Here is a 57,129-nt window from a genome sequence, read left to right as displayed (position 1 = left end):
CGCCGCATTCTGGACCGGCTTTACGGCTACGAAGTCAGCCCGGTGCTGTGGAAGAAAGTGGCGCCCAAGCTGTCCGCGGGCCGGGTCCAATCGGTGGCCACCCGCATCATCGTCCAGCGGGAGCGCGACCGGATGGCCTTCCGCAGCGCCGCGTACTGGGACGTGGTGGCCGAGCTGGACGCCAGCGTCTCCGACCCGAAGGCGCAGCCGCCGCGGTTCAACGCCCGGCTGACCACGGTCGACGGACTGCGGGTCGCGACCGGCCGTGACTTCGACTCGCTCGGCGCCGTTCGCAAACCCGACGAGGTGGTGGTGCTTGACGAGGCCAGCGCCGGATCGCTGGCCACCGGGCTGCGCGGCCAGCAGCTGACCGTCGGATCGGTCGAGGAAAAGCCCTACACCCGCCGCCCGTATCCGCCGTTCATGACGTCGACGCTGCAGCAGGAGGCGGGCCGCAAGCTGCGGTTCTCCGCCGAGCGCACGATGAGCATCGCCCAGCGGCTCTACGAGAACGGCTACATCACCTACATGCGTACCGACTCGACCACGCTGTCGCAGTCGGCGATCAACGCGGCCCGTACACAGGCCCGACAGCTCTATGGCGACGAGTACGTCTACCCCTCGGCGCGTCAGTACACCCGCAAGGTGAAAAACGCGCAGGAGGCCCACGAAGCCATCCGGCCGGCCGGGGAAACGTTCGCCACCCCCGACGCGGTACGCCGGGAGCTCGACGGCGACGACTTCCGGCTCTACGAGCTGATCTGGCAGCGCACGGTGGCCTCGCAGATGGCCGATGCCCGCGGCACCACGCTGAGCCTGCGGATCAACGGCGAGTCCAGTGGCCGTCAAGTCCAGTTCAGCGCCAGCGGCCGGACCATCACCTTCGCCGGATTCCTCAAGGCCTACGTCGAGACCGTGGACGAGCTGGCCGGAGGCGAAGCCGACGACGCCGAGAGCCGGCTGCCGCAGCTGACCCAGGGCCAGCGGGTCGATGCCACCGAGCTCACCCCGGACGGCCACTCGACGAACCCGCCGGCCCGCTACACGGAGGCCTCGCTGATCAAGGCCCTCGAAGAGCTTGGCATTGGCCGGCCGTCGACCTACTCCTCGATCATCAAGACCATCCAGGATCGCGGGTACGTCCACAAAAAGGGCAGCGCGCTGGTTCCGTCGTGGGTGGCGTTCGCCGTCATCGGTTTGCTGGAACAGCATTTCGGTCGCCTCGTCGACTACGGATTCACCGCGGCGATGGAAGACGAACTCGACGCTATTGCCTCGGGCACCGAGCGGCGCACCAATTGGCTGAACAATTTCTACTTCGGCGGCGACCACGGCGTGGACGACTCGATCGCTCGCTCGGGTGGCCTCAAGAAGCTGGTCGGCGTCAACCTCGAGGGCATCGACGCGCGAGAAGTCAACTCCATCAAGCTTTTCGACGACGCCGAGGGACGTACCGTCAACGTGCGCGTCGGCCGCAACGGCCCCTACCTCGAGCGGATGGTGGTCGGCGACGACGGCGAACTGACGCCGCAACGGGCCAACCTGCACGACTCGCTTACCCCGGACGAACTGACGCTCGAGGTCGCCGAGGAGTTGTTCGCGACGCCGCAGGAAGGTCGCTCGCTGGGCGTCGACCCGGAGACGGGGCACGAAATCGTCGCCAAGGACGGCCGTTACGGGCCCTACGTCACCGAGGTGCTGCCCGCTCCGGACGACGACGACGGCGCCGCGGGCCAGCCGGCGAAGAAAGGCAAGAAGCCGACCGGGCCTAAGCCGCGGACCGGGTCGTTGCTGCGCAGCATGGATCTGCAGACTGTGACGCTCGAGGACGCGCTCAAGCTGCTCTCACTGCCGCGGGTGGTGGGCAAGGACCCCGAGTCGGGTGAAGAGATCACCGCTCAGAACGGCCGATACGGCCCATATCTCAAGCGCGGCAACGACTCTCGTTCGCTGGCAACCGAGGACCAGATTTTCACCGTGACGCTCGAAGAGGCGCTGAAGCTCTACGCCGAACCGAAGCGACGCGGCCGCCAGGGTGCGGCGGCGCCGCCGCTGCGCGAACTGGGCACCGATCCGGCGTCGGGCAAGCCGATGGTGATCAAGGACGGCCGATTCGGGCCGTATGTCACCGACGGCGAGACCAACGCGAGCTTGCGCAAGGGTGACGACGTGCTATCGATCACCGATGCGCGTGCCTCGGAGTTGCTGGCCGATCGTCGTGCGCGCGGCCCGGTCAAGAAGGCGGCCAAGAAGTCGGCTGCGAAGAAGACCGCCAAGAAAGCGCCGGCCAAAAAAGCCGCCGTGAAGAAGGCCGTTAAGCGCAGCTAAAGCGTCTTTTTCACCCCGGTCCAGTAAGGCTGAGTGCGCAGAAGCGGCCGTTACCAAAATTTAATGGTGATTCTCAGCCACTTCTCAGATATAGTTACTCCCAACACGTCGTGCATTCGGCGTACGTCCAGACAGGGAGAATCATGCGAAGGGCCGTCCGATACTGCATCACCGCTGGTGTTGCGCTCGGCGGCGTCAGCATCCTGATCGCCGCCCCGTCGTCGCCGCCGCTGCGCGACGTCCAGGTGCCCGCGATGCAGCTCTCCAACAACTCCCACGAAAACCCGGACGTCAACAGCCCCTCCATCGCCGACCTGCTGCAGACCATGGGCGGCCCGGAAAGTCCGGTGGTGGTGCAGAACATCATCGAGTCCGACGCTGGCGTGCTGGAGGGCCGTCAGCCCAATAGCGTCCCGGGGCTCAGTGAACTGTTGAACCTGGGCAACGACCCGGTCGGCAGCCCCGACCCCCAGGGCAAGTCGTTCATCGACGTCGGGCCGCTGCTACCCAGCGATCTGACGCTGTCGCCCAACGGCCGCTAGCCGCTGGCTTCTTCGCTGACCACTTCTTCCGGCGCAGCCAGGTTGAGCGGTCGCGCCAACTGCGTCGGCGCGGTGCGGCCGCGCAACGCCACCACCTCGGCCACGTCCCAGCACAATGCCTCGGCGTCCAGCGCGCCGCTGACGGCGACCGCCGACGCGAGCACATGGCCGTCTTCCAGCTTCGCCAACTCGGTCAGCCGCGCGGCCTCGTTGACCGGGTCACCGATCACCGTGTACTCGAAGCGGGCCAACGCGCCGATGTGACCGGCGATCGCCCGGCCGGACGAGACTCCGATGCCGAATTCCGCCGAACCGAGCACCGGCAGCAGCTCGTCGTGGAGTTCACGGGCCGCGGCCAGCGCGCCACCGGACGCATCAGGGTGCTCGATCGGCGCCCCGAAGATCGCCAACGCGGCGTCACCCTGAAACTTGTTGACGAACCCGCCGTGCCGGCCGACGGTGTCGACCACGACTCGGAAGAAGTCGTTGAGCAGGTTGACCACCTCGGCCGGCGGCCGGGTCGAGGCCAACTGCGTCGAACCGACCAGGTCGACGAACAACACCGCGACGTCGCGCTCCTGGCCGCCCAATTCGGTGCCCCGCTCGATCGCACGCCGGGCGACGTCCTCGCCGACGTAGCGGCCGAACAGGTCGCGAAGGCGTTGCCGCTCGGACAGGTCGCGGACCATGTCGTTGAAGCCGGCCTGCAGCAGGCCCAGCTCGCTGGCGTCGTAGATCTGCATGTGCGCGTTGTAGTTGCCGCGCTGCACCTCGCCGAGCGCCCAGCGCAGTTGGCGCAGCGGGTCGGCGATCGACATGGCCACCAGCAGTGTGCTGGCAAACCCGATGCCCAGCGCCAACAGCGCCAGCAGCAGGATCGGGTTCAACAGCTTCTCCGGCGGTCCGTGCAGGTAGGCGGCCTTGTCGCCGACCACGGCCAGCACGATGGCCAGCAACGGCACGCCGGTCGACAGCGCCCAGGCCAGCATCTGGCGTCCGATCACGCCGGACGCGCGGATGGTTTCGGGCAGGCCGCCGCGCAGGGCGGCTACCGCCACCGGGCGTAGCACCCGTTCGGACTGCAGGTAACCGATGATCGCGGTCGCTGTGGCACCCAAGGCGACGGCGATGGCGACGACCGGTGCCGCGTGCTTGGCGACCGGCCAGCTAGCCGCCAGGAAGATCACGCCGCCGATCAGCCAGGACGCCAGGTTGATGACCGTGCGGTGAAACGGTGTCCGCAACGCCCGGCTGCGGGCCAGTTCGGTGGCGGCCGGGTCGGGGTCGGCGAGCAGACTGTCGCGGCGTTGCCACCGGAAGACCGGTATCAGCAGCCGGGCGCTGATCGCCGTCCCGAGGGCGAACAGCACCGCGATCGACGCGACGAACGTGGTCAGGTTGACGACGGGCAGCTTCTGCAGCTCGATGCGATCTTCCGGCGGCAGCCCGTAGCGCAGGAAGCCCAGCACGAACAGCGCGCCGATGATGTCGGCCTGCAACTGGCTCAGTGTGAACACCGGCCAGGGTGTACGCACAAACCACTGGACGAATCCTTGGATCCGTCCGGGGAATGCGCCGGCCATGCTCACCTGACCACCGTATCGGTCGTCGGGGACCTAAAAGTAGCCAAAACGGCAGTAGGCGGTGCCTGGCCGGGCCGGAGAGTCGGTCGCGACCACTACTGTTGCCGGTGATGTCACGGGTATTCACGCGTCTGGTCGGGCAGGAATCGGTGGAGGCCGATCTGGTGGCGGCGGCGGCCGCGGCCCGCGGTGACTCGACTCACAGCGCCGCCATGACGCATGCCTGGCTCATCACCGGACCACCGGGCTCGGGGCGCTCGGTGGCCGCGCTGTGCTTCGCCGCGGCGCTGCAATGCACATCCGAGGGGCTGCCCGGCTGCGGCGAATGCCGGTCTTGCACCACGACCATGGCCGGCACGCACGGCGACGTCCGCCGCGTCATCCCGGAGGGGTTGTCCATCGGCGTCGACGAGATGCGCGCGATCGTCCAGGTCGCCTCGCGGCGGCCCAGCACCGGCCGCTGGCAGATCGTGCTCATCGAGGACGCCGACCGGCTGACCGAGGGCGCGGCGAACGCATTGCTGAAGGTGGTCGAGGAGCCGCCGCCGTCCACGGTGTTCCTGCTGTGCGCGCCGTCGGTGGATCCGGAGGACATCGCGATCACACTGCGGTCCCGTTGTCGGCACATCGCGCTGGTCACGCCGCAACCGGACGCGATCGCGCAGGTCCTGATCGACAGCGACGGCCTGTCGGCCGATACCGCGCGGTGGGCGGCGTCGGTCAGCGGCGGCCATGTTGGGCGGGCCCGCCGGCTGGCCACCGATCCGGAGGCGCGCGAGCGGCGGTTGCAGGCCCTGGGCCTGGCGCGCGACGCCGCGACGCGGTCCAGGGCATTTGCGGCGGCCGAGGCGCTGGTGTCGTCCGCCGAGGCGGAGGCGGCCGTGCTGACCGCCGACCGGGACGAGGCGGAGACCGAGGAACTGCGGACGGCACTGGGCGCCGGCGGTACCGGCAAAGGTGCGGCCGGCGCGTTGCGCGGCTCCGCCGGCGCGCTGAAAGACCTTGAGCGACGGCAGAAGTCGCGGCAGACCCGCGCGTCGCGAGACGCGCTTGACCGCGCACTGATCGACCTGGCGACCTACTTCCGGGATGCGCTGCTGGTCGCCGCCAAGGCGCCGGGCCCACGCGCCAACCATCCCGACATGGCCGAGCAGATCGCGTCGATGGCGGCCCACGTCCCGGCTGATCGGCTGCTGCGTTGCATCGAGGCGGTGCTCGAGTGTCGCGAGGCCCTGTCGATCAACGTCAAGCCCAAGTTCGCCGTCGACGCGATGGTCGCCACGATCGGTCAAGCACTGCGCGAGTAGTCGGCCGTTTTGGGCGCTCACGAGGCCCTGCCGTAGACTCGTCCCGCCCGACAGGGCACGCCACCTTAGCTCAGTCGGTAGAGCGGCTCACTCGTAATGAGCAGGTCAGGAGTTCGATTCTCCTAGGTGGCTCCAATTTTTCGTCGAGCCTGCGGCCAGCTGCGGTGTGGTGCCCGAGCCTGCGGCCAGCCGCGGCGTCAGCGCGGCAGCACGTATCCCACCGGCCCCGCCGCGATGCACACGCTCAGCGCTGCCGTGTTGGCCTGCACCCGGATCGCGTTGCCGGCGCCGGGCAGGCGCACGAAGACGCGATTGAGCCCGGGATGTACCGGTACCCGGGTCGCGGTCCCGTCCGACAGCGCGACGGCCATCGAGCCGTCGCTGTTGGCCAGGTAATTGAGCTCGGCGGTCCAATCCGTCGGCAGCAGCGGACCGTCGAGACCGATCTCGATCGGATGGTCGGGCTGCACCAGATAGCCACACTGCGGTACCGGGCCGGGCTTCATCGCTCGCACCCAGGTCACCTGCGCGTCCACCAGGTGCCCGTTGCGGTCCAGCGTCCTCAATTGCGTTGTCGTCGAGCTGAATTCGGGGCGATCGCGGATAAGCGCGAAAATGTGGCCGGCCAGATTTTGCGGCCATGCCACCCGGCCGAGGACCAGCGGGTCGACTTCCTGGTCCAGTAACGGAGTGCTCGAACGGTCATGTGCGGCAGCCAGATCCTGGCGGGCGTTCTGGATATAGGGCTGTGCGGGATTGTCCCGCCACGACGTCAGAAATGTTGCCGTCGAGTAGCAACTGCTCACGACGAATGCCGCCGCCAGTGTGGCCGTGACCGCCGTGCGCGGCGCGGACGCATCCAGCCAGTGTGACGACGGTCGGTTGGGTGCGCAGAAGGCGACCGCCGCGAGCAGTGCCAGCACCACCACGAGATCCGGTAGATACCGCAGGGTTTGGGCCAACTCCAGCGCGGTGAAACGCGACGAGCGCATCAAATAGATCGGTACCTGGCACGCAACGACGTAGCCGGCGGCGGTCAGCCACACCGGCGCCAAGCGCTGCTTACGCATCAGTGACAGTGCCAGCACTGCGGCGAGCACCAGCCAGCCCAACCCCATCACCGACGCCGGCGGAGTGGCCCAGGGTGAGGCCGGCGCCCATCTGCCCCACGCCCAGGGTCCCCCGGCCAGCCCCGCGACGATGCCGTGAGTAACGGACCGGCACAACAGATCCCAGGTCATCACCAGATCCGAACTCCACCGCCGCTGGTTGACCACCACCAGGTAGACCCCGATCCAGGCGGCCGTCACCGCCAGCGACACCGTCCACAATCGGCGGCCGCCGTGCCACGCCGCGATCAGTGGCGACCGCACGCCCTGCACGTGACACAACAGGGCGGCGACGGCGAACGCGACGAACGGAATCACCGCGGCCTTCTCGAAAAACAGCAGCGCGCCGACGTATGCCAGCGTTCCGGTGAACGCGTAGCGCTGGTTTCCGGTGCGGATGAGCAATATCGCGTCGGCGCAGACCCAGGACAGCGCGGTCAGCATCGGCAGCGAATTCAGTGCCGCCGCCCACCACGCGAAACCAGGTATGCCCAGGGGAGTGAACAGCGCGAATGTCAACGGCACCAACAGCACCGGTCGCCAGCCCAGAATGACATGTAGCGCCCGCATCAGCGCGAGCGAAGCAAGCAGCTGCAGCACGACCAGGCTGATCGCCGGCCCGACCCAGTTCAGCGGCGCCAGCCGGGTAATGGCCCCCGAGACGAGGAACGCAGCCGGCATCACGTGGCCGTCGTGGTCGTCGAAGAGAAACTCCTGCGACAGCAGGCCGTGCGTGCCGGCCCGGCTGACCAGAATGAAGTCGTCCCAGTAGAAGTAGCCGCGGAAGGCCAGCACCGTGCGGATCACCAGCTGAAGTGCGACCAGCACCAAGGCGGCCAACGCCACCGTCGGCACCCGGCCGGCCCGTCGGTATGGTGAGCCGGTGCGCGCACTGGTCACCGGGGCTGCCGGGTTCATCGGGTCGACGCTAGTCGACCGGTTACTCAGCGACGGCCACACCGTCGCCGGCCTGGACAACTTCGCGTCCGGGCGGGCCACCAACCTCGAGCACTTGGTCGACGTCGCCGAATTCACCTTCGTCGAGGCCGACATCGTGACGGCCGACCTGACGCGCATCTTCGGCGAGCACCGGCCCGAGGTGGTGTTCCACCTGGCCGCCCAGATCGACGTGCGCCACTCGGTGGCCGACCCGCAATTCGATGCCTCGGTGAACGTCATCGGGACCGTGCGGATCGCCGACGCCGCGCGCCAGGCCGGCGTCCGCAAGGTCGTCCACACCTCGTCCGGTGGATCGATCTACGGAACGCCGCCGACCTATCCGACCAGCGAGGCCGTGCCCACCGATCCTGCGTCGCCGTATGCCGCGGGCAAGGTCGCGGGCGAGATCTACCTCAACACCTTCCGGCATCTCTACGGCATGGAGTGCTCACACATCGCTCCGGCCAATGTGTATGGGCCCCGCCAAGACCCGCACGGCGAGGCCGGCGTGGTCGCGATCTTCGCGCAGGCTCTGCTGTCCGGCAAACCCACCAAGGTTTTCGGCGACGGATCCAACACCCGCGACTACGTTTTCGTCGACGACGTCGTGGACGCCTTCGTCAAGGCCGCGGGGCCAGCGGGCGGCGGCCAGCGTTTCAACGTCGGCACCGGCGTCGAAACCTCCGATCGGCAACTGCATTCGGCGGTCGCCGCGGCGGTGGGTGCCCCCGACGACCCGGAGTTCCATCCGCCGCGGCTCGGCGACTTGAAGCGGTCCTGCCTCGACATCGGTTTGGCCGCAGAGGTTTTGGGTTGGCGGCCGCAGGTGGAACTCGACGAGGGCGTGGCACGCACCGTGGAGTACTTCAGGCAGAACTCATAGGCTGAAAACGGTCTCGAACAGTTCCAGCCACGGCTGATCGGCGAACGACGCCAGGCCCTCGGCGGGTGTGAGCCCGGCGGAGGCGTCGAGGCTGGCGTAGATGAAGGACAGATCCATGTCGCCGAACGGTGTGGAGAAGATGTCGGTGATCAGGTTGTCGCCGTCGGCACCCATGCCGGGGAGATCGGTGTAGAGATTCTCGAAGCCGAAACCGTATGAGGTGTAGTCGATCACGGAGCCGATCGGCAGCTCCGAGTTCATCGAATCGGTGACGAGCAGTGTCTCGGTGTAGAAGCTGTACAACATCGGCTGCACGGTGGTGACGTCGGCGCCGAAGATCGCGGTGGGGGACTCGGCGCCGTTCTCGTAGAGCGCGAACAGCCCGTCGCCCTGGATCGAGACATTGCCCGGCGGCAGACCGTTGATGCCGGTGAAGACGAAGTCGGAGTCGGGGGCCGCGGTGATCACGTTGTCGCCGAGTTCAATCGGCCGCAGGAACGAGCCGTCGTCCAGGCCGGCAGACGCGTTGAACCACCCGAAAATCAATGAAAGGTCTAGTGATTGGCCAGTGTTGGTGTCGATCAGGATGTCGGTGACTTTGTCGAAGCCGTTTTCCTGGGGGATCGACGAATACACATTCGACAGGTTCATGAAGTCGACGGTGTTGTAGATCGACCCGACCGGCAGCGAGTCCGCGGTGCCGGTCTCCTCGGTGACCAGCAGAGCCTCGGTGTGGAAACCGATTCCGTCGGTGGTGGTGGTCTGGACCGCATTGAAGGTCGCATCGGGGTCGTCGCCGAACTGGAACGCCTCGTAGCCCTGCAGAGCGATGGTGAGCGGTGGCAGCCCGTTGACGCCGGTGATGACGGGGTCGCTGATCGCAGTGATCTCGTCGGGCAGCACCGACGGCACGTTCGCCGCGTCGAAGCCGAGTGAGTTGACGAGTTGGGAGAAGTCGATGTCGCCGAACGGGGTTCGCAGGATGTCGGTCACGGTGGTGCCGTCGGCGGTGTACAAGTTGCTGAAGAAGCCACCGAAGCTGTGGGTCAGCGCTATCACGGTGCCCTCGGTCGGGGCGATCCCGGTCGGGTCCTCGTAACCCGGCACGTCCGAGCTGACGTACAGCGTCTCGCTGCTGACGATGGCTTGATCCGCGGTCCCGACGCGGAAGGCAAGATACGGCACGGTCGAGATGTAGGCGGAAAACCGGCCGACCGGATCGTCGGAGTCGTCACCCAGGACGTCGAACAACCCATAGCCCTGCAGGCTTTCGTTGACGCCGGGTGGAGCGGTGGTGACGTTGTACAGGCCAGTAACGGTCTCCGGTCCGACGGGGTCAATGGTGTACGCCGCGACGTCGAACGGGTCGGCGACCGCGACCGTCGCGGGCAGGGCAGCGGCCCCGACGATCCCCCCGACGGCAGCCGCTGCGGCGCAGATGACGCGAGCACGATGCACTGGAGTTCCCCCAACTCTCGACGGCCTGACCAGCCCGTTCTGGCCCGCACTGGCGAGAGCTTAAGGCAGCCTGAGAGCGACCTGGCAGTAACCTGCGTGCACTCATTTCAAATACCTAGAGTCGCAGGTCAGGCACCGATAGCGGGCCGGAGCTGCGTGATTCAGGGCACGGGCGTCGACGTGCTCGGCGATGGAGTCCAATCGTGCCCGTGCTTGTGGTGGTCCGCCGAGCCGGTATTCCCCACGACCGCGACAAACGCGATGAACAGCCCGATGAAGGCCAACGGTAGCCACAACCACCACTTGCGTAGACCAGGCTGTGGCGGCGGTGGAGACCACACCGGATGGTACGGGCCGCCGCCGTAGTAGGTCGTCCACCACGCCGCGTAGTCGTGTGCCTGCTGGCCCTGCAGTCGGAGATTTTTGCGCGCACTTGCATTCTGGGACAACGAGATCGGGTTCCACAGTATCGACGCCAGGCTCCACCAACCGGCCAGCATGCAATGCTGCTGTGCGGCATTGATCGCCGCCTCGCACTGGGCGTAGCTCCCGGTCGTGGTGAAGCGCTGGTTCATCCAGAAGATCAACGCACCGGTGTGTTTGACAGTGCGGACCTGAAAGATCGGCTCGACCGGCGGCGGCGGATAACTGGGCTGCTGCTGAGGTTGCGACAAGTTTGCTCCCGGATCGCTGGACCGTGTCAGCAGATCGTAACCGCGGTGGAGCCCCGCCCAAGACGCCAAATTTTCGCGGTTCGCCTCCGGTATCAATCAGTGGGAGCCGATATCTTGCCCACCTCGCCGCTCGCTGGTCAGCATCATCAAAAACGTTGGCACGGAGGAGATTGCAATGGCCATAGACCCGAGCGGTGGCGACGCCGAGAACCGCGGACTAACGAGTGGTGAACGCCTCGGCGGGATCGGTGTCGACTGGTGGGCGACCATCGTGGCGGGGGTCGTGGTGTTACTTGCCGTGGCCGGAGTACTTCCGAAGATTCCATGGTGACTCCCGTGAGCACCGCGGTCACCGAGCAGGCCGAACCCTCCGACGAGGCGAGCTTTACCAGTCGCAACATCCTCGAGTACGTACCCGGTGTGCTGCTGCTGATCGCGATCGGCCTACTCGGCAAGTATGCCCAAGTACTGTGGAATACCACTGCGCACCAACATCATTGGCGGGTCCCGGATATCGAATACGTGCTGTGGGCGATCGTCTTCGGCTTGCTCGTCACCAACACCGTCGGGCTGCATAGGATTTTCCGCGCCGGTGTTCAGACCTATGAATTCTGGCTCAAGATCGGGATCGTCGCTCTCGGTGTGCGTTTCGTGCTCGGCGATGTGATCAAGCTTGGCGGCATCTCGCTGGTGCAAATCCTGGTCGACATGACACTGGCCGGTGTGATCATCCTCGCCGCGGCACACTTCTTCGGCCTGTCCGGCAAGCTCGGCTCGCTGTTGGCGATCGGAACCTCGATCTGTGGCGTGTCAGCCATCGTCGCCTCCAAGGGAGCGATCCGGGCTCGCAACTCCGACGTCAGCTACGCGATCGCCGCCATCGTCGCACTCGGTGCCGTCGCGTTGTTTACGCTACCGGTGTTAGGCCATGCGATCGGCCTGACCGACCACGAATTCGGCTTGTGGGCAGGTCTTTCCGTGGACAACACCGCAGAGACCACCGCGACGGGCTACCTGTATTCCGAGCAGGCCGGAAAGATCGCGGTGCTGGTGAAATCCACCCGCAACGCGCTTATCGGCTTCGTCGTGCTCGGGTTCGCGTTGTACTGGGCCGCTCGCGGTGAGGCCGACCAGGTTGCGCCGGGCCTACGGGCGCGCGCCGCGTTCGTCTGGGACAAATTCCCCAAGTTCGTTCTTGGATTCCTCGCCGTGTCGGCGATCGCGACCGCGGGCTGGCTCAGCAAGGGTCAGACCACGAATGTCGCCAACATCTCGAAATGGGCGTTCCTGCTGACCTTCGCCGGCGTCGGGCTCAATACCAACATTCGCGAACTGGTCCGAACCGGTTGGCGGCCACTGGTTGTGGCCATCATCGGCCTGGTGGTCGTCGCCGCTGTCTCGCTCGGATTGGTGCTCGTCACCTCCCGCGCCCTGCACTGGGGTATCGGCGCGGGCTGACTACTGCGGCGGTTGGGCGTCTTCGAGCGCAATCGCGCGAGCCAGTCGCGCGTAACGCAATTCGAGATCCTTGAAGCGCAGGTAGGTGCTCAGCGTGCTGAAGCTGAACGCGATGATCAACGCATACAGCATCAGGTCGGTGCCGCGGGCGACGCCGAGCCAATGCGCAACGACCGTGGTGTCGTTGGGTCGCAGCACGGCGTACACGCCGGCCAGGACGAACAACACGAACCCCACCTTGACCCAGGCCCGAGTCTGCGCGCTGCGGCGAGAGCGCACGAGGTAGATCAACAGTGCGAAGATCGAGGCAATCAGCAGGCCCTGAATCCAGTTCATCGCGGCATCCTTCCTCGCAGGAATCCGTCGACGATGATATTCACCCCGTTGAGCAGGGGTTGGCCCTTTGCGGAGGAGTACTCGGTGTAGAGCACCTCGACGGGCTGTTCGACTACCCGCCAACGGTTTTCGTCGATCAGCATGATGAACTCTGTAGCGTGGCTCATGCCGTTCATGGTGATGTCCAGCCGATCGGCGACGGTCCTGTTGAACACCCGCAAGCCATTGTTGGTGTCGGTCAGTCCTAGTCGTCGCCCGCGCGTGCTCAGCGCCGCGGCGGTCTGCAACACAATACGTTTCAGCAATGGCGGTCGGCTGACCCCCGGGCCGAAGCGGGTGCCGATGACGATGTCGGCGGACTCGGTGTGCAAGCGGTCGATCATCGCGAGGACATCGTCGACGCGGTGTTGACCGTCGGCGTCGAAGGTGGCGAAAACCCGTGCGCCGGGCCGGTTGCGGGCGTACTCGACACCGGTCTGGATGGCCGCGCCCTGGCCGAGGTTGACCGGGTGTCGGACCAGGTGCGCGCCGGCCTTCCAGGCGATGTCACCCGTGTCGTCGGCGCTGCCGTCGTCGACGCACACCACGTTGGCGAACACCGACCGCAGTTGGCGAATCACATCACCGATGACGCCCGCTTCGTTGTAGGCAGGCACCACGATCCAGACGTCGCGCGTTTCACTGGGCATGTCAAGGCCACAAATTACACGCAGATCAGCGGCCCGCTCGTGCAAGCGCGACCAGGTGCACGCCGATTCCTACCAGCGGACCGCACAGTAGCGCGATCACGCTGCGAGTCGCCAGCGGCAGCGGCAACAGCAGTAACAGCGCCGCGGCGACCGTCGCGCACACCCAGCCGACTGCGTACGACCGGTGCAACGCAGCCGCGACGGCCGCGGCACCGGTGAGCGTGAGCAACGCGATCGCGGCGGCGCCGGCGGTCAGCCACGCCAACAGCGCACCCGAGGCGCGGTAGTCGGCGCCGAAACCGGCCCGCAGCAGCCAGGGACCCACCAGACCCGCGGCCAGCACGCCGACCATTCCGACGGCAGCGACCAGCGCCGCCGGCGTGACCAACGCCCGAAGCCGCGCCGTCCGTTGATCGACGAAGTGCGCAATCAAGTTGCCCTGCATCGCCGTCAGCGGGACCAGCAGCGGTGCACGAGTGAGCGTGACCGCCAGGATCACCACTCCGCCCTGCGCCCCGAGTTGGCTCGACGTGACCTTCAGTAGCACCGGGAAACCCATCACCAGAATCGCGCTGGCGCCGGCGGCGGTGACCGAATGCGCCGCCCCGCGCAGAAACGTCGCGGTACCACCCGGCGTCAACAGGCGCGCCGCAGCGCGCGTCGTCGGTGACGCCGCGATCATGATCAGCCAGGCCAGCGCACCCGCGACGGTGGCCCAGAGGAATCCGGCCAGGGCCCACCCGACGATCACCGTGACGGCCGCGACGGTCACCCGGATGAGGGCGTCGGTAACCATCAGCGCCCCGTACTGAGTCCATCGGTTGGTGCCGGCGAGCATGCCCAGCAGAGTGGCGTGCAGGCAGAACCCTGCCAGCCCCACGCTGAGCAGACCCACCGAAAGCCAGTGCGCCTGCGCGAACACCCCGCCGCTCCACAGCGGCGAGCTGGCAGCGATCACGGTCGCCGCACCGATCCCCACCAGCGCGGCCACCCGCAGCGGATGCGTGCGCGTGCCTGGCAGCACGTCGGCGTAACCGGCGGCACGGACCTCGCGGGTGGTCTCCTGCAGCAGGCCATTGGCCGCCCCGGTGACCAGCCCGAACGCCCCCCAGAAGACCGCGAACACCGAGAAGCCGGCCGGGGCCAGGTCGCGGGCGGCCAGGTACACCACCGCGTACCCACACACCGCCGTCACCGCCGTCGCGGTTGCCACCCGGGCCACGCTGCTGCGGGCGATCGGGCTGGCGAAGGCCCCCGCGGCTGGGCCGCCGCCCACTTCGGTCACGTCTCGAAAATACTCACAGCCGCACCGACCTCCGCGCACCGCGATCGGCGCGACCTGACAGACTGCTGGGAGGAGGGGAGTATTCCTCACATCGCGCAGTCGTCATCACGTCGCCCACCATCGGGTGACCGGCTCGCGGGCCGTCCCAGCCGTGGCGGTGGAAGAGACCTCTGGTTGTCAACCGACCGGAGGTATCACCATGCACGTCCACCTGCTGGAGTGGATCGTCACTTTCGCGGTCACCGTCGCGGTGCTGCTGTTCGACGTGGTCGTCATGGCCCGCCGATCCGGAGAAGAACCGACGATGCCGCGGTCCGCGCTCGCCTTATCGGCCTACATCGCGCTGGCGGTGGCTTTCGGGATCTGGACATGGTTCTTCCACGGCCACCAGTACGGCATCCAATTCTTCGCCGGATGGTTGACCGAATACAGCCTGTCGGTCGACAACCTGTTCGTCTTCGTCATCATCATGTCGAGCTTCCGGGTGCCCCGGGTGTATCAGCGCGAGGCGCTGTTCGTCGGCATCGTGATCGCGCTGATTTTCCGCGGCGTCTTCATCGCGCTCGGTGCCGCCGCGATCCAGCGATTCAGCTGGGTGTTCTACATCTTCGGCGTGTTCCTGATCTATACCGCGGCACGGTTGGCGCGCGGATCCACTCACAGCTCCGACGGCGAGAACGCCGTCGTCCGGTTCGCCCGCAACCACCTGAATGTCACGGACAGCTGGCATGGTCGCCGGGTCGTCGTCAAGGACGGCGGACGCCGGGTGTTCACACCGATGGCTCTGGTCGTCGTCGCGTTGGGCGCCACCGATCTGGTCTTCGCGCTCGACTCCATCCCGGCGATCTACGGGCTGACGTCGGAGCCGTATCTGGTGTTGGCCGCCAACGTGTTTGCGCTGATGGGGCTACGGCAGCTGTATTTCATCGTGGAAGGCCTGCTGCAGCGGCTGGTCTACCTGTCGACGGGCCTGGCGGTGATCCTGGTGTTCATCGGGGTCAAGCTGATCCTGCACGCGCTGCACGACAACGACCTGCCATTCATCAACGGTGGCAAGCATGTCGAGGTGCCGGAGATACCGACGCTCGTCAGCCTGGCGGCGATCGCTGTAACCCTCGTCGTTGCCGCAGCGGCCAGCATTTACGCCACCCGCAACACCGATTAAGCCTCGATCTGCGCGGCGATGCGGCGCTCGATGCCAATGCGCGCGCGAGCCGGCAACGCGATCAGCCCGTCGAGTTCGCGGCCGGCCCGGGCATAGGCGCTCTGCCGTTCCTGCGGTGACGCGGCGCCGTCCTGCGCCAGCCGCAACAAATTCTGGGCCCGCGCCAACCGTTGTTGGTCGTCTTCGGAGAAGTCGCTGCGGCGACGGCGAATCGCTTCGGATTCGGCGACGTCGAACGCGCTGACGTAATCGTGCACCGCCTCGCGGTACTCGAGCTGCGTGCTGCGGTCGCCCAGCAGGTCGTCGGGTCGTTCGGGACGCAGCAGGTCAGCCCGCTGCTTCGCCTTGTGGAACGCGACGGTCAGCGGGCTGCGCATGTCGGTCATCAGCGGGAAGTCGAGCAGCCTCGCGACGTCGACTTCGTAGTCCAGCCAACGGGCGTCGGTGTGGTCGTGCGCGGCGACGAGTTTGGCGATCTCGCGGCGCTGGGTGTCTTTGTCGACCCGATCACGGCCGGCGGCTTCGGCGATCGCGATCTTGGCCTGCTGTTTGAGCCGGTAGCGTTCGAGCCGCCGGTCGGCTCGGCGTTCGTTAGCCGCAGCGACCGCCCGCACGCCTCCGCCGATCACGCCGCCGAGCGGGAAGATCAGCCACCAGAACTCTGCGGCAAAGCGAAGAGGGCCCACGTAGTCAGGATGCCACCGCGGGCCTGCGGCTTCGACCCCGCTGGCGTTCGCTCAGAGCCGAACTAGTGGCCCTCGTTCTTGAACCGCTCGATCGACCGCTGCACCTCGGCCTCGGCTTCCTCGCGGCCCACCCAGTCGGCGGCCTTGACGAACTTGCCCGGCTCCAGCGCCTTGTACTGCGTGAAGAAGTGCTTGATCTCGTCCAGCTCGTTCTGCGGAACGTCGCCGATGTCCTGGATGTGGTCCCAGCGGTGGTCCTTGGCCGGCACACACAGCACCTTGTCGTCACCGCCGGCCTCGTCGGTCATCCGGAACATGGCGACCGGACGCGCCTTGACCACGACGCCCGGGAACACCGACTGCGGCAGCAACACCAGCGCGTCCAGCGGGTCGCCGTCCTCGCCAAGAGTGTCGTCGAAGAAGCCGTAGTCGGTCGGATAGACCATCGACGTATAGAGGTAGCGGTCCAGATGAACCCGGCCCGTCTCGTGGTCGACCTCGTACTTGTTGCGTTGACCCTTGGGGATCTCGACGGTCACGTCGAATTGCACCGGTCCGGCTCCTTCGCCTGAGATTTGTCGCTTCGCGTAGATCGTAGGGCTCCCGCGGCACGGCGATCCGCCGGGGTTTGGGCACAATGGGCGCAAAGAAGTCAGGAGAGTCATGCGTCCCACTCGGTGGCGAACGTCTACCCACCTGATCGTGGGAGTGGGCGTGGTGGCGGTTATCGCTGCGCTGGTGGCAGCGGTAGGGCTGCTCACTTCCGGCGGGCAGGGTGCCAGCGCGCATGTCCCGCCACCGCCGCCGGCTGTCACGGCCAAGCCGGGAATCGTGCCAGTGGCGGCCAACGCTCCCGCGCCGAACCCGCCGGCTCTGGCCGCGGCGTTGGCTGCGGCGGCGGCCGACCCCAACCTGGGCAAGCTCGGTGCCCGCGTCACCGACGCGATGACCGGCGAGGAGTTGTGGCAGCAGTCTGACGACGTGCTTCTGCAACCGGCGTCCACCAACAAGACGCTGACCAGTGCCGCCGCCCTGCTGGCGCTGGACCGCAACGCGCGGGTCACCACCCGCGTGGTGGCCGCCGGTCAATCCGGCACGGTCGTGCTGGTCGGTGGGGGCGATCCGACGCTGTCGGGGGCGGCACCGGGGCAGCCCACCTGGTATCACAACGCGCCCCGGCTGAGCGACCTCGCCGACCAAGTGCGACGTAGCGGCGTGACCCCGACGGCGGTGGAGGTGAACACCTCGCTGTTCAGCGGCCCCTCCTTCGCCCCGGGATGGGACCCGGCCGACATCCAAGGTGGTGACATCGCGCCCATCGAATCGGTGATGCTCGACGCCGGGCGGATCCAGCCGGCCACCGACGAGTCGCGGCGCTCGACGACGCCGGCCCTCGACGCCGGCCGGGCGCTGGCTGCCGCACTGGGCGTCAATCCGCAGCGCGTCACCGTCACCAGCCAGCCGGTCGCCTCCGACGCGCGGCAACTCGCCGCGGTCCAGTCGGCGCCGCTGATCGACCGGCTCAACGAGATGATGAACGTCTCGGACAACGTGATGGCCGAGTGCATCGCCCGCGAAGTCGCCGCGTCCATGCAGCGACCGCTGAGCTTCACCGGCGCCGTCTCCGCGGTGACCAGCCGACTCAGCACCGCGCACATCGACACCGGCAGCGCGATTCTGCGCGACTCCAGCGGGTTGTCGGTCGACGACCGCCTCTCCGCTAAAACACTGGACGCCGTCGTTCAGGCCGCGGCCGGGCCCGACGAACCCAAGCTGCGGCCATTGCTGGATGTGCTGCCGATCGCCGGCGGCAGCGGCACACTGTCCGACCGCTTCATCGACGGCACCCCCGCGGGCTCCGGACCGGCCGGATGGTTGCGGGCCAAAACCGGCTCGCTGACCGCCATCAACGCGTTAGCTGGGGTGGTGACCGACCGCAGCGGACGAGTGCTGACCTTCGCGCTGATCTCCAACGACGCCGGGATGTCCGGCCGGACGGCGATCGACGCGCTCGGTGTGGCGCTGTGGTCGTGCGGATGTGTGACATGACCGCCGCAGCCGACGTCAGCGTCGGGCGCGCGGTCGACTGGGGATTCGCGGCGACGGTCGGTCAGCGGTTGGCCCGCCACGGTCCGCCGTCGACCGACTACACCCGCCGTCAGGTGATCGAAAACCTCGCTAGCGCAGCCAAAGCCGCCGAACCGCCGGTGCGCGAGGTCACCGGATTGCACACCGAGGGCGTGGTGCCCGACGCCCGGGTCATCGACCGGCCCGAATGGATCCGGTCCGCCGCGGAATCGATGCGCGCGATGACCGGCGGAACCGACAAGCCGCGCGGCGCGATCAGCGGACGGATCACCGGAGCGCAGACCGGGGCGGTGCTGGCGTTCGTCTCGAGCGGCATCCTCGGCCAGTACGACCCGTTCAACGAAGGCGGAGCTTTACTGCTGGTCTATCCCAATGTGCTTGCGGTGGAGCGGCAATTACGGGTCGAGCCGGCCGATTTCCGGCTGTGGGTCTGCCTGCACGAGGTCACCCACCGGGTACAGTTCACCGCCAACCCGTGGCTGTCTGGCTACATGTCGCAGGCGCTCGGGGTGCTGACCACCGACGGCAACGACGACCTGACACAGGTGGTGAGCCGGCTGGCCGAATTCGCCCGCGGCCGCGGCAACTCGTCGCAGACGGATCCGAATTCGGCGGGAATTCTGGGGCTGCTGCGCGCCGTGCAGTCCGAGCCACAACGCGAGGCGCTCGACCAACTGCTGGTGCTCGGCACGCTGCTCGAGGGACATGCCGACCACGTGATGGATGCCGTTGGGCCCGTGGTGATTCCGTCGGTCGCCACCATTCGAGCCCGCTTCGACGAACGACGCAACCGTAAGCAGCCGCCGTTGCAACGGTTGCTCCGTGCCCTGCTGGGCATCGACGCGAAGCTGAGCCAGTACACCCGGGGTAAGGCGTTCGTCGACCACGTGGTGGACCGGGTCGGGATGGCTCGCTTCAACACCGTCTGGACGAGCCCCGACACCCTGCCCCGGCCGATCGAGATCGAATACCCGCAACGATGGATCGACCGGGTGCTGTAGCCGAACTCCGTGCGGCGGTGGCGGGGTTCGCGACGGAGTATCTCGCCGCTGATGACGACTGGTGTGTGGCACTGTCGGGTGGCCCGGATTCGTTGGCGCTCACCGCAGTTGCGGCGTCGATGCGCCCGACCACTGCGCTGATCGTCGATCACGGTCTGCAGCCGGGCTCGGCGGAGGTGGCTGCTACCGCGCAACGACAGGCCGAGGGCATGGGATGTGTTGCTGCGCAAACACTTTGCGTGCAGGTCGGGGTGGACGGAGGCCCGGAGGGCGCGGCGCGGCGCGCTCGCTACGAGGCACTGGCCGACGCGCGTCGCGGCCGGCCGGTGCTGCTGGCCCACACCCTGGATGACCAGGCGGAAACCGTCTTGCTCGGATTGGGCCGCGGTTCGGGAGCCCGATCGATTGCCGGCATGCAGCCCTATGACCCGCCCTGGTGCCGGCCGCTGCTGGGCGTGCGACGCGCGACGACGCATGCCGCGTGCGACGAGCTCGTACTGCCGGCCTGGCGCGACCCCCACAACGTCGACCGCCGGTTCACCCGCAGCCGGTTGCGCCACGAGGTCCTGCCGCTGCTCGAGGATGTCCTCGGCGGCGGCGTGGCCGAAGCGCTCGCTCGCACCGCGACCGCCCTGCGGGGCGACACCGAGCTGATCGATTCGCTGATCGAGCAGGCAATGGGCACCGCCGAGACGCCCGACGGGCTCGACACCGGGGCGTTGGCGGAGCTGCCCGATCCGGTCCGCCGCGGCGTCATCCGTCGCTGGCTGATGTGCGGAGGCGGGATCGGATTGACGGACAAGCAGATCCGCGGGGTCGACCGGCTGATCACCGCCTGGCGCGGTCAGGGCGGAGTGGCGGTGGGGTCGGCATTGCGCAATCAGCGATTGGTCGCCACCCGGCGTGGCGGGATCCTGACGCTGGATCGGGAGCCGGTCTAGTTCTCGGCGGCCCGACATGGCACGCTATTGGCCGTGGCAGCCGAAGTGCAGGAGCTGTATCCGGGCGACATCAAGTCGGTGCTGCTGCGCGAAGACGAGATCCAGCGCCGCATCGCCGAGCTGGGGGCCCAGATCGGCGCGCAGTACGGCGACCGGGCCGGCGCCGACGGCCGCGACCTGCTCTTGGTCACCGTGCTCAAGGGCGCGGTCATGTTCGTCACCGATCTGGCCCGCGCGATCCCGTTGCCGACGCAATTCGAATTCATGGCGGTCAGCTCGTACGGGTCGTCGACGTCGTCGTCGGGTGTAGTGCGGATCCTCAAGGACCTCGACCGTGACATCAACGACCGCGACGTGCTGATCGTCGAGGACATCGTCGACTCCGGGCTGACGCTGTCGTGGCTGTTACGCAATTTGGCCAGCCGTCGCCCCCATTCACTGCGGGTGTGCACGCTGCTCCGCAAGCCCGACGCTCTGCGCGCTAACACCGACATCGATTACGTGGGCTTCGACATCCCGAACGAGTTTGTCGTCGGCTACGGCCTGGACTACGACGAGCGCTACCGCGACCTGCCCTACATCGGCACCCTCGACCCGCGCATCTACCAGGACTAACCGACCGTCCTGTCGACGTGCGAGTAGGACGGCCCGGGCCTATTGTCTGAACATCATGTGTACGCCGGGCTAACAGCTCGAGGTCAACGACGACGCGGCAGGGAGGCGTCGTGTTTGGCAAATACGTCGGGTATGTGTCGGGTGACGACGGTTTGCACGGGTTTCTCTCCGGCATTTTCCGCCACCAGCTGGGCGTCGACGTAGCGCATCCCGCCTTCCGCGCTTTTCGGCTGCGGGCAAGCAACGAGGTCTACGCGTACGAGGAAAAGCGCAGCCGCGCGCGGGTGGTCTGCAAGTTCTACGGGCCCAAGTTCGGCTGGGATCGTGATCGCGCAGAACGGGCGGCGCATCGCGAGTTCGACACCATGCAAGGGCTGCGCGGCTACAACCTCGTGGGCTCTCCGCACCATGTGGTGCGACCGCTGGGTGTCGACGCGAACCTCAACAGCGTGCTTGCCGTCGAGTTCTATGCCGGGGAACAGTTCAGCAATGCGATCAAACAGGCCATTAGCCGTCACAACGACGGACACCTCTACTGGCGACTGAAGGCGCTCGCGTATTTTCTTGCGACACAACATAATAGGACGGCCAACGGCAGCACGGTCGACTTCGACGTCGACTGCCGTTACTTCGGGGAGTTGGTAACCAAGTTGAGGCATCGCAATCGCATCGGCGGCTGGGATGTCGACGAACTGCTGTGGCTTCAGGGATTATGGCGGGACAAGGCGATGATGTGGGGTGATCGGCAGGTGTGGCTGCACGGCGACGCAACCCCCGCCAACTTCTTGTTCGGCCACGGCCTCGACGTTGCCGCGATCGACCTCGAGCGAGCCCGCTGGGGCGACCGGATGTTCGACATCGGCCGCGTCGCAGGCGAGATGCAGCACGCCTTCATGTCGGCGACCGGTAGCCCGAACGGGGCGGAGCCGTTCATCGGACATTTCCTGTGGGAGTACTGCTGTCACTTCCCGGATCGCGATGCGGCATTCCGATCGATCACGGCGCGACTGCCGTACTACATGGCGATGAATCTCTTGCGGGTTGCGCGCAACGACTACATCGGCGACGACTACGGCGGCAAGCTTCTCCGCCAGTCCAAACGGCTGTTACGGGCCTGCTGATCGTGCCCGCCACGCTCACCGGGATAGCCGCAGTAGCTTTCGACGTCAATGGCACCCTGGTTCACATCGAGACCGATGAACACCGCGACGACATCTTTCGGGCGATCGGGCATTTCCTGACCTATCAAGGCATCGACATGCGGCGCCACCAGGTGCGCGACGAATATTTCCGTCGTCTGAAACGCCAGCAGCGCGAAAGTCCGCACCGGTACCCGGAATTCGATGCGGTGGCCATATTCCAGTCGATTATCGACGACTACGGCAGCGACTACACCCGCGCGTTACCGCCCGAGCGTCTCGCGCAACTTCCACTGACGCTCGCGGAGATCTACCGCGGAGTCTCGCGTAAGAAGCTCAAGCTCTATCCGCACGTCCGCAAGGTGCTCGGTCAGCTACGCCAACACTTCGCGCTGGCGATCGTCACCGACGCCCAAACCGCCTATGCCCTAGGCGAACTGCACAAGGTCGGGCTGACGCAATACTTCGACCCGATCATCGTTTCGGGTGATCACGGCTTTCGCAAGCCCGACGTCAGGCTGTTCGAATACGCGCTGGCTGGACTCGGCGTGCCCGCCGCGCAGACCGTCTACATCGGCAACGACATGTTCCGTGACATCTACGGCGCGCGCGAGGCCGGAATGCGGACCATCATGTTCGACTCTGACCAGGGCACAAAAGATTACGACGGCTGCAAGCCGGACTTCCGCATCACCGACCACCGTGAACTGCTGCAGATCCTCGGTGTCGGTGGCTGACCTCGCTGCTAGCGCAACTCCCACACCGCGGTCACCGAGAAGCTCACGGTCTGCTGGCCGGGCTCCAGTGGCACCGCGGTCGGCATCATCCGCGGTGCCGGAGCGGTCGTCGGCGTGGCGCCGCCGGCGGTCTCCGAGATCGAGATGATCTTGCCCAGCCCAAGGCCAGACAGTTGCGCGTACTGCGCGGCGCGGTCTTTGGCGTCCTGGAACGCGCGCGACCGCGCGTCCTTCACCAGCTGCGAATCGTCGGCGATGGAGTAGCTCACCGAGTTGATCCGGGTGGCGGCGCCACCGGCGTCGACGACCACGGCGAGCACGCGCGACGCCGAGTCGGCGGGGTGAATCCTGATCCGGATCGAATTGGCGGCGCGGTACCCGGTGATGGTGGCTCCGGTCGGGTCGAACTGCGGCTGCAGGCTGACGTCGGTGGTGCTGATGTCCTTGCGGTCGACCCCGGCCCCGGCCACGGCGGTGATGACGGCCTGCTGACGGTCGTTGGTCTGGTTCATCGCCGCGGTGACGTCCGGCGCCACGAATTCGACGCCGACGTCGGCGGTTAGGGTGTCCGGCACGCCTTGCACGTGACCGGAGCCTACGACCGTCACCTCGCGCGGGTTCTTCGCGACCTTGTCGGCGTCGTGGTCACACGCGGACGCCGTCGCGACGAGCGCCAGGGCGAGCAGGACGCGAACCGGCAGTCTGGCAGGCATGTCTGGCACCCTAGCCGTTTTGAACTCGGCGCTTTCTGGTCGGGACACTTCCCCGGGGCCCGCTCAACGTCGAAAGTCGTTAGCCACCGGGCCGCCCGGGCGGGTCGCCGGAGCGAAGCCGGCGGTCGCGACGCGATCACAACCGAATATCGATCCGGCGCATCACTGGCCCTAATTTGCACTTCAGTCACTATTGTCACAGATCTCGAATTCATACGCGCCCGCCGTTGACGGCCAACGGATAGTCCAGGCACCCATCGGAGGTTTGACGTGTGGGTATTTGCCCGGCTCGCGCCGGTGTCGGGGGCGTTGGTGGTTGTCACTGGACTCGTCGCCCCGATAGTTGTGGCCCCTCCTGCGGCGGCTGATCCGTGCTCTCCGGCGGCTTCCGCGTCGCCAGCAAATAGCGGTCCGGTGCTGCCGAGGACGCCGGTGGAACACGTGCCGACGGGCCGCATGCCCAGCGGTGCACAGACTCGGGCAGTGCCGCCCGGACTGGGTCCGCTTCCGGCCGCGGCCTCAAACCCTGCGACATCGGGTGCCCCGATGCAGCAGCAAGGCGCGGTGTTGCCCCTGCCCGTCCCGGGAGTTCCCGACCCGTCAGGCCAACAGGTCCCGACCCTCACCGGACCTACGACCACCGCCCCCGCTGCGGCGGTCGCCGCCTCGACAACAACCATCGTCAGCTGGATCAACGGGCCCAACAGCCCCAACAACACCTACGCACGCTTCGCTATGTCGGGCGCCGATCTCGGGATCATCTGGGACAACGGCCAGACCGGCGTCAACGATCAGGTGCTGATGGCATTCGGCGACACGTTCGGCAATTGCAGCGTCGCCGGCCAGCAATGGCGGAGCAACACACTGTTTCGCAGCGCTGACCACAACCTCGCCGACGGAGTGTCGGTGCCCGACCCGGCGTTCAACAACGTCTACGCCGGCTCACCCGTCCTGTCCGCAACGCCCCCGGGATCGAATTTCTCCAGACAGATCATCGCCAGCCTCAATCTCTCCCCAACCGAAGTGACTATCATCCCCACCGCCGGAATCTCCGTCGGCACAACGCAATACGTCAACTTCATGTCGGTCAGACAGTGGGGTAGTGCGGGCCAATGGACCACGAACTTCTCGGCAATCGCGGTTTCTACCGACAACGGCGAAAATTGGATCGCCAGCCGTGCGACCGTCCGCCCGAGTTTCTTTTTCAGCGTGCCCAGCGTCTGGTTCAACTGGGGCAATCAGAATTTCCAGCAGGGAGCGTTCGTGCGGCGAGACGGATACCTGTACTCCTACGGCACGCCGTCCGGACGCTTTGGCTCGGCGTATGTGTCGCGCGTTCCCGAGGATGCGGTGCTCGACCTCAGCCGGTACGAATACTGGAGTAAGCCGTGGTGGAGCTTCTCCGGAACAGGATCATGGGTAGCAAACAGCCCATGGGCCGCCACGCCGGTCATTTCGGCTCCGGTGAGCGAAATGTCAGTCCAATTCAACGATTACCTCGGTAAGTACATCGCGCTTTACACCGACGGCTCGAACAGCGTGGTGATGCGGACGTCGGCAAATCCACAGGGACCGTGGAGCGCGGCGCAGACCCTCGTGACGTCAACACAACTTCCTGGCGGCATCTACGCCCCGTTCATCCACCCCTGGTCGACCGGTCACGACCTGTATTTCAATCTCTCGCTGTGGTCGACCTACAGCGTAATGTTGATGCACACTACGCTGCCCTAGCCACCCTTCGGAGGCTCAGCCGATCTTGAGACACACCGCGACGATAGTGTTGACGACGCTGGCAGAAGCTTTCGCGGCGCTTTTCGCGGCCGCCGGAGCATATGCGGAACCCGTTGTCCCGCAACCGGACTCGCCGTGTTCGTCCACTTTCGACAATGCGATGACTCGGCTGCCGGACCAAAAGACGAACCTGCTGTGCCGGCAGCAGGCAGACGGAGACTACCGATGGACAGTCGATATCTCCGATTACCCGAGCAGTGATCGCTGGCTGAGCTACGGACCATCAGTGACGTTGCGCGGTCAGGGAACTCGCAACTCCAACCTCCGGTCAGGCGACTGGATCGCCGTCCCGCAAGAACCCGGTAGCCGGTGCATCGAGGAGCAGACAGCGGTGGCCGGGGCAGGGGTTGTCAGCTCGCCCGAAGCGGAGGCCGGGCCGGTAGGGCAGCCGCTCTCGTTTCGGGTGTTGCCCAGTCTTTTCTCGATAACGATGACGGGCTACTGCCTATGGCGAAACCTGAACTCGTAAGGAGGGGGCCGGCTAGTCGACGCGACCGTTAAGAGCGCTGTGCCGGCGACCCCAGGCCAGGTAGAAGATCAACGCCACCGCGACCCAGCCGCTGAACGCGACCCAGGTGTACCAGTGCAGGCTGACCAGGATGTAGGCGCACGCAGCGATGGACAGGATCGGTGTCAAGGGGTAACCGGGCACCTTGAACCCCCGCGGCAGGTCGGGCTCCTGGATCCGCAGCACGATCACGCCGCCCGACACCACGATGAACGCCGTCAATGTCCCGATCGAGACGATTTCGGCGAGCCGGTCCAGTGGTACCACCGCGGCCAGCAGTGCCACCACGAACGCGACGATCAGCGTGTTGCGAACCGGCGCCATCGTGCGCGGGTGCACTTTCGCGAACGCCGCGGGCAGCAGTCCGTCGCGGCCCATGGTGAACAGGATGCGGGTCTGCCCGTAGAGCGTCACCAACGTAACCGAGAAAATCGAAATCACAGCTCCGGCAGCGACAATGGTGCTGCCCGCGGTGTTGCCGGTGATGTGGTCCAGGATCACCGCCAGCACGGCCTCCTCGCCCTTGAAGTCCTGCCACCTCTGCGCGCCGATCGCGGCCACCGACACCAGAAGATGGATCGCGGTGACGATCATCAAGGCGGCGATGATTGCCCGCGGCATGGTGTGCTGCGGGTCTTTGACCTCGTCGCCGGCCGTCGACACGGCGTCCAGGCCGATGTAGGCGAAGAAGATCGTGCCTGAGGCCAGGCTGATGCCGGAGAGCCCGAACGGCGCCAGGTCTTTGAAATTGCCGGCATGAAAGGCGGTGAACGCGATCGCCGAGAACAACACCAGTACGCCGATCTTGATCACCACCATGACGGCGTTGACCTTTGCCGATGCGTTCGCGCCGCGGATCAACAGCACCGCGCACATCGCCACCAGAGCTATCGCCGGAAGGTTGGCCACACCGTGTTGAGGGTCCCATGGCGCTGCCGAAATAGACTGCGGGAGAACGACTCCGAAGATATTTCCGAGCAGTTTGTTGAGGTACTGACTCCAGCCGACGGCGACCGCGGCCGTCGATACGCCGTACTCCAGCAGGAGGCAGGCGGCCACACCCATAGCCGCGAACTCGCCGAGCGTCGCGTAGGCGTACGAGTAGGCCGAGCCCGAGACGGGTACTGCCGAGGCCAGCTCGGCGTAGCAGATTGCCGCCAGGCCCGCCGCGACGCCGGCGATGATGAACGAGATCACCACCGCCGGGCCGGCCTGTGGCACGGACTGCGACAGCACGATGAAGATGCCGGAGCCGACGGTCTCGCCGACACCGAACATGGTGAGCAGGAAGACACCCAGGCTGCGTTGCAGCTGATCTGAGGCGCCCTCGGCAACGGGAGCTCCGCTGACCGGGCGACGACGCAGCATCTGCTGGCGCAGGCCGACCGCCGGCGTGGGCATGGCGCCTCCTCGGTTGCATCCGTGGTCGCCACGCCGGGACGATCGAGCTGCTCCACGTCGCGTTGAGTGTGGTGATTTGGTCAGCTCGAAACACGATATACCAGCGCAGAGAGCTGCGACGGATGCGACGCGGACGCTGTTTTCGGGCCAGCCGAAAAGTGGGCACCGACGAATCGGCGAAATCGGCTAACGGAGCAGCTATTCGATGACGAGACGATCAATATCGCTCGGTACCAACCGCATTCGCTGGACCGGGCTGTCACTGCGCTTGACAGCCGCAGCAATTGCCGTCAAAACATGCGCCGAGCAAAGCCTACCGGGTATTGTGACAGTGGCTGCAAACCTCATATCGATCTCTAATCATGTTGTATTCCAATACTTTTCAGGTGAGATTCCTATCTTTGGCGTCAGTCGCTCAGCTAAGTGAATACTCACCGACTCTCAAGTGAACAGCGTTGAGCGAAGCTGTATTTGCGCGATATCACTGGCTTACCGTGTCGCAAGGTTTGCTTCAGCCGCGTCGGTGCTCGCTGAAGCTGTTGTTTACAAGCATCTTTCGGAGGAGCCATGCCAAACGTCGTCGCGCAGCCCGAAGTCCTGGCTGCGGCCGCTGGAAAATTGCACGCCATCAACGGGTCGCTCAAGGCCGCGAATGCGGCTGCGGCCGCACCTACGGCAGGGATCGTGCCCGCTGCCGGCGATGTGGTGTCGGCGTTGACCGCCGCGCAGTTCGCCGCGCACGCGCAGCTCTACCAAACGGTCAGCGCCCACGCGGCCGCGGTCCAAGAGTTCATGGCGACCATGCTGGGCGCCAGCTCCGGTTCCTACGCGGTCACCGAGTCGGCCAACGCCGCAGCGGTCGGATAGGGCGCGATCGTGCTGGACTTTGCAGTTTTACCGCCGGAGGTCAATTCCGGGTTGATGTATTCAGGCGCTGGTTCGGTGCCGATGTTGACAGCTTCCTCGGCTTGGGCGGCGCTCTCCGCCGAGCTGCACACACTGGCCTCGGCCTACGAAGCCGTGGTGGCCGCGCTCACCGATGGCTCGTGGCTGGGTCCGGCCGCGACGTCGATGGCCGTGTCCTCAGCCGCTCAGGTGGAGTGGCTCACCGAGACCGCGATCCAGGCCGAAGAGGTCGCCGCTCAGGCGGCTGCCGCGGTCAGCGCGTACGAAGCGGCGTTCATCGCGACGGTGCCCCCACCGGAGATCGCCGCCAACCGGGCTTTGCTGATGGCGCTGATCGCGACCAACCTGCTGGGTCAGAACACGCCGGCCATCCTGGCCGCCGAAGCCCAATACGCCGAGATGTGGGCGCAGGACGCCGGCGCGATGTACAGCTACGCGGGCGCGTCGGCCGCGGCCTCGGCGCTGGCACCATTCATCCCCGCTGCAGAAACGGTGAACCCGGCCGGCCTCGGTGCCCAGGCGGCCGCCGTTTCACAAGCGATCGGTTCCAGCACCGGGCAGAACGTCACCAACGCTCTGGCGGCCGCGGCCGCGCCGGTGCTGGGGAACCCGCCGTGGTTGACAGACGTCAACAGCTTCCTGGCCGCTGTGGGTCTGACGGGACATGTCTTCAACTCCAACGGCGACGGCATCGTCGTGGGAGGGGCCTTCGGCGACATCCTTGAGGGTTTGACCGGTTCGCAGACGTTGGACGGCAGCACGCCCTTCGACACGGTCATCCGGCTGGTCTCCCCCTTCCGACTGTCCACGACCGCCACCAAAGACATCGAGGGGCTGGCGGAAGCGGCGACCAAAGCATTCGGAGGGGCTACGAAAGCGTCAGCGGTCGAAGCGCTTCCGGCGGCCTTAACGCCCAGCGTTCCATCGGCTGTGCCCGGTTCGGTGCTCAGCAGCCTCGGTAAGGCGGAATTGGTGGGCAAGCTCTCGGTGCCGCCGACCTGGGGTGGCGTTGCCCCGAATGTGAGCCCTGCGGTCACCTCGATCGGCAACCTCGGCACCCCGGTGTCGTCGCAGCCGCTTACACCGGTCGCCAACAGCATGGGAGCGCCACCGGTGATGGCTGGCAGTGGCGGGCGCGGCATGCAATTCGCCGCTCCGCGTTACGGTTTCAAGCCGACGGTGGTGCCCCGGCCGACGGTCGGGGGCTGACGCTGGAGGGTGGGCAACGCCATGCGGTCTTGAGGTAGTAACGGTGCCCGCATCAGCTGCCGCCCGTTTCGGCGACGTGCTGCGTGATGGCCCTGACGACCGCCTCCCCGGCGCGCCCGATCAGCTCGTCGCGCTTCTCGCTGGCCCACTCGTGTGAGGACCGGGCCGCTTCGAGTTGACCCTTGAAGTGCGGGATGACCTTGCGGGCAATCAATTCATAACAGCGATAGGTCGCCTCGGGCGAGGCCCAGTCGTGGCCCAGCATGAGCAGCGTTCCGAATCCGCCGGACCGCTCGAGCAGGTCTTCGATGTGGGCGATCGCGTCGTCGGGACTGCCGATACAGCAATTGCCTTGGGCCGCGTAGTTTTCGACGAACTCCCGCGGCGTCTGCGCGCCCTCGACCTCGTTGAACAGCGGGACGAAACCGGCCGCACCGAAATAGTTGGCGAAATCTTGCAGGCCGTAGGTGCAATCGTCGATCGCCTTGTCGCGGGTGTCGGCGACGTGCATGATCGACAGCACCCGCCAGCCGGCGCGGTCCGGTTGGGCACGGCCGACCTTGGCGGCCTGCTCCTCGACCACGTCCCAGGTGTTCTCTAAGGCCGCATAACCGCCGGGGACCGACATCGACAACGACAACAGCGATGTGCCCATCGCCCCGGCCAGTCGCGGTCCGGACGGCGAAATCATTGCCGCCGTGGCGATTTCCGGGTACGGCCAGGTGTAGGGTCGGATGTGTAGCTGCGCGTCGCGCAGGGTGAACCAGTCCGAATGGCGGCTGATCCGCTCGCTCGGCGCGGCACGGAAGAGAGCGAGGATCGCCTCCAGTGACTCCTGCATCATCCGGCGCTGCTCGATCGGGTCGATCCCCATCATGTAGGCGTCCGAAGGCAGCGCGCCTGGCCCGGTGCCGAAGATCACCCGGCCGCGGGTCAGATGATCCAGCAATACCCAGCGGTCAGCCACCATCAGCGGGTGGTGGTAGGGCAGCGACACCACTCCGGTGCCCAGCCGGATGTGTTTGGTCCGTTCGGCGGCCGCGGCGATGAACACCTCCGGGCAAGCGATCAACTCGTATCCGCCGGAATGATGCTCACCGAACCACGCCTCGTCGAAGCCGAGCCGATCCAGCGCGACCACTCGCTCCATGTCGTATTCCAGTGCGACAGTGGGGGATTGGCCGACCGGATGGAACGGTGTGAGGAATACGCCGAACTTCAGCGGCCGGTTCACAGCTGGACGCCGATGTTCACGCTGGACAGGAAGTCGAGCAGCAGTTCGTTGACCTGCTCCGGCTTCTCCTGCTGGAGCCAATGCCCGGCGCCGTCGATCAGCACCTCGCGGTAGCGACCGATCACCACCTCGGGCGCGCGGTCGAGACGCATGAAACTCAGCACCGGGTCGGCGGTGCCGCCGATGAACATTGCCGGCACCTCGATGGTGTCGGCAGGCGGGTCGGCCATCAGCTCCCAGTTGCGGTCAAGGTTGCGATACCAGTTGAGTCCGCCGGTAAAGCCGGTACGGGTGAACTCGGCGACGTAGCGGTCGACCTCGTCAGCGGTGATCCAGTTCGGCGGGCTGTCGGTGTCGGGGAGTCGTTCGATGAAGCCGGCCAGCCCGGGCTCGATCAGCCGCAGCCCGGCCGCCGCATCGTCGGATCGGGTCAGCCCGTTGAGCATCCGGATGATGGTTCGGCGCGGGTCGGAGTCGAGTTCGGCGTCGGCCACCCCGGGCTCCTGGAAATAGAGCATGTAGAAGAAGCTGTCGCCGAAAATCGACCGGAATGCCTGGGTCGGAGGAACCTGCGAGCGCGGCACCGGCGGAACGCTCATGCCGATCACCGCCGCGACCCGGTCCGGGTGCAGTTGCGCCGAGCTCCACACCACCGAAGAGCCCCAGTCGTGGCCGACGAAGACCGCTTTGTCGGCGCCGACATCGTCGAGCAGGCCGACCAGATCGGCGGACAGGTCGGCGATGTTGTAGGCCGCGACGTCCTTCGGGCTGGTTGTGCGGCCATAGCCCCGCTGATCGGGAGCGAGCACGTGGTATCCGGCGGCGGCTAATGCCGGAATTTGGTGACGCCATGAGTAAGAGGTCTCGGGGAAGCCGTGCGCGAGGATGACGACAGGCGCGCCGACCTCACCCGCTTCGAGGGTGTGCAGGTGCACACCATTGCTGGCGATGGTGCGTTCAGTGATCGGCTGGCTGTCAGACACTGATTCACCAAAGCACACGCCGTCGGTGCCCGGTGTCGGGAACTCTTATTCGTTGTTAGAACCGAGACGTTGTCCGATGGTGGTGACCCGCCGCGCTCGGCGCCTGCGCCGAGCTCGCGATCACCACGGGGTCAGTTGGTGGTGACCCGCCGCGCTCGGCGCCTGCGCCGAGCTGGCGATCACCACGGGGCGGTAACCTGGACTATTCCAGCTGCGTGTATCGGGAAGGACCGGGCCGGCGACGGCCGATGATTGATGAACCGGAAAAACGTAATCCGCACGCTCACGGCCATCGCGGTCGTGCTGCTGCTTGGCTGGTCTTTCTTCTACTTCAGCGACGACACGCGCGGCTTCAAGCCGGTCGACACCTCAGTCGCGACGGCTCAGATCAAGGCCGGCAACGTCAAGAGCGCCCAGATCGACGACCGAGAGCAGCAGGTCCGGCTCACGTTGAAGAGCGCAGCGACCGGGACCGACGGCTCCGACAAGATCATCACCCACTTCCCGAGCGGCTACGCGGTGCCGCTGTTCGACCAACTCAACAGCAAAGACGCCCAGGTCAGCACGGTGGTCAACCAGGGCAGCATCATCGGCTCGCTGGTGGTCTACGTGCTGCCCCTGTTGTTGCTGGTCGGCCTGTTCATGATGTTCTCCCGGATGCAGGGTGGCGCCCGGATGGGCTTCGGGTTCGGTAAGTCGCGAGCCAAGATGCTCAACAAGGACATGCCGAAGACCACGTTCGCCGACGTCGCCGGCGCCGACGAAGCGGTCGAAGAGCTCTACGAGATCAAAGACTTTCTGCAGAACCCGACGCGATACCAGGCGCTCGGCGCCAAGATCCCCAAGGGCGTGCTGCTCTACGGTCCGCCGGGAACTGGTAAGACGCTGCTGGCACGGGCCGTCGCCGGGGAAGCCGGGGTGCCGTTCTTCACCATCTCCGGCTCTGACTTCGTCGAGATGTTCGTCGGCGTCGGGGCGTCCCGGGTGCGCGACCTGTTCGAACAGGCCAAACAGAACAGCCCCTGCATCATCTTCGTCGACGAAATCGATGCCGTTGGTCGGCAACGCGGCGCCGGGCTCGGTGGCGGTCACGACGAGCGTGAACAGACGCTGAACCAGCTGCTGGTGGAGATGGACGGCTTCGGCGACCGTCAAGGCGTCATCCTGATCGCGGCGACCAACCGGCCCGACATCCTCGACCCCGCCCTACTGCGGCCCGGCCGCTTCGATCGCCAGATCCCGGTGTCGAGCCCCGACCTGGCGGGCCGGCGCGCGGTGCTGCGGGTGCACGCCAAGGGCAAGCCTTTCGGCCCCGACGTCGAGTTCGACGGCTTGGCCAAGCGGACCGTCGGCATGACGGGGGCCGACCTGGAGAACGTGATCAACGAGGCGGCGCTGCTGACGGCTCGGGAGAACGGCACCGTGATCACCGGGGCTGCGCTGGAAGAGGCGGTCGACCGGGTGGTCGGCGGCCCGCGGCGCAAGAGCCGGATCATCAGCGAGCAGGAAAAGAAGACCATCGCCTACCACGAGGCCGGCCACACCCTGGCCGGCTGGGCAATGCCCGGGCTGGACCCGGTCTACAAGGTGACGATCCTGGCCCGCGGCAAGACCGGTGGGCACGCCTTGGCGGTACCCGAGGACGACAAGGGCATGCACACGCGCTCGGAGCTTGTCGCCCGGTTGGTGATGGCGCTGGGCGGGCGAGCGGCCGAGGAACTGGTATTCCGCGAGCCCACCACGGGGGCGTCCTCCGACATCGAGCACGCCACCAAAGTGGCTCGTGCGATGGTCACGGAATTCGGCATGAGCTCCAAGCTGGGGGCCGTCAAGTACGGGACCGAAGCGGGCGATCCCTTCCTTGGCCGGACCATGGGCAACCAGCCGGACTACTCGCACGAGGTGGCGCGCGAAATCGACGAGGAAGTGCGCAAACTCATCGAAGCTGCGCACACCGAGGCCTGGGAGATCCTGACCGAGTACCGGGACGTACTCGACGCTGTAGCCGGCGAACTCCTCGAGAAGGAGACGCTGCATCGCGCCGACCTGGAGGCGATCTTCGCCGACGTCGAAAAGCGGCCGCGCCTTACCCTTTTCGACGACTTCGGGGGCCGTATCCCGTCGGACAAGCCGCCGATCAAGACGCCCGGCGAGCTGGCGATCGAGCGCGGCGAGCCGTGGCCCAAGCCGGAGCCCGAGCCGGCCTTCAAGGCGGCCATCGCGGCGGCGGCGCGTGAGCGCGCTGATGCCGAGCGAAGCGCAAACGGCAACAACGGATCTCACGCAGGCTCCAACGGTGGCCAGCAGAACTCCACACAGCCCGACTACGGAGCGCCCGCCGGATGGCACGCGCCGGGATGGCCACCACCGCAGCAGCCGGGCTACTGGTACCCGCCGCCGCAGCCGCAGCCACACTGGCCGGGGCCGCCGCACCAGAACGCGGGCCAGCCCTATCCGCCGTATCCGCCGTACCCGCCGCCCGGTGCACCCGCGCCGGAGCCAGGCCAGGCCGCCGATCCATCGGGTGGCGGCGGCTCGAGTCCGTCCAACCCCTCGACGCACGGCTGACACGAACAGGGCGCCCATGGCATCAACAGCACAGCAGAATTCCCACACCGTGACCTTGAACAAACCGGTGTTCGATCAACCGCGCGCCGAAGCTGCCATCCGCGAATTGCTCTACGCCATCGGCGAAGACCCCGACCGGCACGGACTGGTCGATACCCCGGCGCGTGTCGCGCGCAGTTTCCAGGAGATGTTCGCTGGCCTGTACAGCGACCCGGATGCCGTGCTGGACACCACTTTTGACGAGCAGCATGACGAGCTTGTGCTGATCAAAGAGATCCCGATGTACTCGACCTGCGAGCATCACCTGGTGGCCTTCCACGGTGTGGCGCACGTGGGCTACATCCCCGGCCAGGACGGCCGGGTGACTGGGTTGTCCAAGATCGCCCGACTGGTCGACATGTACGCCAAGCGGCCGCAAGTCCAGGAACGCCTCACCGCGCAGATCGCCGACGCGCTGATGCGCAAGCTCGACCCGCGGGGTGCCATCGTGGTGATCGAGGCCGAACACCTATGCATGTCGATGCGGGGTGTCCGCAAGCCCGGCGCGGTGACCACGACCTCGGCTGTGCGCGGACAGTTCAAGTCCAACAGTGCATCTCGAGCGGAGGCGCTCGAGCTGATCCTGCGCAAGTGACCCCGACGCACGTCCAGGTCATGGGGGTGGTCAACGTCACCGACGACTCGTTCTCGGATGGCGGCCGTTATCTCGATGCCGAACGTGCTGTCCAGCATGGGCTGTCATTGGCCGCCGACGGAGCGACGATTGTCGACGTTGGTGGCGAGTCGACCCGACCCGGCGCGCAGCGCATCGACCCAAGAGTCGAAACCGACCGGGTGGTTCCTGTCATCAAAGAGCTTGCGGCACAAGGTATTACTGTCAGCGTCGACACCATGCACGCCGGTGTGGCGCAGGCTGCTCTGGAAAACGGCGCATCCATGGTCAACGACGTCTCCGGCGGTCGCGCCGACGAGGCTATGACGCCGCTACTGGCCGAGGCAGACGTGCCCTGGGTGCTGATGCACTGGCGTTCGGTCTCGGCCGACAAGCCGCATCAGGTGCCCCCGTATCGCGACGTGGTCGTCGAAGTCCGCGACGAGTTAATGGGCTGCGTCGACAACGCGGTTGCCGCCGGAGTGGACCCGGCTAGGTTGATCATCGATCCCGGCCTTGGTTTCGCGAAGTCCGCGCGAGACAATTGGGCGTTGCTGCACGCGCTGCCGGAGTTGGTGGCCGGCGGTGTTCCGGTGCTGATCGGCGCGTCACGCAAACGCTTTCTCGGCAGTTTGCTGGCGGGTCCTGACGGGGAGGTTCGGCCGCCCGACGGCCGCGAGACCGCTACCGCGGTGGTGTCGGCGCTGGCGGCGCTGCATGGCGCCTGGGGAGTTCGGGTACACGACGTGCGCGCGTCGGTCGATGCTGTAAAAGTGGTCGAGGCGTGGGCACGGGGATCTGATGGCTGACCGAATAGAGTTGCGAGGGTTGAGGGTTCGCGGCAACCATGGCGTATTCGACCATGAGCGCACCGATGGTCAGGACTTCGTCGTCGACGTCATCGTCTGGATCGACCTCGCGGATGCGGCGGCCAGCGACGACCTCTCCGACACGTACGACTACGGCGTACTAGCCGAGCGGGCGGCCGCGGTCGTCGCTGGCCCGGCCCGTAACTTGATCGAGACGGTCGCCGGTGAGATCGCCGAGGACGTCATCAAGGACGAACGCGTGCACGCAGTGGAGGTGACGGTGCACAAGCCGCAGGCTCCGATTCCGCAGACCTTCGCCGACGTCGCGGTGGTGGCCCGCCGCTCCCGGCGGGGCGGACGAGGACAGGTGGTGCCTGCGTGACTTCCGCCGACGACGATGACGCCGGCAGGGCCGGCGTGGTGGGGGCACCTCCCGCTTGCGGGGGAGAGTGGCGCCGATGACCCGCGTCGTGCTGTCGATCGGATCCAACCTGGGCGACCGGCTGGCCCGGCTGCAGTCGGTGCTCGACCAGCTCGGAGACGCGGTACAGGCGGTGTCCCCGGTCTACGAGACCGCGGCGTGGGGCGGCGTCGAGCAGGGTCCGTTCCTGAACGCGGTGCTGATTGCCGAGGACGCGAGGCTCGACGGGCACGGCTGGCTGGACCGCGCTCAGCAGATGGAGGCCGCTGCCGATCGCGTGCGGGGGCAGAAGTGGGGCCCACGCACCCTGGACGTCGACCTGATCTGCTGCCACCTGACGTCGCTGGACGGCGACACCGAGCTCTTCTCCCTTGAAGACGGCCTCACCCTGCCGCACCCCCTTGCCCATTTGCGGGCATTTGTGCTGATTCCGTGGCTGGCCATCGACCCTGGCGCGACCCTGACGGTGGCGGGCGGAGCGCAGTCGGTAGCAAAGCTGATCGCCCAGTTGGATCCCGCGGACCGCGCCGGCGTGCGGCGTACCGAGTTCGTCCTCGAGCTGCGCACCGAAAGCTGATGGGTCCCACCCGCAAACGTGACTTGACCGCCGCGGCGCTCGGCACTGCGCTCGCGGGTTATCTGCTGGTCATCGCGGTGTATCGATGGTTTCCGCCGATCACGGTCCGGACCGGTCTGTCGCTGTTGGTGGTTGGCGTCGCCGAGGCGGCGTGGGGCCGGCATGTGCGGGCCAAGATCGCAGCCGGCGAAATCGGCGACGGCGCCGACCGGCTACATCCGCTGTCGGTGGCTCGCAGCCTGGTGATCGCGCAGGCGTCGGCGTGGGTCGGGGCTTTGGCATTGGGCTGGTGGGTGGCCGTGCTGACCTATCTGCTGCCGAGGCGGTCGTGGCTCCGCGTCGCCGCCGAGGACACCACCGGCACCGCGGTCGCGGCACTCAGTGCCCTGGTTCTGGTCGCTGCCGCGCTGTGGCTCCAGCATTGCTGTAAGTCGCCGGGAGACCCGACCGAGAACGGCGAGGGTGCTGAGAATTAGCTGGGGGCGACGACCACCCTATTTCCACGATTAGTCCAGGTGAGAAACGCCGGAGCACGACGACACGCGCAGCGACCCGGGGCCGGTACTCTCGGGCCATGACCGATCTGTCCCGCGGCGCCCGCGTGCGGCGCAGCGGCCGCAGACCGGGATGGGTGCTGCTGACGGCGTTGCTGGTACTGGCCATCGGCGCCAGTTCCGCACTCGTCTTCACCAACAGGGTAGAGCTGCTCAAACTCGCGGTGATTCTCGCTTTGTGGGCCGCCGTCGTTGCCGCATTCGTCTCGGTGATCTACCGCCGGCAGAGCGATGTGGATCAAGCCCGGGCGCGTGACCTGAAACTGGTCTACGACCTGCAGCTCGACCGAGAGATTTCAGCTCGCCGCGAATACGAGCTCACCGTGGAGTCTCAGCTGCGCCGCGAGTTGGCCTCCGAGCTGCGCGCGCAGGCCAACGACGAGGTATCGGAGTTGCGCGCCGAGCTGGCCGCGCTGCGCACCAATTTGGAAATCCTGTTCGACGCCGAGCTCAGTGAGCGGCCCGCCCTTGAGGGCGAACGCCGACCCGTGCGCGGCTACAGCGAATGGGACCGCGAAGACGAAAGCGCCCGAGAGCGCATCAACCGGGTGCAGTCGGTCCGGGCCGAAGAGCCCGCTCGCCGCGCCGACGATTCGATCATCGACGTGCACGAAGAGCCCCTGACCCCGGCCCAGCCCCGGCAGTCGGTCGCGGAGAGCCCACAGCAGTCGTATGCGCCACAAGCGCACGAGTATGCGCCCCCGCGACAGAATCGGTCCGCCGAGCAGCCTGGACCGGACCGCGGCTCGCATCGGCGAACCGGTGAGCAGGAAACTCCGGCCGCGCGAAATGAACCCGCGTCCGCCCCTTGGGCTCCGCCGTCCGCTCCTCCGTCGCCAGCCGGTCCGGCGGAACGTCGGCAGGAGGCCCGCAATTGGGCCCCGCCGCAGAACCCTGCCGGCGGAGGGCCCACGCCCAGTCCCAAGCCGCCAACCGGACCCGAGCAGGTCGAGCAGCAGCCGGGGCGCCGTTCCCACCGGCGCGCGGAGCCGCCTGGGCAGCCGGAGCCGCAGTATGCGCCGACACCGGCGCCAGAACCGCCCGCGCCGCCGCAGCAGGAACCGCCGCAGCAGCAGCCGCGCATCCAGTGGCCGCCACCGACCGCAACGCCGCGGCAGCCCGAGCAATCGGACGCGTGGCAGCCGGTGAGTCCCGAGGGGCAGTGGCTGCCGCCCGGAGCGCCCGGCAGCAACTGGAGCTCCAGCCAGCCAACCGGCCCCGCCCCGGCATCGTGGGCCTACGACAACGGACCGTCCCGAGACAAGCCGTCGTACCGCCCGCCGGCTCTCGGTGAGCCCGTGGAGCCGCCGCCCGAGCGTCGCGGCCGGCACTCCGGCGCACCTGCCGAACCAACCCCCGACGAGTCGTCCGAGCCGAGTGCCGACTTTGGCGAGTCGGGCCGTCGCGCACGATCCCGCCACTCCGCGGACTACGCCGATCCAGCCGAAGCAGCCCCCGCCCCGGCGATGTCGCCGGCCCCGCCTCCTCCACCGCCTCCCCCGCCCGCATCGCCCGACCGGGGTCCGGCGATGTCGCCGCCCCCGCTGCCCAGCGCCCGGCACCGCAGTGCCGACGACCCATCGGAGGCCGACGAGCCGCAATCCGGTGGCCAGTCGGTGGCCGAATTACTGGCCCGGCTACAAACCACCCCGTCCGAGGGCGGCGGCCGCCGCCGGCGTCGCGAGGACTGAGGCGAACACCACAGCGTTTCGGCTCGATTGTCGTTGTAGAGTCTTACCGACCGTCCGGTACCTGCTTCGCGGGACTGGAACGAAACCAAATGACTTGTGAGGGTCGTCTGCGATGGTGCAGTTCGACGGATTGCGCCCGGCGCGGCTCAAGGTGGGCATCGTGTCGGCCGGCCGGGTGGGTACCGCCTTAGGTGTCGCGTTAGAACGCGTCGACCACGTCGTCGTCGCCTGCAGCGCCGTCTCGCACGCCTCCCGGCAGCGCGCCCAGCGCCGACTTCCGGACACCCCTGTCATGTCGGTACCCGACGTCGCCGGAAACGCCGAATTGCTGCTGCTGGCGGTGCCCGACACCGAATTGCCGGGCCTGGTGTCGGGTTTGGCAGCCACGTCGGCGGTGCGCCCCGGCACCATCGTCGTCCACACCTCGGGTGTCAACGGCGTCGACGTCCTGGCGCCCCTGACGGATTGCATCCCGTTGGCCATCCATCCGGCCATGACGTTCACCGGCTCGGACGAGGACATTGCCCGGCTCCCGGACACCTGTTTCGGGATCACTGCCGCCGACGAGATTGGCTATGCGATCGCGCAGTCGCTTGTCCTCGAGATCGGCGGCGAACCCTTCCGGGTCCCCGAACAGGCCCGCACGCTGTATCACGCTGCGCTGGCGCACGCCGGCAATCACATCGTCACCGTGGTGACCGACGCGCTGGACGCGCTGCGGGCTGCGGTGTCGGGCACCGAGCTGCTCGGTCAACAACTCGTCGACTACCAGCCCGGTGGCATCGCCGAACGCATCCTGGGTCCGCTCGCTCGTGCGGCGTTGGAAAACACCCTGCAGCGTGGGCAGGCGGCGCTGACCGGCCCTATCGCCCGCGGAGACGCCGACGCTGTCGCTGGGCACCTCGACGCGCTGCGCAGTGTCGACCCGCAACTCGCGCAGGCCTACCGGGCCAATGCGCTGCGCACCGCCGAAAAGGTGCACGCCCCCGACGATGTGCTCGAGGTGCTGGCCCGGTGATCAGCCAGCGGACGCCGAAGTTCAATGCCGGCGAACTGAATGTCTACGCCGACCCGCGCGGTGTCGGTGACGTCAGCCGTGCGCTGCGGCGCACGGGCCGGCGGGTGATGCTGGTACCGACCATGGGTGCGCTGCACGACGGGCACCTTGCGCTGGTGCGGGCCGCCAAACGCGTGCCCGGGTCGGTTGTGGTGGTGTCGATCTTCGTCAACCCGTTGCAGTTCGGCGCCAACGAAGACCTCGAAGCCTATCCGCGGATCGTCGAGGCCGATCTCGAATTGCTGCGCGGTGCGGGAGTCGAAATTGCTTTCACACCAAGCGCTTTGGCGATGTATCCGGACGGACCACGTAGCACCGTCCACCCCGGCCCGCTGGGGTCCGAACTCGAGGGCGCCGCGCGCCCCACTCATTTCGCGGGCATGCTGACCGTCGTCTGCAAATTGATGCAGATTGTTGCGCCCGATCGAATCTTCTTCGGCGAGAAGGACTACCAGCAGCTGGTGCTGGTCCGGCAGATGGTCGCCGACCTCAACATCGACGTTCAAGTCGTCGGCGTGCCGATCGTGCGCGAAACGGACGGCCTGGCGATGTCGTCCCGCAACCGGTACCTCGAGCCCGCTCAACGCGAACTCGCCAGCGTCCTGTCGGCGGCGCTGCTGGCTGGATCGCACGCCGCGCCGGCCGGTGCTCAGGCTGCGCTGGACGCCGCCCGCGCGGTGCTTTCAGCGGAGCCGACGATCGAAGTGGATTACCTCGAAGTGCGCGACACCGCACTGGGCCCGGCCCCGGTGACCGGCCCCGGCCGCCTGCTGGTCGCCGCCCGACTGGGTACGACCCGGCTGCTCGACAACGTTGCCATCGAAATCGGAACAGAAGTCGGCATCGACGGGCAAGTGCCCGCGACGTCAGCTGAATCCCGCTCTGCGACGATGCGGGCCGCGCTGCGGCCCGAGGAGGAGCCGAGCAGTCAACCTCTCGAATCGCATTGGAGGAATTGATGTTACGGACAATGCTCAAGTCGAAGATCCACCGAGCGACGGTGACGCAAGCCGACCTGCACTACGTGGGCTCGGTGACCATCGACGCCGATCTGATGGACGCCGCCGACCTGCTCGAAGGTGAGCAGGTGACGATCGTCGACATCGACAACGGCGCCCGGCTGGTCACCTACGCGATCACCGGTGAGCGCGGCAGCGGTGTCATCGGGATCAACGGCGCGGCAGCGCATCTCGTGCATCCCGGCGACCTGGTGATCCTGATCGCGTACGCGCAGATGGAGGACGCCGAGGCGCGCAGCTACCAGCCCAAGATCGTTTTCGTCGACGCCGAGAACAACGCGATCGACTTGGGCAGCGACCCGGCATTCGTGCCGGCCGACGCGGGCGAGCTGGTCTCACCGCGATGAAGCTTGCCCGAACGAGAGACGCCTGACCGTGTTGCTGGCCATCGACGTCCGCAACACCCACACCGTCGTCGGATTGCTCTCCGGTGCCAAGGAGCACGCAAAGGTCGTGCAGCAGTGGCGGATTCGGACCGAATCCGAGATCACCGCCGACGAGCTCGCGTTGACCATTGACGGGCTGATCGGCGACGACTCCGACAAGCTCACCGGCGCATCGGCGCTGTCCACAGTGCCTTCGGTGCTGCATGAGGTGCGCCTGATGCTCGAGCAGTACTGGCCAACGGTGCCGCACGTCTTGATCGAGCCCGGGGTCCGCACCGGTATCCCGCTGCTGGTCGACAATCCCAAAGAAGTCGGCGCCGATCGGATCGTCAACTGCCTGGCTGCTTTTCAGAAGTACAACTCCGCCGCGATCGTCATCGACTTCGGATCCTCGATCTGCGTCGACGTGGTGTCCGCCAAGGGGGAATTCCTGGGCGGCGCGATCGCGCCGGGTATCCAGGTGTCTTCGGATGCCGCCGCAGCGCGTTCGGCCGCCCTGCGTCGCGTCGAGCTGGCCCGGCCCCGCTCGGTGGTCGGCAAGAATACCGTCGAATGTATGCAGTCCGGTGCAGTCTTCGGCTTCGCCGGCCTGGTGGACGGTCTGGTCGGCCGAATCCGCAATGACGTCGACGGCTTCGCCGGCGATAACGTCGCCGTAGTAGCCACCGGTCACACCGCGCCGTTGCTCCTGGCCGAATTGAATTCGGTCGACCACTACGACCAGCACCTGACCCTGCACGGCCTGCGCCTGGTCTTCGAACGCAACCGGGACAGCCAGCGTGGACGGCTCAAGACCGCGCGCTGACCGTCGCTGTTCCGCGATTAGAAGCCAGGGCTGCGATCGGTCGAGGATCACAACCGCTGCCGCTGGTTCGCGGTCCCGAGTCCTTTAAGCTGGCAGGTCGTGAACGCCGCCGGCTACGACTCCGAGGACCCACGCGACCTCCCCGAGCAGTTTCGGATCCGCCGGGACAAAAGACAGCGCCTGGCCGACGAGGGCCGCGATCCCTATCCCGTCGAAGTTGCGCGCACCCATACGCTGGCCGAGATTCGCGCCGCCTATCCGGACCTGGCCGCCGACTCCTCGACCGGTGACGTCGTCGGAGTTGCCGGACGCGTGGTTTTCGCCCGCAACTCGGGCAAGCTCTGCTTTGCCACCCTCCAGGAGGGTGACGGCACCCAGCTCCAAGTCATGCTCAGTCTCGCCAGCGTCGGTCAGCAAGCGCTCGACCAGTGGAAGGCCGACGTCGATATCGGCGACATCGTGTTCGTCCACGGCGAAGTGATCAGCTCGCGGCGCGGTGAACTGTCCGTGCTCGGCGACAGCTGGGAAATGGCGTCCAAGGCCTTGAGGCCGCTGCCGGTGGCCCATAAGGAGATGAGCGAAGAATCGCGGGTACGGCAGCGCTATGTCGACCTGATCGTGCGCCCGGAGGCGCGCACGATCGCTCGTCAGCGAATTGCCGTCATTCGTGCATTGCGCAATGCTCTCGAACAACGTGGCTTTTTAGAAGTCGAGACGCCGATGCTGCAGACGCTGGCGGGCGGGGCGGCGGCGCGCCCGTTCATCACCCACTCCAATGCGCTCGACATCGACCTCTACCTGCGTATCGCACCGGAACTCTTCCTGAAGCGCTGCGTCGTCGGGGGCTTCGACAGGGTCTTTGAACTAAATCGAGTGTTCCGAAACGAAGGCGCCGATTCCACACATTCTCCCGAATTTTCCATGTTGGAGACCTATCAAGCGTATGGAACGTATGACGATTCCGCGGTTGTAACCCGAGAGCTTATTCAACAGGTGGCTGACGAGGCGATCGGTACTCGACAACTCTCTCTGCCGGACGGCAGCATCTATGACATCGACGGAGAATGGGCGTCGATAGAAATGTATCCATCACTATCTAGCGCTCTTGGCGAAGAGATCACACCAAACACAGAAGTCGATCGCTTGCGTGCTATCGCCGCGTCACTTGGCGTTGAGGTTCCGGCTGATCGCGGGTACGGGCACGGCAAGTTGATCGAGGAACTTTGGGAGCACACGGTGGGCTCGACATTGACCGCGCCCACCTTCGTCAAGGATTTCCCGGTCGAGACAACGCCTTTGACCCGGCAACACCGCAGCATTGCCGGGGTGACTGAAAAGTGGGACCTGTATATCCGCGGATTCGAGCTGGCCACGGGATACTCCGAATTGATCGACCCGGTGGTGCAACGCGAACGGTTCGCCGAGCAGGCCCGTGCCGCGGCGGCCGGCGACGACGAGGCAATGATGCTTGACGAGGATTTCCTCGCGGCGCTCGAACACGCTATGCCGCCGTGCACCGGAACCGGAATGGGCATCGACCGACTGCTGATGGCTTTGACCGGGCTGTCAATTAGAGAGACGGTATTGTTTCCTATTGTGCGTCCGCATAGCAACTGAGCCGTTTCGGCGCACTGTATTGAATTACTCGTCGGATTATGGTAGATTGTCCGGCGGGGGCGGTCCAAGCACGTGTCTTGTATGGCAAGTGTCTGAGAAGAAAGCAGTGAGGCTCAGCCAATGGCGAAAAAAGTGACCGTTACCCTTGTTGACGATTTCGACGGCGAAGGCGCCGCAGATGAAACCGTCGAATTCGGCCTCGACGGGGTGACGTATGAGATTGATCTTTCGGCGAAGAATGCGACGAAACTTCGAAACGACTTGAAGCAGTGGGTGGAAGCCTCTCGGCGGGTCGGTGGCCGCCGCCGCGGACGCTCCAGCAACGGACGGGGCCGTGGCGCCATCGACCGCGAGCAGAGCGCGGCAATCCGCGACTGGGCCCGGCGTAATGGACACAACGTGTCGACTCGCGGCCGTATCCCCGCCGACGTGATTGACGCTTTCCACGCTGCGACCTAATTCACGGGCGCGGCACGCCGCGCTTTCGCTGGTGGCGAACTGATCGATCACCTACGCGGGAAACCATTCGGACTTTTCCCGCGTTGCTTTGTTGCAACTGCGTTGTAGCCGGGAACCCCGAAGTGGCTTAGCGATAGCAAGGTAGGAAGCCCGGCCCATCGACCACTACAGTGGACGACAGGTACGCGGTGTCGGCGCAGAAGCCGACAATGACGAAGTACCGATGGTGAGACTGCGCCATTGGTGAGAGAGGGCAAGGTAACCGCCAATGTTTGAAAGATTCACCGACCGTGCCCGCAGGGTGGTCGTCCTGGCGCAAGAAGAGGCCCGGATGCTCAACCACAACTACATCGGCACCGAGCACATCCTGCTCGGCCTCATCCACGAGGGCGAAGGCGTAGCGGCCAAGTCGCTGGAGTCGCTGGGCATCTCTCTAGAAGGTGTCCGCAGCCAGGTCGAGGAGATCATCGGCCAGGGTCAGCAGGCTCCGTCCGGTCACATCCCGTTCACCCCTCGTGCCAAGAAGGTCCTGGAGCTGAGCCTGCGCGAGGCGCTGCAGCTCGGCCACAACTACATCGGCACCGAGCACATTCTGCTCGGACTGATCCGTGAGGGTGAGGGCGTGGCCGCGCAGGTGCTGGTCAAGCTCGGCGCCGAACTCACCCGGGTGCGCCAGCAGGTCATCCAGCTGCTGAGTGGCTACCAGGGCAAGGAGACCGCCGAAGCCGGTACCGGCGGCCGCGGCGGAGAGTCCGGCAGCCCGTCGACCTCGTTGGTCCTGGACCAGTTCGGTCGCAACCTGACGGCGGCGGCGATGGAAGGCAAGCTCGACCCGGTGATCGGCCGGGAGAAGGAAATCGAGCGGGTCATGCAGGTGCTGTCCCGACGCACGAAGAACAACCCGGTGCTGATTGGTGAGCCCGGCGTCGGCAAGACAGCCGTCGTCGAAGGCCTGGCACAGGCGATCGTGCACGGCGAGGTGCCCGAGACGCTGAAGGACAAGCAGCTCTACACCCTCGACCTGGGTTCGCTGGTCGCCGGCAGCCGCTACCGCGGTGACTTCGAAGAGCGCCTGAAGAAGGTGCTCAAAGAGATCAACACCCGGGGCGACATCATCTTGTTCATCGACGAGCTGCACACGCTGGTCGGTGCCGGGGCGGCCGAAGGTGCGATCGACGCGGCGTCGATCCTCAAGCCCAAGCTGGCCCGCGGCGAGCTGCAGACGATCGGCGCCACCACCCTCGACGAGTACCGCAAGTACATCGAGAAGGACGCCGCGCTGGAGCGCCGCTTCCAGCCGGTGCAGGTCGGCGAGCCGACGGTGGAGCACACCATCGAAATCCTGAAGGGTCTGCGTGACCGCTATGAGGCGCACCACCGGGTGTCCATCACCGACGGCGCCGTTGCGGCCGCGGCCACCCTGGCCGACCGCTACATCAACGACAGGTTCCTGCCCGACAAGGCGATCGACCTGATCGACGAGGCCGGCGCGCGGATGCGGATCCGCCGGATGACGGCTCCGCCAGACCTGCGCGAGTTCGACGAGAAGATCGCCGACGCCCGCCGGGAAAAGGAGTCCGCGATCGACGCGCAGGACTTCGAGAAGGCGGCCAGCCTGCGCGACCGCGAGAAGCAGCTGGTTGCCCAGCGAGCCGAGCGCGAAAAGCAGTGGCGCTCGGGAGATCTCGACGTGGTCGCCGAAGTCGACGAGGAGCAGATCGCCGAGGTGCTCGGCAACTGGACCGGCATCCCGGTGTTCAAGCTCACCGAGGCCGAGACCACCCGGTTGCTGCGCATGGAAGACGAGCTGCACAAGCGGATCATCGGCCAGGAGGACGCCGTCAAGGCTGTCTCCAAGGCCATCCGCCGTACCCGTGCGGGGTTGAAGGACCCCAAGCGCCCGTCCGGTTCGTTCATCTTCGCCGGCCCGTCCGGTGTCGGTAAGACCGAGCTGTCCAAGGCGCTGGCGAACTTCCTGTTCGGCGATGACGACGCGCTCATCCAGATCGACATGGGCGAGTTCCACGACCGATTCACCGCTTCGCGACTGTTCGGTGCCCCACCGGGATACGTGGGCTACGAAGAGGGCGGCCAGCTCACTGAGAAGGTCCGGCGCAAGCCGTTCTCGGTGGTGCTGTTCGACGAGATCGAGAAGGCGCACCAGGAGATCTACAACAGCCTGTTGCAGGTGCTCGAGGACGGCCGCCTGACCGACGGTCAGGGCCGCACGGTCGACTTCAAGAACACCGTGCTGATCTTCACCTCGAACCTCGGTACCTCCGACATCAGCAAGGCGGTCGGCCTGGGCTTCACCCAGGGTGGCGGTGAGAACAACTACGAGCGGATGAAGCAGAAGGTCAACGACGAGCTGAAGAAGCACTTCCGCCCGGAGTTCCTGAACCGTATCGACGACATCATCGTCTTCCACCAGTTGACTCAGGAAGAGATCATCGAGATGGTCGACCTGATGATCGGCCGGGTCGGCAAGCAGCTCAAGGCCAAGGACATGGCCCTGGAGCTGACGGACAAGGCCAAGGCGCTGCTGGCCAAGCGCGGCTTCGACCCGGTGCTGGGCGCCCGTCCGCTGCGCCGGACCATCCAGCGCGAGATCGAGGACCAGCTGTCCGAGAAGATCCTGTTCGAAGAGGTCGGGCCCGGCCAGGTTGTCACGGTGGACGTGGACAACTGGGACGGCGAAGGCAACGGCGAGGACGCGGTGTTCACCTTCGTCGGGCACCGCAAGCCGGCCGAGTCTGACCTGGCCAGCACCGGCGCCCACGCGGCCGGTGGCACCGGGACTGCGACGCCGTAGTCATACAAGCTCGAAAGGCCGGCTAGCGCACAGCGTTAGCCGGCCTTTCGGCTATTCGGTGGACTCCGCCACCCGATAGCGAGCTTCGACGTTGGCCAGCTTCCAATAGGCGATTGCGCCGATCCAGGTGACCGCGAACAGCGCCACGATGACCAGGCCGGCGTTGTTCAGGTCGATGGCGCTGATCCAGCTGGTGACCGGGTCGTTCCAATTCAGGTCGTCGTGCAGGATCGACACCAGTTCGATCGACCCGATGAGCAATGCCACCGCGATCGACAGCCCGGTAACCGCGAGGTTGTAGAACACCTTGCGGACCGGTTGCATGAACGCCCAGTCGTAGGCCGCCGTCATCAGCAGACCGTCCAATGTGTCCATCAGCGTCATGCCGGCCGCGAACAGCAGCGGCACCACCAGGACGGCGTACCACGGCAGGCCGGCCGCCGCGCCGGTGCCGGCGAGCGCCAGCAATGCCACCTCGGTGGCGGTGTCGAAGCCCAGACCGAACAGCGCGCCCACCGGATACAGCTGTACTGGCCGGGTGATCCGATTCATGACCGGACGCAGCAGGCGAGCGAAGAATCCCCGATCGTTGAGCGCTGCTTCGATTTCGCGGTCGGAGTAGGAGCCGTGCCGCAGCCTGACGAATGCGCGGTAGATGCCGACCATCGCGATCACGTTGATGAGCGCGATGACGTAGAGGAATAGTCCGGAGGCCATGGTGCCCGCGATTCCCAGCAGGTGACGGGTCGGCGATTTCTCGTCGGCCAGTGTGCCGACCACCCGCGCGCCGACCATGATCAGTACGGCCATCAGCAGCACCAGCGTCGAATGGCCCATCGCGAACCAGAAGCCGACCGCCTTGGGCTTTCGGCCGTCGGACATCAGCTTGCGGGTGGTGTTGTCGATCGCGGCGATGTGGTCGGCGTCGAAGGCGTGCCGCAGCCCGAAAAGGTATGCGCTGGCACCCAATCCGGCGCCGAAAATCTGCGTGCCGGCCCGATAGTGGTGCGGCGCGATCACGAATATGAACACCGCGAAGCCGACCACGTGCATCAGCCCGATCACCGCGAGCAGCACACCGATCTCGACGAAGTCGCGACGATCCCAGGTCGACACCAGATGCCGGTAGAGGGGGAGCACGTGCGATCTAGCGTTGCGTACGCAGTAAGGCGAATACCTGCTTGGCGATCTGCAGCATCCACCCGGTGATGGCAGGGCCGTGATCACGGGGCCAATTCAGTTGGAAGCTCACCACCCACGGCTGACGCTCCTTGTCGATCGCATACCAGCTGAAGGTCAGATCACCAGGCAGCCCACCGGCTTTCGCGGCGATGTACGGCCAGTCGTTGCGGTCCAGGTTGACCCCGGTGGAGACATCCAAGATGTTCTTGACCGGTGCCGCCGGGCCCACCGCGCCGGCCTGCAGCGCGACGTGAACCCGGCAGATGTCGTCGGCATTGCCGTACCACTCGGCGTTCGACTCCGACGCCGGGACGTGAGCGCGGAACGGATCTGGTTGATAGGTAGCCGAATTAGCGCGCTGCAGCATCTGCGCGCGGACTTCGGGGGTGCCATTCTTCCATTGCTCGCGCACGTCCGGCCGCCCCCAGGCGACAGTGAACAGTTCGTACATCGTCGGGAACGGCGTCATCGCTGCCGGATCGTGGTGCCCCGTCTTGACCAGCGCGTCGTCGACGGCCTGCGGCCCAACCCGCTCGATCAGCATGTCGGTCGCCATGTTGTCGCTGGTGGCAATCATCTTCTCGGCGGCGGTGCGCACCGAAATCCGTGCTCCCACTGGCAGATCCATGCTCGATCCGACGGCTCGGCCCTTTTCGGTGACGGTCAGCTGGTCGTCCCAGGACAGCGTCCCCGCTTTGATCGCATCCGATACCGCGTCGAGCACGTACAGCTTGAAGATCGACGCCAGCGGCAACGACAGCTCGGTATTGGTGCCCGCCACCCGACGGCACTGGCCGTCGGTCACTTTGGTGGCCTGCCACGAATACCGGGCCTTGGTCTTACCGAGCACGGCGTCGACATCGCTGAACGACGAAATCTTCGGGGTCAACGTGGTGAGGTCGAATCCGTCGACCATCGTGTCGTCGTCAGTGTGAATCCGCATCTCTTGCTGGGCGCCGTACGACGTGGTCAGCTTCAGCGTTGCCGCACCCGCCTTGATGTCGACCCCGTTTAACGTGAAAGGCCGATCCCACCAAAGCTTTTCCATCATGCTCTGCACTTGGGGGACCATCTTGGGTGCTGCGAGGGTGCCGATTCCGACCGGACCGATGGGCCAATCCGAATTCAGCATGTCCAGTGTCTGTTGGGCACGCAGCCCGGCCGGCGTCCTCATGTCGATCTCCCGAGCCGAACCCGCCGCATTGGCCGCGGGTGTCCGCGGCGGCGCGCAAGCAGGAGTCAGGCCGGCGACGAGCGCGGCGGCGACCGCCAGTGCCGCGGCCCGGCGGCGCCGACCGCGTTTACTGGCCTGATCCGGCAACGTCCAACACAACCTCGAACTCCAGCAGGGACGCGCCGGTAGCTACCGGATTCTGCCGCTGACCGGCGTGCGCCTCGATGGCCGGGCCGGTCGCCCAGGCCTGGAAGGCTTCTTCGGACTCCCACTGCGTCACCACGAAGTATCGGTCTTCGCCCTTGACGGGGCGGAGCAGCTGGAAACCGAGGAAACCCGGCGAGTTCTCGACTGCGTGCGCGCGATGGGCGAACCGCTTCTCGAGTTCGGGGCCTGCATCCGCGGGCACCTCGATGGCGTTGATTTTCACCACTGGCATGGCGCAAGGCTACCGCGCGGGCCAATCGCGGCCCAAAGCGCGCAAAGATAGTCTTCATGGCCGCTGATCTGCTGACGCATCGTGGTGGGCACGGTGAGCCGGTCGTGTTGGTGCACGGGCTCATGGGTCGCGGGAGCACCTGGTCGCGCCAACTGCCTTGGCTGGCTGAGTTAGGCGCCGTCTACACCTACGACGCACCCTGGCACCGCGGCCGCCAGGTCGACGACCCGTTCCCGGTCAGCACGGAACGCTTCGTGGCGGACCTCGGCGACGCCGTCGCCACGCTCGGTCGCCCGGCCCGACTGGTCGGCCACTCGATGGGCGGCCTGCACTCGTGGTGTCTGGCCGCCGAGCGACCCGATCTGGTGTCGTCGTTGGTCATCGAGGACATGGCGCCGGACTTCTGCGGCCGGACCACCGGGCCGTGGGAGCCGTGGCTGCGCAGCCTGCCGGTCGAATTCGATTCCGCCGACCGGGTCATCGCGGAGTTCGGTGATGTCGCCGGCCGGTACTTCCTGGAAGCCTTCGACCGGACCGAAACCGGATGGCGGCTGCACGGCCAGATGTCCCGGTGGATCGAGATCGCGGCCGAATGGGGCACCCGCGACTACTGGTCGCAGTGGCAGGCGGTGCGTGTGCCGGCCCTGCTCATCGAAGCCGGCAATTCTGTGGCGCCGGCGGGCCAGATGTACGCGATGCACCAAAGCGGTTACCGCACAACGTATCTACGAGTTCCAGACGCCGGCCATCTGGTGCACGACGACGCGCCGCAGGCATACCGGCGTGCGGTCGAGGCGTTTTTGGCCTAGTTCTCTTCGCCGGACAGGGCGAATCGTCCGTCGCTGGTCTTAGCCACCAGGCCGTCAGCCAGCAGCGACTCCAGCGCCCGGTCGCGCTGCGCGGTGTCGCGGAGCCAGACGATGTCGAGCTGGTCGCGGGTCACCGGTAAGTCGTTGCCGCGCAACACGTCCAGCAGCCGTCCCCGCACCTGCCGGTCGGTTCCCGCATAGGTCTGCGCTCGACGAGCCGGGCCGTCCGACGGTGGAAAGCCCGCTTCCCGCCACCGGCATACGCTGAGCGGACACACGCCGCACTTCGGCGTCCGTGCCGTGCACACCGTCGCGCCCAATTCCATCAGCGCCGCCGAAAACGTGTGTGCCGTGGCATCTTCCGGTAGCAGTGCCGACACGTCCGCGTGGTCGCGGGTGGCTGAGGCCGGCCCGGAGTCGGCCTTCCCGTGCACTAGCCGGGCCACCACCCGGCGCACGTTGGTGTCGACCACCGGTACCGACTGCTGGTAGGCGAAGCACGCGATCGCGCGGGCGGTGTAGCTTCCGACACCGGGCAGCGTCAACAGCACCTCGACGTCGTCGGGAACGACGTCGCCGTGATCGCGAGCGATGACGACCGCGCACTCGTGCAGACGCTTCGCGCGGCGCGGATATCCCAATTTGCCCCAGGCGCGCACGATCTCACCGGGGCCGGCTGCCGCCGTCGCGGACGGAGTCGGCCACCGCGCGATCCAGTCACGCCAGATCGGCTCGACCCGGGACACCGGAGTTTGCTGCAGCATGAATTCGCTCACCATGATCTGCCATGGGGTCACGTCGGGATGCCGCCAAGGTAGATCGCGCTTCGACCGGTCATACCAGTCCAAGAGTTCACTATGCGTTATCGCGAGGGTCATGGCCGACTACGGCACAATGAGCGCCATGCCGAATACCGATCCAGTAACTGCGTGGAAAGCACTCAGAGAGGGTAACGAGCGCTTCGTCGCAGGCGAGCCCCAACACCCGAGCCAAAGCATCCAGCACCGCGCCAGCCTGGCCAAAGGCCAGAAGCCGACGACGGCGCTGTTCGGCTGTGGTGACAGTCGGGTTGCCGCCGAGCTCATCTTCGACCAGGGTCTGGGCGACATGTTCGTGGTTCGGACGGCCGGCCACGTGATCGACTCGTCGGTGCTGGGATCGCTGGAGTTCGCTGTCGGTGCACTGGGTGTCTCGGTGATCGTGATCCTCGGGCACGACAGTTGCGGCGCCGTCAAGGCGACGCTGGCCGCGCTCGACGAAGGCACGCTGCCCGGCGGTTACGTGCGCGACCTGGTCGAGCGCGTGACCCCGTCGATCTTGCTGGGTCGCCGCGAGGGCCTCAGTCGTGCCGACGAGTTCGAGGCGCGGCATGTGGTGGAGACCGGCAACCAGCTCGTCGAGCGTTCATCGGCCATCGCCGCGGCGGTGGCCGCCGGCGACTTGGCGATCGTCGGCGCCACTTACCACCTGGCCGACGGCCGGGTGGTCATCCGCAACATCATCGGTGACGTCGGCGACAAGGTCGACGCCTGATCTCCTAGAACGTGTTGGTGAGGTAGAACTCCAACGAGTTGACGAGGCTCTCCAGCAGGCCGCTGTTGGCGGCGCCACCCTCGAACACCGCCGTCAGCCAGGCCTCGGCGTTGTTGATGCCGGCGTCGGAGATGTTCACGTAGGTCAGAAGGTTGTCGGTCATGGTGGTCGCGTCTGCGACCTCCTCCGGCGTCAAGCCGAGGTACTCGACATGGGTGGTGAACAGGTTCCACAGCGGGTTCAGCAGACCACCCTGCTCGAAGTCCGGCTGGAAGTCGGCAACCCCGTCGCCGGCCAACGTGTAGATCGTCGTCGGGTACAGGTCATTGGCTGTCACGTTGCCCAGGACGCCGTCCATGCCGAGGTCTGTGAGCAAGGTGTTGGTCAGCTGGGTGCCGAAAAGCCCGTCCAGGTCGGCGACCAGGTTCGGCCAGATCCCGGTGTCGGCGAGCGACGGGTCGCCGATGAATACGAAATGCAGGTCGTCCGTCGGGATTCCGTCGGCCTGCAGTTGAGTCATCGCGATCGACTCCGCGGTCGCGCTCTGCGAGTAGCCGAATATCGTCAGCGGGTGCTCGGCGCTGAAGGCGCCGACTTCGTATTCGTTCTTGACGGCGAGAACGATGTCGTCGGCTGCGGTGAGACTGCTCGGACCCTGCTGGATTAGTTCCGGTGTGGTCAGGACCTGCAGCGGGGCGGCACAGGGGTCGGTCGCGATCATGTCGCAGACCGTTGAAGACGTCGCGCCACCGTCGAAGCCGAGCGGGTTCAGGTACAGATTCTCGACGGTCTGCGCGAAGGCGGTCGAGGGCGTCGGCTCGGTGGTGCCGCCCAGAATGATCGCGGTGTCGCTGGCCGCCAGCGGGCCGAGCAACGTCTCGTCGGCGTGGGCTGCCTGACTCGTCCACACGCCGGCGAGGCCGGTCATGAAGCCGACGGCGGCAATTCCTCCGAACAACCGGTATCCGTTCATAGGATCTTCTTATCCGAAGTTAAGCGTCCTGTTGGGCAGTTGCCTGACTTTGCCTGGCCGAACCTCGTTCGTCCGGGCCTCGGGGCGGGACAACGTCACAACTCGGTATCAGTTAACTGGGCGACACGCCGGGTTGGGTCGGGGCCGTCGGTGTGACCTGCCCTTACCGTGGAAACGTGCTGGATCTGGAACCGCGAGGCCCGCTGCCGCCGGAGATCTACTGGCGACGCCGGGGATTGGCGATCGGCGTCGCGGTCGTGGTCATCGCCATCGTCGTCGCGATCATCGTCGCCGTTGCGGGTGGCAACTCCGGCGCGAACACCTCGAACAGCGCCGCCAAGAAGCCGACGCAGAACGCGCAGGGCGCGAACCCCGAAGTGAAAACGCAGGTCGAGCCGCCGGCTCCGGGCGACGACGCCGGCCAGCCGCCTGTGACGCCGACGGCCGCTGTGCTGCCGCCGCCCGTGCTCAACGCCGGCGACGATTGCCCGGACTCGACGCTGGCGGTCAAAGGCCTGACCAATGCCCCGCAATACGCGATCGGCGATCAGCCGAAGTTCGTCATGGTCGTCACCAACATCGGCCTGGTGGCGTGCAAGCGGGATGTCGGGGCCGCTGTGCTGGCCGCCTACGTCTACTCGCTGGACAACAAGCGGCTCTGGTCGAATCTGGACTGCGCGCCGTCTAACGAGACACTGGTCAAGATGTTCGCCCCCGGTGAGCAGGTCACCACTGCCGTCACCTGGACAGGCATGGGCTCAGCTCCGCATTGCCCGCTGCCGAGGCCGGCGATCGGTCCAGGGACCTACAACCTGGTCGTCCAGTTGGGCAACCTTCGCTCGCTCGCCGTTCCGTTCATCATGGCCCCGCCGCTACCTCCGGGAGCCGCTCCGCCCCCGCCGCCGCCGGGAGCTCCGGCAGGTGGGCCACTGCCTGGCCCGGCGCCCGCCCCGGGTGGCTGACGTCTAGCTGTACTCCGCTAGAGCGCGGGATCGCCGATCGTCGATTCGGCCAACTGCGACAGACCTTCTCGCACGTGGCGAGCCCAGATCTCGCCGATGCCCTCGACGGCTTCCAGGTCGCCTGCGCTGGCCGCCAGAAGTCCCTGCAATGAGCCGAATTCGCGGACCAGACGGTCGGCGTGGGCGAACTGCAAGCGTGGAATCTCCGACATCGCCCGGTAGCCCCGCGAGCTCACCGCCGAATCCTGCGCCTCGGCAGTTGGTGGGTAGCCGAAAACCCTTGCCATCGTTGTGAAGTCGAGCAGTTCGGCGTCCGACATCGCATCCAGCTCGTCTAGCGTGGCGGCGACCTCTTCCTTCGACAGCGGCTCGGGGTTGGCGTGGTAGTCGCGCACGACCAGCTCGCGGGATGCCTCGTTGCCGCCGAGCAGTTCCTCGAGCTGCAGGCGCAGCTGTCGGCCGTCGGTACCGAGTTCGACGACCTCGTAGTCGAGCTCGACGCCGATGCGGCGCACCAGCTCGAGCCGCTGCACCACCGTCATCACGTCACGCAGCGTGACGAAGTCTTCGATCTCAGCCCGTGACAGCTGCCGGCTGACCTCGTCGAGGCGGGCTTTGTAGCGCTCCAGCGTGGCGATCGCCTGGTTGGCCCGCGACAGGATGGTCGACGAGTCGGCGAGCACGTGCCGCTCGCCGCTCAGGTACACGGTCACGATGCTCATCGAATGGCTGACCGAAATCACCGGATAGCCGACCTGGGTCGCCGCTCGCTCAGCCGAGCGATGCCGGGTCCCGGATTCGTCGGTGGGGATCGACGGGTCGGGCACCAATTGCACGTTGGCCCGCAGAATTCGGCTGCCGTCGGTGGACAACACCACGGCACCGTCCATCTTGCACAGCTCCCGCAACCGGGTCGGCGCGTATCTGACGTCGAGCGAGAACCCGCCGTCGCAGATCGCCTCCACGCTGTCGTCGTAGCCCAGCACAATCAAGGCGCCGGTCCGTCCGCGCAGGATGCGCTCCAGGCCGTCGCGCAGCGCGGTACCCGGCGCCAGCCGCGCAACCGCCTCACGCAGGGTGGGACGTTGCTGCGGCGCCGAGCCGTTCGTCATGGGGTTGCCGACCGTCATCACCACTTATTGTGCGCTGTCCGCGTCGCATCTAGTGGATAAGGGGCCGCTGGGGGCTTCTCGCGACGCTCGGCGATGTTGAGGACGTGCTCCAACGCCGCCCCGATGTGCGGCGCCTGCAGGGTCGTCAGGCCGGGCGGCACCGCCCCGCTTCCCGACGGGATCAGCGCGGTGGTGAAGCCCTGACGGGCGGCTTCGGCCAGCCGGCGTTCCATGCCGCTGACCCGGCGCAGGTCACCGGCCAGCCCGACTTCGCCGATGATCACCGCGGTCGCCGGCAACGGCAGGTTGGCGTAGGCCGACGCCAGCGCGACCGCGACCGCCAGATCCGACGACGGGTCGGTCAGCCGCATACCGCCGACGGTCGACAGGTACACGTCGTTGACGGCGATCTTGAGGCGGGCGTGCTTCTCCAGCACCGCGGCGATCATGGCCGCCCGCGAGTGGTCTATTCCGCTGACCGCCCGTCGCGGTGAGCCGCCAGTCGGTGTCGCGAGCAGCGCCTGGATTTCGCCCACCAGGGGCCGCTTGCCGTCGAGCGTCACTGTGATCGCGGTGCCCGCCACTGGCTGGGGTCGCTGATCAAGGAAGAGGCCCGAAGGATCGGTGACTCCTTCGATCCCACTGTCCTGCAACAGAAAACACCCGACCTCGTCGGCCGCGCCGAAACGGTTCTTCACGCCGCGAACCATGCGCAGCAACGAGTTGCGGTCGCCTTCGAAGTGCAGCACCACGTCGACCAGATGCTCGAGTGAGCGAGGCCCCGCGATAGCGCCGTCCTTGGTCACGTGGCCGACCAGAATCAGCGGCACACCGGTGGTTTTCGCCGCGGCGGTTAGCGCGGTGGTGACCGCGCGCACCTGGGTGACGCCGCCGGCCACGCCGTCGGTGTCGGTGCTTGCCATGGTCTGCACCGAGTCGACGACGACCAGGGTCGGCCGCACCGCCTCGATGTGGCCGAGCACGGCGTGCAGATCCGATTCGGCAGCCAGATAGAGCTCGTCGTCGCTGCATCCGGTCCGGTCGGCGCGCATCCGGATCTGGCCTCGCGACTCCTCACCGGACACGTACAGGGCGCGTCGCCCGGACACCGCCCACTGGTGGGCGACCTTCAGCAACAGCGTCGACTTCCCGACCCCCGGGTCGCCGGCGAGCAGCGTGACCGAACCCGGCACGACGCCCCCGCCCAGGACGCGGTCGAGTTCGCCGATTCCGGTGGGGCAGTGCCGAGTTCCATCTGGCTCGACCGCGCTGATCGGGACGGCGGCCGACGCCGGGCTCAATACTGCGCGGGCGCCACCCCGGACCGCGCTGAGCACCGTGACCTCGTCGACCGAGCCCCAGGTGCCGCATTCCAGGCAGCGGCCGACCCACTTGGCCGTGACATGGCGGCACTCCGAACAGCGATACTGCGAACGCGCTTTGGCCACACCGAGAAGGTATCCGGCGGGTGCGACAAAACCGCGGAAGTTAGAGGTTCGCGCCCTCCGGCGCCGAGATGGGCACCGCGACGCTGACGCTGCCGGCCTTCTCGAAGTTGAACGTGACGTTGTAGTTCGGGCCGTTGGTGATCGGCTTGCTCAAGGCGATGGTCGCCTTGACAGCGTCACCGCTCTCGACCGCGTCGTCGGCCTTCTTGGACTGGCCGTTCTGGCCGACGAACAGGACGCCACTCGGGCGCAGGGTGGGGTCGCCGGTCACCGTCACCTTGCCGATGTCGGTGGTGATGCCGACCAGCTTGTCGGTGATGTCCGGCGACTGGTTGACGGCGACCAGGACGAGGTCGACGTTG

General features: G+C 66.5%; 54 protein-coding genes and 1 tRNA gene (2 of these 55 only partly in view). 34 read left to right on the top strand and 21 right to left on the bottom strand.

Features of this window, described 5'->3' with window-relative positions; genetic code table 11:
• Both topA and MKK62_RS06225 read left to right on the top strand, forming a co-directional pair.
• Window positions 1–2,328 carry the 3' portion of a type I DNA topoisomerase gene (topA, locus tag MKK62_RS06230; protein WP_240261869.1) on the top strand. 477 nt of this gene lie to the left of the window's left edge, so the window shows 2,328 of its 2,805 coding nt (coding positions 478–2,805); its start codon lies beyond the left edge, outside the window; the stop codon is at window positions 2,326–2,328.
• Window positions 2,329–2,471: 143 nt separating this feature from the next.
• On the top strand, window positions 2,472–2,870 hold the full coding sequence (locus MKK62_RS06225; RefSeq protein WP_240261870.1) for a hypothetical protein: 399 nt from the start codon (window positions 2,472–2,474) through the stop codon (window positions 2,868–2,870).
• Here MKK62_RS06225 and MKK62_RS06220 read toward each other — a convergent pair.
• Entirely contained in the window at window positions 2,867–4,453 is a 1,587-nt protein-coding gene (locus MKK62_RS06220; RefSeq protein WP_240263804.1) for an adenylate/guanylate cyclase domain-containing protein, read from the bottom strand. The two genes, MKK62_RS06225 and MKK62_RS06220, sit on opposite strands and share 4 nt — an antisense overlap.
• A gap of 110 nt (window positions 4,454–4,563) precedes the next feature.
• Between MKK62_RS06220 and MKK62_RS06215 the strand changes: the two genes are divergently transcribed.
• Together MKK62_RS06215 and MKK62_RS06210 are read left to right on the top strand one after the other, a co-directional pair.
• Window positions 4,564–5,760, top strand: coding sequence for a DNA polymerase III subunit delta' (locus MKK62_RS06215; protein WP_240261871.1), 1,197 nt, complete (start codon window positions 4,564–4,566; stop codon window positions 5,758–5,760).
• 59 nt (window positions 5,761–5,819) lie between these two features.
• Window positions 5,820–5,895 (top strand) — tRNA-Thr (locus tag MKK62_RS06210).
• A gap of 62 nt (window positions 5,896–5,957) precedes the next feature.
• Here the strand turns inward: MKK62_RS06210 and MKK62_RS06205 are convergent.
• Window positions 5,958–7,787: a hypothetical protein gene (locus MKK62_RS06205; RefSeq protein WP_240261872.1), complete on the bottom strand. Its 1,830-nt coding sequence runs from the start codon at window positions 7,785–7,787 to the stop codon at window positions 5,958–5,960.
• On the opposite strand from MKK62_RS06205, the gene MKK62_RS06200 reads away from it, so the two are divergent.
• A complete protein-coding gene (locus MKK62_RS06200) occupies window positions 7,753–8,691 on the top strand; it encodes an NAD-dependent epimerase/dehydratase family protein (protein WP_240261873.1) in 939 nt (312 codons plus the stop codon). The genes MKK62_RS06205 and MKK62_RS06200 overlap by 35 nt on opposite strands.
• Here the strand turns inward: MKK62_RS06200 and MKK62_RS06195 are convergent.
• Window positions 8,686–10,149, bottom strand: a complete 1,464-nt coding sequence (locus tag MKK62_RS06195; RefSeq protein ID WP_240261874.1) for a hypothetical protein — start codon at window positions 10,147–10,149, stop codon at window positions 8,686–8,688. The two genes, MKK62_RS06200 and MKK62_RS06195, sit on opposite strands and share 6 nt — an antisense overlap.
• A 161-nt stretch (window positions 10,150–10,310) precedes the next feature.
• Window positions 10,311–10,823, bottom strand: a complete 513-nt coding sequence (locus tag MKK62_RS06190; RefSeq protein WP_240261875.1) for a hypothetical protein — start codon at window positions 10,821–10,823, stop codon at window positions 10,311–10,313.
• Between the two features lie 175 nt (window positions 10,824–10,998).
• Between MKK62_RS06190 and MKK62_RS06185 the strand changes: the two genes are divergently transcribed.
• Both MKK62_RS06185 and MKK62_RS06180 read left to right on the top strand, forming a co-directional pair.
• Complete coding sequence (locus MKK62_RS06185) at window positions 10,999–11,154, top strand: hypothetical protein (protein WP_240261876.1); 156 nt, start codon at window positions 10,999–11,001, stop codon at window positions 11,152–11,154.
• On the top strand, window positions 11,148–12,281 hold the full coding sequence (locus MKK62_RS06180) for a YeiH family protein (protein WP_240261877.1): 1,134 nt from the start codon (window positions 11,148–11,150) through the stop codon (window positions 12,279–12,281). Before MKK62_RS06185 ends, MKK62_RS06180 begins: the two co-directional genes overlap by 7 nt.
• On the opposite strand, the gene MKK62_RS06175 is transcribed toward MKK62_RS06180, so the two are convergent.
• Genes MKK62_RS06175 through MKK62_RS06165 form a run of 3 tightly spaced genes read right to left on the bottom strand, consistent with a single transcriptional unit; the run spans window position 12,282 to window position 14,591 of the window.
• Complete coding sequence (locus tag MKK62_RS06175) at window positions 12,282–12,617, bottom strand: DUF2304 domain-containing protein (protein WP_240261878.1); 336 nt, start codon at window positions 12,615–12,617, stop codon at window positions 12,282–12,284. It lies immediately after the preceding gene.
• Window positions 12,614–13,306 carry a polyprenyl-phospho-N-acetylgalactosaminyl synthase PpgS gene (gene ppgS, locus MKK62_RS06170; protein ID WP_240261879.1) on the bottom strand — a complete coding sequence of 231 codons (693 nt, stop codon included), beginning with the start codon at window positions 13,304–13,306 and terminating at the stop codon, window positions 12,614–12,616. The genes MKK62_RS06175 and ppgS overlap by 4 nt, the downstream gene beginning before the upstream one ends.
• Window positions 13,307–13,331: 25 nt before the next feature.
• Window positions 13,332–14,591: a polysaccharide biosynthesis protein gene (locus MKK62_RS06165; RefSeq protein ID WP_240261880.1), complete on the bottom strand. Its 1,260-nt coding sequence runs from the start codon at window positions 14,589–14,591 to the stop codon at window positions 13,332–13,334.
• A gap of 199 nt (window positions 14,592–14,790) precedes the next feature.
• Here MKK62_RS06165 and MKK62_RS06160 point away from each other — a divergent pair, with 199 nt between their 5' ends.
• Entirely contained in the window at window positions 14,791–15,756 is a 966-nt protein-coding gene (locus MKK62_RS06160; RefSeq protein WP_240261881.1) for a TerC/Alx family metal homeostasis membrane protein, read from the top strand.
• Here the strand turns inward: MKK62_RS06160 and MKK62_RS06155 are convergent.
• Complete coding sequence (locus MKK62_RS06155) at window positions 15,753–16,442, bottom strand: hypothetical protein (protein WP_240261882.1); 690 nt, start codon at window positions 16,440–16,442, stop codon at window positions 15,753–15,755. The genes MKK62_RS06160 and MKK62_RS06155 overlap by 4 nt on opposite strands.
• A 62-nt stretch (window positions 16,443–16,504) precedes the next feature.
• A complete protein-coding gene (locus MKK62_RS06150) occupies window positions 16,505–16,993 on the bottom strand; it encodes an inorganic diphosphatase (protein WP_240261883.1) in 489 nt (162 codons plus the stop codon).
• Between the two features lie 112 nt (window positions 16,994–17,105).
• On the opposite strand from MKK62_RS06150, the gene dacB reads away from it, so the two are divergent.
• From dacB to MKK62_RS06120, 6 genes are all read left to right on the top strand, one after another.
• Window positions 17,106–18,491, top strand: coding sequence for a D-alanyl-D-alanine carboxypeptidase/D-alanyl-D-alanine endopeptidase (dacB, locus tag MKK62_RS06145; RefSeq protein ID WP_240261884.1), 1,386 nt, complete (start codon window positions 17,106–17,108; stop codon window positions 18,489–18,491).
• Window positions 18,488–19,531, top strand: coding sequence for a zinc-dependent metalloprotease (locus MKK62_RS06140; RefSeq protein WP_240261885.1), 1,044 nt, complete (start codon window positions 18,488–18,490; stop codon window positions 19,529–19,531). Before dacB ends, MKK62_RS06140 begins: the two co-directional genes overlap by 4 nt.
• Window positions 19,510–20,472, top strand: a complete 963-nt coding sequence (tilS, locus tag MKK62_RS06135; protein ID WP_240261886.1) for a tRNA lysidine(34) synthetase TilS — start codon at window positions 19,510–19,512, stop codon at window positions 20,470–20,472. Before MKK62_RS06140 ends, tilS begins: the two co-directional genes overlap by 22 nt.
• A gap of 27 nt (window positions 20,473–20,499) precedes the next feature.
• Complete coding sequence (hpt, locus tag MKK62_RS06130) at window positions 20,500–21,087, top strand: hypoxanthine phosphoribosyltransferase (protein ID WP_240261887.1); 588 nt, start codon at window positions 20,500–20,502, stop codon at window positions 21,085–21,087.
• A gap of 110 nt (window positions 21,088–21,197) precedes the next feature.
• Window positions 21,198–22,208, top strand: coding sequence for a phosphotransferase (locus tag MKK62_RS06125; protein ID WP_240261888.1), 1,011 nt, complete (start codon window positions 21,198–21,200; stop codon window positions 22,206–22,208).
• A 2-nt stretch (window positions 22,209–22,210) separates the two neighbouring features.
• Window positions 22,211–22,963, top strand: a complete 753-nt coding sequence (locus MKK62_RS06120; protein WP_240261889.1) for an HAD family hydrolase — start codon at window positions 22,211–22,213, stop codon at window positions 22,961–22,963.
• 8 nt (window positions 22,964–22,971) lie between these two features.
• On the opposite strand, the gene MKK62_RS06115 is transcribed toward MKK62_RS06120, so the two are convergent.
• Entirely contained in the window at window positions 22,972–23,676 is a 705-nt protein-coding gene (locus MKK62_RS06115; protein WP_240261890.1) for an SIMPL domain-containing protein, read from the bottom strand.
• A gap of 546 nt (window positions 23,677–24,222) precedes the next feature.
• On the opposite strand from MKK62_RS06115, the gene MKK62_RS06110 reads away from it, so the two are divergent.
• Entirely contained in the window at window positions 24,223–25,407 is a 1,185-nt protein-coding gene (locus MKK62_RS06110; RefSeq protein WP_240261891.1) for a glycoside hydrolase family 183 protein, read from the top strand.
• A 541-nt stretch (window positions 25,408–25,948) separates the two neighbouring features.
• Here MKK62_RS06110 and MKK62_RS06105 read toward each other — a convergent pair.
• Complete coding sequence (locus MKK62_RS06105; RefSeq protein WP_240261892.1) at window positions 25,949–27,376, bottom strand: amino acid permease; 1,428 nt, start codon at window positions 27,374–27,376, stop codon at window positions 25,949–25,951.
• A gap of 567 nt (window positions 27,377–27,943) precedes the next feature.
• On the opposite strand from MKK62_RS06105, the gene MKK62_RS06100 reads away from it, so the two are divergent.
• Complete coding sequence (locus MKK62_RS06100) at window positions 27,944–28,243, top strand: PE family protein (protein ID WP_240261893.1); 300 nt, start codon at window positions 27,944–27,946, stop codon at window positions 28,241–28,243.
• A 9-nt stretch (window positions 28,244–28,252) separates the two neighbouring features.
• Window positions 28,253–29,491 (top strand): PPE family protein, encoded by a 1,239-nt coding sequence (locus MKK62_RS06095; RefSeq protein WP_240261894.1) that lies wholly within the window; start codon window positions 28,253–28,255, stop codon window positions 29,489–29,491.
• A gap of 52 nt (window positions 29,492–29,543) precedes the next feature.
• Here MKK62_RS06095 and MKK62_RS06090 read toward each other — a convergent pair whose 3' ends face one another.
• Together MKK62_RS06090 and MKK62_RS06085 are read right to left on the bottom strand one after the other, a co-directional pair.
• Complete coding sequence (locus tag MKK62_RS06090; protein ID WP_240261895.1) at window positions 29,544–30,725, bottom strand: LLM class flavin-dependent oxidoreductase; 1,182 nt, start codon at window positions 30,723–30,725, stop codon at window positions 29,544–29,546.
• Window positions 30,722–31,708 carry an alpha/beta fold hydrolase gene (locus tag MKK62_RS06085; protein WP_240261896.1) on the bottom strand — a complete coding sequence of 329 codons (987 nt, stop codon included), beginning with the start codon at window positions 31,706–31,708 and terminating at the stop codon, window positions 30,722–30,724. Before MKK62_RS06085 ends, MKK62_RS06090 begins: the two co-directional genes overlap by 4 nt.
• A 255-nt stretch (window positions 31,709–31,963) precedes the next feature.
• Here MKK62_RS06085 and ftsH point away from each other — a divergent pair, with 255 nt between their 5' ends.
• The 14 genes from ftsH to clpC1 all read left to right on the top strand — a co-directional run bounded on the left by ftsH (window position 31,964) and on the right by clpC1 (window position 47,135).
• The gene (gene ftsH / locus MKK62_RS06080) at window positions 31,964–34,276 is read left to right on the top strand and encodes an ATP-dependent zinc metalloprotease FtsH (protein WP_240261897.1); all 2,313 of its coding nucleotides are present in this window, start codon (window positions 31,964–31,966) and stop codon (window positions 34,274–34,276) included.
• Window positions 34,277–34,292: 16 nt separating this feature from the next.
• Window positions 34,293–34,910: a GTP cyclohydrolase I FolE gene (gene folE, locus MKK62_RS06075; RefSeq protein WP_240261898.1), complete on the top strand. Its 618-nt coding sequence runs from the start codon at window positions 34,293–34,295 to the stop codon at window positions 34,908–34,910.
• The gene (folP, locus tag MKK62_RS06070) at window positions 34,907–35,737 is read left to right on the top strand and encodes a dihydropteroate synthase (protein ID WP_240261899.1); all 831 of its coding nucleotides are present in this window, start codon (window positions 34,907–34,909) and stop codon (window positions 35,735–35,737) included. The genes folE and folP overlap by 4 nt, the downstream gene beginning before the upstream one ends.
• Window positions 35,730–36,119 carry a dihydroneopterin aldolase gene (gene folB / locus MKK62_RS06065; RefSeq protein WP_240261900.1) on the top strand — a complete coding sequence of 130 codons (390 nt, stop codon included), beginning with the start codon at window positions 35,730–35,732 and terminating at the stop codon, window positions 36,117–36,119. Before folP ends, folB begins: the two co-directional genes overlap by 8 nt.
• Before the next feature lie 76 nt (window positions 36,120–36,195).
• Window positions 36,196–36,735: a 2-amino-4-hydroxy-6-hydroxymethyldihydropteridine diphosphokinase gene (folK, locus tag MKK62_RS06060; protein ID WP_240261901.1), complete on the top strand. Its 540-nt coding sequence runs from the start codon at window positions 36,196–36,198 to the stop codon at window positions 36,733–36,735.
• Entirely contained in the window at window positions 36,735–37,211 is a 477-nt protein-coding gene (locus MKK62_RS06055; RefSeq protein WP_240261902.1) for a DUF3180 domain-containing protein, read from the top strand. The genes folK and MKK62_RS06055 overlap by 1 nt, the downstream gene beginning before the upstream one ends.
• Before the next feature lie 98 nt (window positions 37,212–37,309).
• A complete protein-coding gene (locus MKK62_RS06050; protein ID WP_240261903.1) occupies window positions 37,310–38,980 on the top strand; it encodes a DUF6779 domain-containing protein in 1,671 nt (556 codons plus the stop codon).
• A gap of 112 nt (window positions 38,981–39,092) precedes the next feature.
• Complete coding sequence (locus MKK62_RS06045) at window positions 39,093–39,998, top strand: Rossmann-like and DUF2520 domain-containing protein (RefSeq protein ID WP_240261904.1); 906 nt, start codon at window positions 39,093–39,095, stop codon at window positions 39,996–39,998.
• Window positions 39,998–40,996, top strand: a complete 999-nt coding sequence (gene panC, locus MKK62_RS06040) for a pantoate--beta-alanine ligase (protein ID WP_240263805.1) — start codon at window positions 39,998–40,000, stop codon at window positions 40,994–40,996. Before MKK62_RS06045 ends, panC begins: the two co-directional genes overlap by 1 nt.
• A complete protein-coding gene (gene panD, locus MKK62_RS06035; protein ID WP_240261905.1) occupies window positions 40,996–41,403 on the top strand; it encodes an aspartate 1-decarboxylase in 408 nt (135 codons plus the stop codon). Before panC ends, panD begins: the two co-directional genes overlap by 1 nt.
• A 28-nt stretch (window positions 41,404–41,431) precedes the next feature.
• Entirely contained in the window at window positions 41,432–42,247 is an 816-nt protein-coding gene (locus MKK62_RS06030) for a type III pantothenate kinase (protein ID WP_240261906.1), read from the top strand.
• A gap of 99 nt (window positions 42,248–42,346) precedes the next feature.
• Complete coding sequence (gene lysS, locus MKK62_RS06025; protein WP_240261907.1) at window positions 42,347–43,864, top strand: lysine--tRNA ligase; 1,518 nt, start codon at window positions 42,347–42,349, stop codon at window positions 43,862–43,864.
• Between the two features lie 120 nt (window positions 43,865–43,984).
• Window positions 43,985–44,323 (top strand): histone-like nucleoid-structuring protein Lsr2, encoded by a 339-nt coding sequence (lsr2, locus tag MKK62_RS06020; protein ID WP_240261908.1) that lies wholly within the window; start codon window positions 43,985–43,987, stop codon window positions 44,321–44,323.
• A 268-nt stretch (window positions 44,324–44,591) separates the two neighbouring features.
• Window positions 44,592–47,135, top strand: coding sequence for an ATP-dependent protease ATP-binding subunit ClpC (gene clpC1 / locus MKK62_RS06015; RefSeq protein WP_240261909.1), 2,544 nt, complete (start codon window positions 44,592–44,594; stop codon window positions 47,133–47,135).
• Between the two features lie 51 nt (window positions 47,136–47,186).
• Here the strand turns inward: clpC1 and nicT are convergent, their stop codons facing one another.
• From nicT to mhuD, 3 genes are read right to left on the bottom strand one after another with little or no spacing between them, the layout of a single operon-like run.
• A complete protein-coding gene (gene nicT / locus MKK62_RS06010; protein WP_240261910.1) occupies window positions 47,187–48,275 on the bottom strand; it encodes a Nickel transporter NicT in 1,089 nt (362 codons plus the stop codon).
• A 7-nt stretch (window positions 48,276–48,282) separates the two neighbouring features.
• A complete protein-coding gene (locus tag MKK62_RS06005) occupies window positions 48,283–49,650 on the bottom strand; it encodes a serine hydrolase (protein ID WP_240261911.1) in 1,368 nt (455 codons plus the stop codon).
• On the bottom strand, window positions 49,619–49,930 hold the full coding sequence (gene mhuD / locus MKK62_RS06000; RefSeq protein WP_240261912.1) for a mycobilin-forming heme oxygenase MhuD: 312 nt from the start codon (window positions 49,928–49,930) through the stop codon (window positions 49,619–49,621). The genes MKK62_RS06005 and mhuD overlap by 32 nt, the downstream gene beginning before the upstream one ends.
• 56 nt (window positions 49,931–49,986) lie before the next feature.
• Here mhuD and MKK62_RS05995 point away from each other — a divergent pair, with 56 nt between their 5' ends.
• Window positions 49,987–50,739, top strand: a complete 753-nt coding sequence (locus MKK62_RS05995; protein WP_434085027.1) for an alpha/beta fold hydrolase — start codon at window positions 49,987–49,989, stop codon at window positions 50,737–50,739.
• On the opposite strand, the gene MKK62_RS05990 is transcribed toward MKK62_RS05995, so the two are convergent.
• Complete coding sequence (locus MKK62_RS05990) at window positions 50,736–51,617, bottom strand: HhH-GPD family protein (RefSeq protein ID WP_240261913.1); 882 nt, start codon at window positions 51,615–51,617, stop codon at window positions 50,736–50,738. The genes MKK62_RS05995 and MKK62_RS05990 overlap by 4 nt on opposite strands.
• 25 nt (window positions 51,618–51,642) lie before the next feature.
• On the opposite strand from MKK62_RS05990, the gene MKK62_RS05985 reads away from it, so the two are divergent.
• Window positions 51,643–52,272, top strand: a complete 630-nt coding sequence (locus tag MKK62_RS05985; protein ID WP_240261914.1) for a carbonic anhydrase — start codon at window positions 51,643–51,645, stop codon at window positions 52,270–52,272.
• A gap of 4 nt (window positions 52,273–52,276) precedes the next feature.
• Here MKK62_RS05985 and MKK62_RS05980 read toward each other — a convergent pair whose 3' ends face one another.
• On the bottom strand, window positions 52,277–53,245 hold the full coding sequence (locus MKK62_RS05980) for a PE-PPE domain-containing protein (protein ID WP_240261915.1): 969 nt from the start codon (window positions 53,243–53,245) through the stop codon (window positions 52,277–52,279).
• Between the two features lie 176 nt (window positions 53,246–53,421).
• Here MKK62_RS05980 and MKK62_RS05975 point away from each other — a divergent pair, with 176 nt between their 5' ends.
• Window positions 53,422–54,207 carry a hypothetical protein gene (locus MKK62_RS05975; protein WP_240261916.1) on the top strand — a complete coding sequence of 262 codons (786 nt, stop codon included), beginning with the start codon at window positions 53,422–53,424 and terminating at the stop codon, window positions 54,205–54,207.
• Window positions 54,208–54,224: 17 nt separating this feature from the next.
• Here the strand turns inward: MKK62_RS05975 and disA are convergent, their stop codons facing one another.
• The 3 genes in view from disA to MKK62_RS05960 are tightly spaced (at most 40 nt apart) and all read right to left on the bottom strand, a layout consistent with a single transcriptional unit that may run on beyond the window.
• Window positions 54,225–55,319: a DNA integrity scanning diadenylate cyclase DisA gene (gene disA / locus MKK62_RS05970; RefSeq protein ID WP_240263807.1), complete on the bottom strand. Its 1,095-nt coding sequence runs from the start codon at window positions 55,317–55,319 to the stop codon at window positions 54,225–54,227.
• Window positions 55,320–55,336: 17 nt separating this feature from the next.
• Window positions 55,337–56,767, bottom strand: a complete 1,431-nt coding sequence (gene radA / locus MKK62_RS05965; RefSeq protein ID WP_240261917.1) for a DNA repair protein RadA — start codon at window positions 56,765–56,767, stop codon at window positions 55,337–55,339.
• Between the two features lie 40 nt (window positions 56,768–56,807).
• A protein-coding gene (locus MKK62_RS05960; RefSeq protein ID WP_434085026.1) for a copper chaperone PCu(A)C domain-containing protein crosses the window boundary here: on the bottom strand, window positions 56,808–57,129 show its 3' portion. The gene runs 236 nt beyond the window's last position; only the last 322 of its 558 coding nucleotides appear in the window; the start codon falls outside the window, past its right edge; its stop codon occupies window positions 56,808–56,810.

Origin of the sequence: Mycobacterium paraterrae (assembly GCF_022430545.2) — a bacterium.
Lineage (GTDB): Bacteria > Actinomycetota > Actinomycetes > Mycobacteriales > Mycobacteriaceae > Mycobacterium > Mycobacterium paraterrae.
This window is presented reverse-complemented; position numbering and strand designations above follow the sequence as displayed.

Excerpts from the sequence above, each read along its gene's own strand:
- MKK62_RS06180 (WP_240261877.1), top strand. The coding sequence starts at position 11,148 with ATGGTGACTCCCGTGAGCACCGCGGTCACCGAGCAGGCCGAACCCTCC.
- folK (WP_240261901.1), top strand. The coding sequence starts at position 36,196 with ATGACCCGCGTCGTGCTGTCGATCGGATCCAACCTGGGCGACCGGCTG.
- MKK62_RS06100 (WP_240261893.1), top strand. The coding sequence starts at position 27,944 with ATGCCAAACGTCGTCGCGCAGCCCGAAGTCCTGGCTGCGGCCGCTGGA.
- folB (WP_240261900.1), top strand. The coding sequence starts at position 35,730 with ATGGCTGACCGAATAGAGTTGCGAGGGTTGAGGGTTCGCGGCAACCAT.
- MKK62_RS06105 (WP_240261892.1), bottom strand. The coding sequence starts at position 27,376 with ATGCCCACGCCGGCGGTCGGCCTGCGCCAGCAGATGCTGCGTCGTCGC.
- MKK62_RS06220 (WP_240263804.1), bottom strand. The coding sequence starts at position 4,453 with ATGGCCGGCGCATTCCCCGGACGGATCCAAGGATTCGTCCAGTGGTTT.
- MKK62_RS06225 (WP_240261870.1), top strand. The coding sequence starts at position 2,472 with ATGCGAAGGGCCGTCCGATACTGCATCACCGCTGGTGTTGCGCTCGGC.
- MKK62_RS06185 (WP_240261876.1), top strand. The coding sequence starts at position 10,999 with ATGGCCATAGACCCGAGCGGTGGCGACGCCGAGAACCGCGGACTAACG.
- MKK62_RS06045 (WP_240261904.1), top strand. The coding sequence starts at position 39,093 with ATGGTGCAGTTCGACGGATTGCGCCCGGCGCGGCTCAAGGTGGGCATC.
- MKK62_RS06110 (WP_240261891.1), top strand. The coding sequence starts at position 24,223 with ATGCAGCAGCAAGGCGCGGTGTTGCCCCTGCCCGTCCCGGGAGTTCCC.
- disA (WP_240263807.1), bottom strand. The coding sequence starts at position 55,319 with ATGACGAACGGCTCGGCGCCGCAGCAACGTCCCACCCTGCGTGAGGCG.
- MKK62_RS06050 (WP_240261903.1), top strand. The coding sequence starts at position 37,310 with ATGACCGATCTGTCCCGCGGCGCCCGCGTGCGGCGCAGCGGCCGCAGA.
- MKK62_RS05990 (WP_240261913.1), bottom strand. The coding sequence starts at position 51,617 with ATGACCCTCGCGATAACGCATAGTGAACTCTTGGACTGGTATGACCGG.
- folE (WP_240261898.1), top strand. The coding sequence starts at position 34,293 with ATGGCATCAACAGCACAGCAGAATTCCCACACCGTGACCTTGAACAAA.
- panD (WP_240261905.1), top strand. The coding sequence starts at position 40,996 with ATGTTACGGACAATGCTCAAGTCGAAGATCCACCGAGCGACGGTGACG.
- MKK62_RS06160 (WP_240261881.1), top strand. The coding sequence starts at position 14,791 with ATGCACGTCCACCTGCTGGAGTGGATCGTCACTTTCGCGGTCACCGTC.
- MKK62_RS06055 (WP_240261902.1), top strand. The coding sequence starts at position 36,735 with ATGGGTCCCACCCGCAAACGTGACTTGACCGCCGCGGCGCTCGGCACT.
- MKK62_RS06205 (WP_240261872.1), bottom strand. The coding sequence starts at position 7,787 with ATGAACCCGGCAGCCCCGGTGACCAGTGCGCGCACCGGCTCACCATAC.
- dacB (WP_240261884.1), top strand. The coding sequence starts at position 17,106 with ATGCGTCCCACTCGGTGGCGAACGTCTACCCACCTGATCGTGGGAGTG.
- clpC1 (WP_240261909.1), top strand. The coding sequence starts at position 44,592 with ATGTTTGAAAGATTCACCGACCGTGCCCGCAGGGTGGTCGTCCTGGCG.
- ppgS (WP_240261879.1), bottom strand. The coding sequence starts at position 13,306 with ATGCCCAGTGAAACGCGCGACGTCTGGATCGTGGTGCCTGCCTACAAC.
- MKK62_RS06140 (WP_240261885.1), top strand. The coding sequence starts at position 18,488 with ATGACCGCCGCAGCCGACGTCAGCGTCGGGCGCGCGGTCGACTGGGGA.
- MKK62_RS05995 (WP_434085027.1), top strand. The coding sequence starts at position 49,987 with ATGGCCGCTGATCTGCTGACGCATCGTGGTGGGCACGGTGAGCCGGTC.
- mhuD (WP_240261912.1), bottom strand. The coding sequence starts at position 49,930 with ATGCCAGTGGTGAAAATCAACGCCATCGAGGTGCCCGCGGATGCAGGC.
- MKK62_RS06215 (WP_240261871.1), top strand. The coding sequence starts at position 4,564 with ATGTCACGGGTATTCACGCGTCTGGTCGGGCAGGAATCGGTGGAGGCC.
- ftsH (WP_240261897.1), top strand. The coding sequence starts at position 31,964 with ATGAACCGGAAAAACGTAATCCGCACGCTCACGGCCATCGCGGTCGTG.
- MKK62_RS05980 (WP_240261915.1), bottom strand. The coding sequence starts at position 53,245 with ATGAACGGATACCGGTTGTTCGGAGGAATTGCCGCCGTCGGCTTCATG.
- lsr2 (WP_240261908.1), top strand. The coding sequence starts at position 43,985 with ATGGCGAAAAAAGTGACCGTTACCCTTGTTGACGATTTCGACGGCGAA.
- MKK62_RS05985 (WP_240261914.1), top strand. The coding sequence starts at position 51,643 with ATGCCGAATACCGATCCAGTAACTGCGTGGAAAGCACTCAGAGAGGGT.
- MKK62_RS06115 (WP_240261890.1), bottom strand. The coding sequence starts at position 23,676 with ATGCCTGCCAGACTGCCGGTTCGCGTCCTGCTCGCCCTGGCGCTCGTC.
- tilS (WP_240261886.1), top strand. The coding sequence starts at position 19,510 with ATGGATCGACCGGGTGCTGTAGCCGAACTCCGTGCGGCGGTGGCGGGG.
- MKK62_RS06175 (WP_240261878.1), bottom strand. The coding sequence starts at position 12,617 with ATGAACTGGATTCAGGGCCTGCTGATTGCCTCGATCTTCGCACTGTTG.